Below are 57671 nucleotides of genomic sequence, written 5' to 3'. Positions count from 1 at the left end.
AACCAGTACTCCTCGCCCGGCTCGCTGATCGCCACTTGCTTGTCGAAACGCAGCTTGGGCAGGATCTTTGACCAGCGCTCCGCAATCGGCCGCTCGACAATGGTCAGGTGGAAGATCCCCGCCTGGACCATCTCCAGCACATCTTCCACCGCCAGGCTGGGGTCCACCCATTCCACCTTGACCGGCGGCAGCTTGCGCAGTGCCAGCTTCTGATTGATCTGGTTGACCGCCTCCCCCGCTGCGCTGCCCGTGGTCAGGGCCAGGGTGCGCCCGGACAACTGCTCCAGCCGGGTAAACCGCCGCTCGCCCTTGAGGCCCACCAGCCACAGCGGCACGTCGCTGGCAATCGGATCACTGCTGCTGATCTTGTGCGCCCCCGTCGTATCCAGCAGTTCGCCGGGCGCCACCAGGTCACCTTCGCCACGGGCCAACGCCCCCAGCAACTGATCCTTGGCCTTGGGAATGATCTTGAGGTTGATTTCCTGGCCGTCGCGGGCGCGGCCGTTGAGGTAGTGTTCGAAGGCGCGCAGGCGGTGATATTCAACACCAATCGACTGGCCCTGGACTTCACCGGAGCTGTTGCGGCTCTGGTTGACCAGCACCCGCAAGGTGCGGCTGCTGCGGATTTCTGCCAGGTCACGGACTTTGCCCGACTTGGTCACTTCCAGCGGCCCGTCCAGGCGCGCAACCGCCGCCGTGGGCAGCAGCAGCGTCAGGCACACCATAAGCAATGCCGAGGGTCGGATCATCCGCTCTCCGGAAAGAACAAGGCCCCATGCACCGCGAGAAACGCCGCATTGAGGGACAGAAACAGAGCGCCAGAGGCGCAGACTTTGGGCGCAAGGGTGGCACAGCAGCAGGCCTTCGGCCAACCACGGTGTGACTTGCGACGTTCAAAGACAGCGATAACTCGTTGTAGTTCTTGGTTTTTCTTATAAATCTACAGCTCTGATAGACTTTCCGGCCGCAGGCGGAGATAGCACCATGCAACTCATTGATATTGGCGTCAACCTGACCAACTCCAGTTTCGACGACAAACACCAGGCCGTGCTCGACCGCGCCTATGCTGCCGGCGTGGGCCAATTGGTTGTCACCGGCACCAGCGTGCAAGGCAGCGAACAGGCCCTGGAGCTGTGCCAGCGTTGGGACCAAGGCGCCCGACGGCTGTTCTCCACCGCCGGTATCCACCCCCATAGCGCCAGCGATTGGAACGCCGACAGTGCCCGGCAACTGCGTGACCTGCTCAGCCAGGAGCGGGTACGTGCCGTGGGGGAATGCGGGCTGGACTTCAACCGGGACTTTTCGCCCCGCCCCCAGCAGGAAAAAGTCCTCGAAGCCCACCTGGCACTGGCCGTCGAATTGCAACTGCCAGTGTTTCTCCACGAACGGGACGCCAACCAGCGCCTGCTGGAGATCCTGCGCGATTACCGCGATCAACTGCCCGCCGCCGTGGTGCACTGCTTCACCGGCGAACAACGCGCGCTGTTCAGTTATCTCGATCTGGACCTGCATATCGGCATCACCGGCTGGATCTGTGACGAACGGCGTGGCACGCACCTGCACCCACTGGTCAGGGAAATCCCCTGGGGCCGCTTGATGCTGGAAAGCGATGCGCCCTACCTGCTGCCACGCACCCTGCGCCCCAAACCGAAGAACGGGCGCAATGAGCCGGCCTATCTGCCGGAAGTCTTGCGCGAAGTGGCCCTGCACCGAGAAGAAAGCCTGGAAGACCTGGCCCAGCACAGCACCGCCTGCGCCCGTGCGTTTTTCGGCCTGCCTGTGCCGGATTGACGCGGTGCATTGACCCATATCAACACCCCTTTTCCGGATAGCGGCACAATACTGGCACCTTGCCAATACTGTTTCCGCTATCAGAGAAAACCTTCCATGGGTGCCTGGCTTAGCAATATCTCGCTGAAGTACAAATTCTGGGCCGTGAATGCGGTCGCTTTCATCACCACGCTGCTGCTGGTGCTGTATGCCGTGCAGCTTGAACAACAGGCCCGCAGCCATGCCGCCCAAGCCTCGGCACAAGCCCAGGGCCGCTTGCTCAGCGCCTGGCCGGCCGGGCAGCCGCTGCCCCAGGGCGAGCACTGGCTGGCGTTTGCCCGGGGCCAGGCACCCGAGTTGGCGGACCAGGACCTGTCAGCCCTGAGCGAAGCCAACGGTTGGGTCGAGTTCAATCATATGCCGCTGTTCGGCGAAAACCCGTTGCTGGGCGCCGAAGTCATCTCCCGCGCCGGTGGCCAACAAGTCGCCGTGCTGGCCTATGCACCGAGCCTGAGCCAGGTGTTTACCGAGCGCTTTACCAACTACGCGGTGGCGGTGCTGATCCTGATGCTCGCCATGCTCTGTGCCTCGCAACTGTTGATCCGCTTTTTGCTCGCCCAACTCAACACCTTGAAAGACGTGATGCTGCACGTAGAGAAAACCGGCGACCTCTCGGCCCGCGTGCCCCTGGCATGCAAGGACGAGGTCGGGCAGATGGCCAGTGCGTTCAACGCCATGCAGGCCGGCTACCAGCGGGTGGTCAGTACGGTAGCGCGCACCGCCAAACTGTTGGATGACGGCGCCGCACGCCTGGCCAGCAGCATGAATGAGGTGCAGCACGGCATGCTCGGCCAGCAAAGCGAGACCGACCAGGCGGCCACCGCGATCAATGAAATGACCGCCACCGTGTATCACATCGCCCAACACGCCGGCGCCACTCGCGACTTGTCCCAGACCGCCGACACCTTGGCCGGCAGCGGTCAGGAAGTAGTAACCCGGGTTCAGCGCTCGATTGCCGGATTGTCCACCGGTGTGCAGCAAACCGCAGAAATGATCCAGAAGCTGGCCGAGGACAGCCAGAAAATCAATGGCGTGGTCGGCGTGATCCACAGCATTGCCGAACAGACCAACCTGCTGGCTCTCAACGCCGCCATCGAAGCGGCCCGCGCCGGGGAAATGGGGCGCGGCTTTGCGGTGGTGGCCGACGAAGTGCGCAACCTGGCCAAGCGCGTGCAAAGCTCCACCGATGAGATCACCCGCATGGTCTCGGCCCTGCAGGCCGGCACCCGGGATGCGGTGGACTTTATGCAGGAAAGCTCGTTCAAGGCCGACAACTGTGTGCAGCAGGCCCAGGAAGCCGGCGCTTCACTGGCCGAAATCACCAGCGCCGTGGCGCAGATGCGCGAGAGCAACACGCAGATTGCGGTGGCTGCCGAGCAGCAGAGCCATGTGGCCGAGGAGATGAACCGCGCGGTGGTGAGTATTCGCGATGTCACGGAAAACACTGTGCAACAGACCGTGGATTCGGCGACCACCAGCAATGAACTGGCAACCCTGGCCGGCGAGTTGAGCAAAGCCATCGGCCAGCTCAAACTGTGACGTTTGCCCACCGATCCGCCAGCGCCTGCCGCTGGCGGATCGATCAAAACGCTATAACCCCCATAGCCAACCCCAATTCGCCGCCCCTGCCCGCCCGACCTAAACTCTGTCCATCGAGTTTCAATGGACAGAGGATTTATCATCATGGGCAAACGTCACCCCAATCTCCCGGCCTGGCAATGGCGCGCCTACCCGCAGAACCATCAGCACCCGACCAACCTGGTGCTGCACCTGATTGCCGTGCCGCTGTTCATCGTCGGGTTTCTGCTGATTGTGTCCGGCGTGTTCAGCCTGAGCCTGGCCAGTTTTGCCATCGGTGTGGTCGGCGTACTCGCCGGCCTGGCGCTGCAACGCCACGGTCATAGCCTGGAAGCCCAGGCCAGCGAGCCGTTCAGTGATCGTAAAGATGCAGTGCAGCGCCTGGTGGTCGAGCAGTTCGTGACCTTTCCGCGCTTTGTCCTCAGCGGTGGCTGGTGGCAGGCCTGGCGTCAGCGCCACCGCCACTGAGGCAGGGTCAGGCGAAGACCACCACGGTCTGGCGGCTGATAGCGATCAACTGGCCGTCAGGCCCCCACAACATCGCGGCAGCATGGCCATAACCGTCGCGAGCATGCTCGATCTGGACGTGGTACTGGCACCAGTCCAGGGTCGTCACCTGTGCCAGGGGCTGGATGAATTCGATGGTCCAGGTCAGCGTGCTGCCGGGTGCCGGCTTCTTCAGGTGCGGTAAAAGCGCCGGCGGCCAGGCATCCACCAGCGCGAGGATATGGGCTTCGGTCAAAGGCTCTTCTTTCACATCCCCCCGCAAGCGCACCCAGCCGCCCATTTCCCGGGATTTATTGCCGGTGAACGGCAAGCCACCGACGCTCCAGCGCATCGCCAAGTGGCGCATGAACTCAGGCGTCACGCCTTTGATATAGGGCAGTTCCTGGCACTCGTCCCAATGTTTGAAAGTCGGCGCGGGCAAGGCCGGCACGTCGATCTCTGAAGGCCGCGATGCGCCGAAGCTGGCCTGGGCCAGGGTCATCACTTCACCGTCCTGCACCACCCGCCCCAGCAACTGGCTGACGGCCTTGCCTTCGCGCAGTACTTCGACTTGATAACGGGCGGATACGTCGGGCGCCACGGGCCCGACAAACGTCACGGCCAACGAACGCAATGGGCGATCAGCCGGCACCTGGGCACGCAACGCTTCGTATTGCAAGGCGGCAACCAGCCCGCCAAACGTGGCGCGACCCTGGGCCCACTCGGCCGGAATAGACACGTCCAACGGGTTGTTACGGGCAGCGTCGAGCAAATCACTAAAGCGCATGGCGACCTCACATCAAGAAAACCGATGAGCGATCTTAACCAGCGCGCCAGCCCGGTACAGCACTTATTCCGGCCAAATACCCAGACAGATAAGCCGCAGGCTCAGAAACAATCCGCCGCCAGCTTGTCGAGTACCCGATCGGCTTTGCCTTCAGCTTCGGCCATGGTCCGATGCCAGACTGCAACGCAAGGTTGCAAGTCTGCCTGGAGCTTGGCTTGCGCCAACCATTGCCAGCAGTCGTGCCAATCTCCCAGGGCGCCTTGGGCGGACTTGAGACGGGACATGGCCTTGGCCGGTACCTGGCCCAATTGCGGATAGGCCTCGGCCGCGTAGCGCACGCGCTTGATCAACAAACGCAGGCGATGGCGGTCGTGGTCGGGATCGTGCAACGCCACCTCGAGAGCCTGCCATTGTTTACCCAGGCGTTTTTCGATACGGGCGCGCAGGCGCTTGAGTAGTTTTTGATGCTGGGAGGCACGGATAAATCGCGGAAAGGCGGCCATGATCTGCAACAGCTGCGCCAATTCCGCGCTCTGGGCCACCTGCCGATAAGTCTGCGGCTGCTGGCGCAGACGCCGGGCCGCCGCTTCGTGATGGCCATGTTGCTGCAGGTAGGCCGCCAGCACTTCGCGGTCGCGCAGCGGCGTGGTCAATTGGCCGACCGCGCTGGCGGCGGCCTCCAATTGCTCGACGCCGGGCAGCCCGCGCAAAGGGCGCAACAGGCTGCGCAGGCGGCGCACGGTGGTGCGCAGGTCGTGCAGCGCCTCGTCATCGGTCACCGCCGCCAGGCGCGCCTGACAACTCAACAATCCGACTTCCAGGCCGATGACCTGGGCGACTAACTGATCCACCAACGCCGACATGCTGTTTCCCCTGTCAAACAACCGCCATACACCCGCACAAAACAGGCGCCTGGGACCACCTTAACCACTCCAACAACGCGTTACGCTGACGCGGATCAACGGCCCGCGCGCGACTCACGAATATAGAAACGGGCTTTTTCCGCTTTGCTGGCACAGCCTTCGAACGCTTCGAATTGCTGCTGGGTCTTGGCGCCGGTCAGCAACGACAGGGCCTTGGAATAGCTGACCGTACCGGCAAAACCTTCGGCCTTGGCCAGGTCCAGCTCGTGCCAGGCGGCATCCAGCTGGCTGCCGCAGCTATCACGATAGGCCGTTTTGCCGGCACAACCGGCCAGAGCCAAAACAATCACAGGCAAACACATCCAGGCTTTCATCAATGACACCTCAAGAAAAGAAAACAGTCGTGGGATGTAGACGTTGCCTACATCGAAAAGTGCCTTATCACACAGCCTGAAATGCCCAGTGCTGATAGCCAAAGCATACCCGAGCAAATAGCTCGGCTTACGAAAATTATCGTTCTGCTCCGCTAGGATTGAAGCAGCCCCCTGCTTGGGTGCATTGTGGACAGCTGTTTTACGAAGGATCCAGTCATGAAAAAACGCGTTGCATTGGTCCTGGGCTCAGGCGGAGCAAGGGGTTACGCCCATATCGGGGTGATCGAAGAGATCGAAAAACGCGGTTATGAAATCGCCTGTATCGCCGGCTGCTCCATGGGAGCAGTGGTGGGCGGGATCTATGCTGCGGGTAAACTGCAGGACTACCGGAACTGGATCGAAAGCCTGGACTATCTGGACGTGCTGCGCCTGGTGGATGTGAGCTTTCGCCTGGGGGCGATACGCGGCGAAAAAGTCTTCGGGCAGATCCGCAAGATCGTCGGTGAGATCAATATCGAAGACCTGCGCATTCCCTACACGGCGGTCGCCACCGACCTGACCAACCAGCAGGAAATCTGGTTCCAGGAAGGCTGCCTGCACCAGGCGATGCGCGCCTCGGCAGCGATCCCCAGCCTCTTCACCCCGGTGATGCAAGGCAACCGCATGCTGGTGGATGGCGGCCTGCTCAACCCGCTGCCTATCGTGCCGGTGGTGTCGAGTCATTGCGACCTGATCATTGCGGTCAACCTCAACGCCACCAACCAGAAACACTACACCCTGCCGGTAATCCAGCGCCCGCCGGCGTTCAAGAGCCGCTTCGACAACCTGGTACGTTCACTGGGTTCCCATCTGCCGTTTCGGCGCAAGCAGGCCGAACAATTATTGTTGCTGGAACAGGAAGCGCTGCAGGCGCAGGCCGCCGATATCAACCCCTGGCTCGAAGGCGCCGAGCCGGAAGCCCAGCAACCGGCCGCAGCCCCGGAAACCGCTGGCGCCCCCAAGTCGGCAACCGGTTCGTTCATCATCGACAACGTCGGGCCGGCGTCGCTGCTGGATTTGATCAACCAGAGTTTCGAGGTGATGCAGACGTCGTTGGCCCAGTACAAAATTGCCGGCTACCCGCCGGATGTGCTGATCAATGTGCCCAAGCGCGTGTGCCGGTTCTTCGAGTTCTACAAGGCGCCGGAATTGATCGCGCTGGGGCGGGAGATTGCCAGTGATACGCTGGATCGGTATGAGAGTGAGCAGAGTTGAGATCTTCGCTGGGGCTTGAGGCCCTATCGCGGCATAGGTATCTACACAACTCTTTCGTGGTTCTTGGGGTTGTGTACATATCCGTTGCTGCGGTCACGGCGGCTATTGGTTCCGCCCTTACGGCGGCTCACTTTTGGAAAAGAGCCCGGAGTGCCGGCCCAGCCAAAAGTAACCAAAAGGGCTCTTACCCCACCACTCGGCACCTCGCCTAGGCTCGGTGTGCCCGTCATCCGACATTGATTTGGGGGGCAGCGTGGTTTAACGGGACGCCTAAGATCAAAATCACAAGCAAAGCGAGGCGGCCTTACAGCCGACCTGATCGCCGAAGCGTGCGCGTACCCTTGTGGGAGCTGGCTTGCCTGCGATGACGGTGTCTCAGCCAATACATTTATCGACTGATACACCGCCATCGCAGGCAAGCCAGCTCCCACAGGGGGAATGGAGCTTCGCGCCCCGGCTTTGGCATTGCTGTTGCTGTTGCTGTTGCTCTGCTTTTGATCTGGCTTTTGATCTTGATCTTGGGCGCCCCGTTAAACCACGATGGCCGCAGGCGGGTATTGCGCAGTGGGCACCCCGGCATGGATGACGGGGTAGCCGCGACACGGCCATGGATGGCCGATCGCGGCGGGCCCACGGAGCAATGCCTGACTGCGGGCATGCCGAGCCTAGGCGAGGCACCGAGTGGTGGGGCAAGAGTGTTTTGCTTACTTTTGCGCTCTACAAAAGTGAGCCGCCGTAAGGGCGGAACCAATAGCCGCCGTAACCGCAAAAACGGATATGTACACAACCCCAAGAACCACGAAAGAGTTGTGTAGATACCTATGCCGCGATGCCGCCGGCCCAGCAACCACAATCCCTCAGCCCTCAGCAGCCCCCAACAACCGATACCCCACCCCCGCTTCGGTCACGATAAAACGCGGCTGGGTCGGGTCATCCGCCAGCTTCTGACGCAAGTGCCCCACCACAATCCGCAGGTAGTGGCTGTCTTCGGTATGGGTCGGGCCCCAGATATCCTTGAGCAACTGCTGCTGGGTAATCACCCGCCCAGGGTGGCGCGCCAGTTGCGCCAGCACCGCGTATTCCTTGCGGGTCAGGGCCACGTCGACACCCTCCAGAAGCACCCGCCGATAAGCCAGGTCGACCATCAGCGGGCCAAACTGCAGGGCGGCCTGCTGCGCCTCGCCGGTGGGCGCCTGGCGCAACAGCGCGCGCACCCGAGCGAGAAACTCCTGGATGCCAAACGGCTTGGTCACGTAGTCGTTGGCCCCACCGTCCAACGCCTGGACCTTCTGCCCTTCGCCGGCACGTACCGACAACACCAGCACCGGGGCCGTCGACCATTCACGCAACTCGCGCAGCACCTGCTGGCCGTCCATGTCCGGCAGGCCCAGGTCCAGCACCAGCAGGTCCGGCTTGCTCAAGGCCGCCTGGGCCAGCCCTTCGGCGCCGGTCCCGGCCTCGATTACTTTGTAGCCCTGGGAGGCCAGGCTGATGCGCAAGAACTTGCGGATCTGCGGCTCGTCATCAATGACCAAAATCGTCGCAGTCTGGTTCATGGTGTTCCATCACAATCACTGAAAAAAGTTAAGAGTAGCGCACTGCGTCTCACGCTTCACTGTCCGGGCTCGGCTGAGTCTGCAACGGCAGGAACAGGGTGATACACGTGCCCCGCCCGTCGATGCCCTCGGTCACGCTGATATGCCCGCCGTGGGCGCCGACCATACCCTGGCAGATTGCCAGGCCGAGCCCGGTGCCCTGCCCGCCCCGGTCGCCCCGTGCGGCGGTGTAGAACATATCGAAAATCTTCGCCCGCTCTTCCTCGGGAATGCCCGGACCTTCATCACTGACCGAAAAAAACACCGCCTGCTCGGCGACGCCAGCACGCAGTTGCAAGCGGCCATGGGGCGGTGAAAAACGCGCGGCGTTTTCCAGCACATTGACCAACGCCTGCTCGATCAAGGCGGCATGCACATACAGCAATGGCAACTCTGGCGGCACATCGGTACTCACCTGCAACGGCGCCAGCACGGCACGCAAACGGCCGAGGGAGCTGCCGACGATATCGCCGGGCGACACCCAGTCCCGCGCCAGCTTCAAGGCGCCATGGCCGAGGCGGGTCATGTCCAGCAGGTTCTGGATGTAGCGGTCCAGGCGCTCGGCTTCATCGCGGGTGCCTTCCAGCAACTCGCGGCGATCTTCCAGGGGAATGGCTTCGCCCAGGGCCAGCAGGCTGTCGATGCTGCCGCGCATGGAGGTCAGCGGCGTGCGCAAGTCATGGGACACCGAGGCCAACAAGGCACTGCGCAGTTGCTCGGTCTCGCCATGCAAACGGGCGGCCTCCAGGTTCTGCGCCAACTGGGCGCGGGCCAGGGCCTGGGCCAATGGCTGGCTCAAGGCCGTGAGCAGGCGCCGACGTTGGCCACTGAGCTCCAGGCCAGCCTTGGGGCTGACGCCGAGCAGGCCCAGCGGACCGTTTTCAGCGGACAACGGCCACCACCACCAACGCCCAAACGGCAAGGTTCCGGTGCCCATGCCCGCCGGCTGGTCGTGCTGCCAGGCCCAGTCGGCGGCGGCGCGCTCGGCCTCGGTAAAGGTCAGCGGCCCGCCGGTCTCGACCGTCCAGTCACCGGGCCCGTCGCGATTGACCAGGCACAACTGCAAATCGCTCCAGCCCTGCAGATGATGGGCCGCCGCGCTGATCACCGCCTGGCGATCAGTAGCAGCGGTGAGTTTGCGCGACAGGTCGAGCAGTTCGCTGGTTTCTTCCTGGGTGTCGCGCAGGGCCTGCAATTGCCGACGCTGGCGGGCGGCTAGGTTGCCGGTCAGTGCCGCCATCAGCAGGAAGAACAGCAAGGTCAGCACATCTTCTTCACGCTGGATAGCGAAGGAGAAATTCGGCGGAATAAACAAAAAGTCATAGGTCAGGAACGACAGCGCAGCGCAGGCCAATGCCGGGCCCAGGCTGCTGCGCACCGCCACCAGCAGCACTGCGGCGAGGAACACCAGAGAGATGTTGGGCAGCGGCAGAATACTCGACACCGCCCACGCCAACGCACTGGCCAGCACCGTTGCCAGCAGCGCCAGGGCGTAATCGAACCACACCAGGCCACGCACATCGGGCAAACGCGGCGCGGCGGGTGTTCCATCGCTGTCGAGGATATTGATTTCCAGGCCCCGGGCGTTGCGCAACAAACGCGCCGCCAGGCCGCCACCGAACAGTCGGCGCCGCCAGCGCGGGCGCGACTGCCCCACCAGCACCAGGCTGGCACGGCGCTCGGCAGCATGCTGGATCAGGGTCTTGGCCACCTCGCCGGCACGCAGCAACACCACTTCGCCACCCAGACGCTCGGCCAGTTGCTGGGCATTTTGCAGCCTCAGCCGAGACTGTTCGTCACGCACCCGGCCGTTGTCCACATGCACCATGCTCCAGGGCAGATGCCGGCGCTGCGCCACACGGCTGGCGTGACGCACCAGGCGTTCGGCCTCGGCGTCGCCATCCACCCCCACCAGCAAGCGCCCGCGCACGGCGGGCGCGGCCTGGCCCAATTGCCGGTAGCCCTGGGCCAGATCGTCATCGACGTGCGCGGCGGCAGTCTGCATCGCCAACTCGCGCAGGGCCATGAGGTTGGTCTGGGTAAAGAATGCGTCGATGGCCGCGCGCGCCTGCTCCGGCACATAGACCTTGCCGTCGCGCAGGCGCTCCAGCAGCTCGCGGGATGGCAGGTCGATCAGCAGTAACTCATCGGCTTCCTGCAGCACCCAGTCCGGCAGGGTTTCGCGTACCTGCACGCCGGTGATGCCACGTACCTGATCGTTGAGGCTTTCCAGGTGCTGGACGTTGACCGTGGTGAACACGTTGATGCCGGCGGAGAGCAGCTCCTGGATGTCCTGCCAGCGCTTTTCGTGGCGGCTGCCGGGGGCGTTGCTGTGGGCCAGTTCGTCCACCAGCACCAGCTTGGGCTTGGTGGCGAGCAAGCCGTCGAGGTCCATTTCTTCGAGCATCACCCCACGGTATTCCGAGCGCAGCAGCGGCTGCTGGGGCAAGCCACTGAGCAAGGCCTCGGTCTCGGCGCGGCCATGGGTCTCGACCACCCCGGCCACCACTTTGACGCCCTGGCGCAACTGGGTGTGGGCGGCCTGGAGCATGGCGTAGGTCTTGCCCACGCCCGGTGCGGCACCGAGGAATACCTTGAGCCGGCCACGGCCGTGCTTGGGTAGGTCGGCTAGGAGGGCGTCGGCGCGGCCGGAGTCACTCATGGGGCAGTCTTCTTTCAGTTAGGGATGTTGGGTACATGCAGCCGCCATCGCCGGCAAGCCAGTTCCCACATCCGGAATGCATTCCAAGTGTGGGAGCGGGCTTGCCCGCGATGGCGGCGCAACGGTCTACAACTTTTCCAGCGCCATATTCAGCGCCAGTACATTCACCACCGGCGGCCCCACCAGCGGCTGTTCGATATGCTCGTCCATCAAGCGCTCCAGGGTCGACACCGGCAACTGACGTGCCGCCGCCACCCGCGCCAGTTGATAGGCAATTGCCTGCGGTGGCAAGTGTGGATCAAGACCGCTGCCGGAGGTAGTCAAGAGTGCCAGGGGCACCGGGCCCTGGCCGGGGCCCTGGATTTTCGCGGCGTCGTCAAACACCCGCGTCGCCAGCGCCGGGTTGCTCGGGCCGAGGTTGCTGGCACTGCTGGACACGGTGGCAAACGCACCCGCCGAAGGCCGCGAGTGGAACCAGCGCTCGCCGGTAAATTCCTGGGCAATCAGGCTGGAACCGCGCACCTTGCCTTCGGCGTCACGCACCAGGCTGCCATTGGCCTGGTCGGGAAAGGCCACCTGGGCGACGCCGGTCACTACCAACGGATAGGCCACGCCCGTGATCAGGGTCATCAATACCAACAGGCTCAAGGCCGGACGGATCATGCTGGACATTTCATCTTCCTCAATTGATTCGTGACCTGTAGGAGCCAGCTCCTACAGGGTTGGGTCAGACCAGGTGCAGCGCTGTCAGCAGCATGTCGATCGCCTTGATCCCGGCGAACGGCACCACAAGCCCGCCCACGCCATAGATCAACAGGTTGCGTCGCAGCAGCGCCGCCGCACTCGCCGCCTGCACCCGCACACCGCGCAGGGCCAGGGGGATCAGCACCACGATGATCAGCGCGTTGAACACAATCGCCGAAAGGATCGCGCTCTGCGGGCTGTTCAGGTGCATCACGTTAAGCACCCCCAGTTGCGGGTAGATCGAGGCAAACAGCGCCGGCAGGATGGCGAAGTACTTGGCCACGTCGTTGGCAATCGAAAAGGTGGTCAGCGCACCACGGGTCACCAGTAATTCCTTGCCGACCTGCACCACGTCCAGCAGCTTGGTCGGGTCGCTGTCGAGGTCGACCATGTTCGCCGCTTCGCGCGCCGCCTGGGTGCCGTCATTCATGGCCATACCCACGTCCGCCTGGGCCAGGGCCGGGGCGTCGTTGGCACCGTCGCCACACATGGCCACCAGGCGCCCGTCGTTCTGCTCGTGGCGGATGCGCGCCAGTTTCTTCTCCGGCGTGGCTTCCGCCAGCACATCATCCACACCCGCTTCGGCGGCAATCGCGGCGGCGGTCAATGGGTTATCGCCGGTCACCATCACCGTGCGGATCCCCAGCTTGCGCAACTCGGCAAAGCGCTCACGGATACCCGGCTTGACCACGTCCTTGAGGTGGATCGCGCCGAGCAATTTACCGTCGGCACACACCAGCAACGGAGTGCCGCCGCTCTGAGCGATCTTGTCGATTTCCCGGGACAGCGCGGGCAACAGGTCTTGGCGTTGCAGACCGATAAACGCCAGCAGCGAATCGACAGCGCCTTTACGGTAGACGCGGCCCTGGTAATCCACCCCGGACAAGCGCGTTTCGGCGCTGAACGGCACGCCGGTCAGCTCTTGCACGGAGGGCTCGGTGTACGGATGCAAGGCGCGCAGGTATTCGACGATGGATTTGCCTTCTGCCGTATCGTCGGCCAGCGAGGCCAGCAGCGCGCCTTCGGCCAATTCCTTGCCATTGACGCCGGGCGCGGCATAGATGCCTGCACAGCGCCGGTTACCGAAGGTGATGGTGCCGGTCTTGTCCAGCAACAGCACATGCACGTCCCCCGCCGCTTCCACGGCGCGCCCGGACTTGGCGATCACGTTGAGGCGCACCAGGCGGTCCATGCCGGCGATGCCGATGGCCGACAACAGGCCACCGATGGTGGTGGGAATCAGCGTGACCAGCAGCGCCACCAGGAACACCAGGGGCAGGCTGCCATTGGCGAAGTGGGCGAAGGGCTGCAAGGTCACGACCACCAGCAGGAAGATCATGGTCAAGCCGATCAGCAGGATATCCAGCGCCACTTCGTTGGGGGTTTTCTGGCGTTTGGCGCCTTCCACCAAAGTGATCATGCGGTCCAGCGTCGATTCACCAGGGTTGGCGGTGATGCGAATCACCAGCCAGTCCGAGACCAGCCGGGTATTGCCGGTGACGGCCGAGCGGTCGCCGCCGGATTCGCGGATCACCGGTGCGGATTCACCGGTAATCGCCGCTTCATTGACCGCCGCAATACCCTCGATGACTTCACCGTCGCCAGGGATCATTTCCCCGGCCGCAACCCGCACCACATCGCCTTTGCGCAGGCTGGTGGCGGGCACTACCGTGAAGCTGCCGTCTGCCTCCTGGCGTCGTGCACTCAGGCCTTCACTGCCAGCCTTGAGGCTGTCGGCACGGGCCTTGCCACGGCCCTCGGCCAGGGCTTCGGCGAAGTTGGCGAACAGCACGGTGAACCACAGCCACAGGGCAATCTGCACTGCGACAAAGGTCGGCACGCTGCTGTCCGGCACCAGGCACAGCACAGTGGTGAGGATCGCAGTCAGCTCGACCACCAGCATCACCGGCGAACGCTTCAACTGGCGCGGGTCCAGCTTGACGAACGCCTGGATCAGGGCCGGGCGCCACAGGGCCGAGATCGAGGTCTTGACCGACTCCTGGGTCTTGACCGGAGCGGCATTGTTTACTGGCATATTCATGTTCATACCCCTTAGAAGCCCATGCTCAGGTGTTCAGCGATAGGGCCCAGTGCCAGCGTCGGCAGGAACGTCAGGCCGCCCACCAGCAAAATGGTCACGGTCAACAACGTCACGAACAACGGGCCGTGGGTCGGGAAACTGTCCTGGCCAATCGGTGCGCTTTTCTTCATCGCCAGGCTGCCGGCCAGGGCCAGTACCGGGAGGATGTAGCCGAAGCGTCCGATCAACATGCCCAAGCCCAGCATCAGATTGTGAAACGGGGTATTGGCGCCCAGGCCACCAAAGGCCGAACCGTTGTTGGCACTGGCTGAGGTGTAGCCGTAGAGCAACTGGCTGAAGCCGTGGGGGCCGGGGTTGCTGATGGTTGCAGCAGTGGCCGGCACGCTGGCGGCAATCGCGCCGAGCACCAGTACGCCTACGGGCATCACCAACAGGGTCACCACCAGCAGTTGCACTTCCCGGGCCTGGAGTTTCTTGCCGAGGTATTCCGGGGTGCGGCCGATCATCAAGCCGGCGAGGAACACCGCGATCAGCACGTTGAGCAGCATGCCGTACATACCGGCACCGACGCCGCCGAAGATCACTTCGCCGACCATCATATTGACCAGCGCCACCATCCCGCTCAGGGGGTTGAGGCTGTCCTGCATGCCGTTGACCGAACCGTTGGACGCCGCCGTGGTGGTCACCGACCACAACACGGTGCCGGTGGTGCCGAAACGCACTTCCTTGCCTTCCAGGGGCGCAGTCTGCTCGACCGCCGGGTTGTTCAGGGTCGGGTTGGGCTGGTACTCGGACCACAGCGACACCGAACCGCCAATCAGGAACAGCGCGAGCATGCAGCCGAGAATTGCCCGGCTCTGGCGTAGGTCCTTGACGTAGTGGCCGAAGGTGAACACCAGCGCCACCGGAATCAGGATGATCGCCGCCACTTCAAACAGGTTGGCCCAGGCAGTCGGGTCTTCGAACGGATGCGCCGAGTTGACCCCGAAGAAGCCACCGCCGTTGGTCCCCAGTTGCTTGATCGCAATCTGGCTGGCCGCCGGGCCGAGTGGGATCACCTGATCGACGCCCTGCATCGTCAGCGCGCTGACGTAGTGAGCGAAGGTTTGCGGCACGCCCTGCCAGACCAGAAACAGCGCCAGCACCAGGCACAATGGCAGCAAGCCATAGAGGGTGGCGCGGGTCATATCCACCCAGAAATTACCCAGGGTGCTGGCGGACTTGCGACCAATCCCACGGCAAAGGGCGACAAGCACCGCAAGGCCAGTGGCCGCACTGACAAAGTTCTGCACGGTCAGGCCGACCATCTGGCTCAGGTAGCTGAGGCTGGCTTCACCGCTGTAGGACTGCCAGTTGGTGTTGGTCATGAAACTGACGGCGGTATTGAACGCCTGCGTCCATTCCTGCCCAGGCAACTGCTGCGGGTTGAGCGGCAGGTAGTCCTGGAACAACAGGATCGCAAACAACAACAAAAAGCCCGCCAGGTTGAAGGCCAGCAGGGCCAGGGTGTACTTCTGCCAACTTTGTTCTTGTTGTGCATCGACCCCGGCCACGCGATAACACACGCGCTCGACCGGCCCGAACACTGGCGTAAGCCAAGTGCGCTGCCCTTCCATCACCTTGTAATAGAACCGCCCCAGAAATGGCGCTGGAACCAGCACCACGGCGAAGAAGGCGATGATCAGCCAATAGTCATAACTGTGCATAGCCGCTCCTAGCCCCGATCCGCGCGCAACAGCGCAACCAGCAGATAAATGAATAGCGCCACGGCCAGTAGCAGTGACACCCCATCCAGAACACTCATGGAAGTTTCTCCGTCAGACGGCGACTGCCGCGTATGGAGGTATTGTCCGCAGGAGGGGCGTAAAGGAACGAGGGCGAGGGGGTGGAGGGGGCGTAAAGATGGCGTAAAGAGTGGGTTGGACGTGAGGTTTTTGGGGCTGTTGAGGCCGCTATCGCGAGCAAGCCCGGCTCCCACAGTTGACCGGGTGCATCCTTGGGAATGCGGCTAAATGCGGCAGCCGGGCTTGCCCGCAATAGCATCAGCCTATCCGCCGCCGCCCTACCCTGGTGCACGGAATTACGGTCGCAAACAACAAACTATCTCCCGGGCGACAGTTCCTGCCCTTTACGACGCCCTTTTCCAAGCTGGCATGGCCGCTGCAATGTCCTGAAACATTCCAAACCGTTCTGGGAGCAGCGCAATGAACACCCAACTCAAGCCCACCTTGGGCACCTTGCATCTGTGGGGCATCGCCGTGGGGCTGGTGATCTCCGGCGAATACTTTGGCTGGAGCTATGGCTGGGGCGTGGCCGGGACGCTGGGCTTTTTGGTGACGTCATTGATGGTCGCTGCCATGTACACCTGTTTCATCTTCAGCTTCACCGAACTGACCACCGCAATTCCCCATGCCGGTGGGCCGTTTGCCTACAGCCGGCGGGCGTTCGGCGAGAAAGGCGGGCTGATCGCCGGGCTGGCCACCTTGATCGAGTTCGTCTTCGCGCCTCCGGCGATTGCCCTGGCCATCGGCGCCTACCTGAATGTGCAATTCCCCGCACTCGACCCGAAACACGCAGCGGTCGGGGCGTACTTTGTGTTCATGGGCTTGAATATTCTCGGGGTGAAACTGGCCGCGACCTTCGAGCTGGTGGTGTGCGTGCTGGCCGTGGCCGAACTGTTGGTCTTTATGGGCGTGGTGGCACCGGCATTCAGCTTCAGCAACTTCGCCCTCAACGGCTGGGCGGGTGCCGACACCTTTGGCGCGCCGGCGATAGCCGGGATTTTTGCCGCGATCCCCTTCGCCATCTGGTTCTTCCTCGCCATCGAAGGCGCCGCCATGGCCGCCGAAGAAGCCAAGGACCCCAAGCGCACGATTCCCAAGGCTTACATCAGCGGCATCCTGACCCTGGTGTTTCTAGCCATGGGCGTAATGTTCTTTGCCGGCGGCGTGGGCGACTGGCGCACCCTGTCGAACATCAACGACCCCTTGCCCCAGGCAATGAAAACCGTGGTAGGTGAAAGCTCCGGCTGGCTGCACATGCTGGTGTGGATCGGCCTGTTTGGCCTGGTGGCCAGCTTCCACGGCATCATCCTCGGCTACTCGCGCCAGTTCTTCGCCCTGGCCCGCGCCGGCTACCTGCCCTCCTCCCTGGCCAAGCTGTCACGCTTCCAGACACCCCACCGGGCCATCCTCGCCGGCGGCGTGGTGGGCATCGCCGCCATCTACAGCGACGGCCTGATCAACCTCGGCGGCATGACCCTGACCGCCGCGATGATCACCATGGCCGTGTTCGGCGCCATCGTCATGTACATCATGAGCATGCTCAGCCTGTTCAAGCTGCGTAAGAGCGAACCGTTGCTGGAACGCACCTTCCGCGCGCCGGGCTACCCGATCGTGCCGGCCATTGCGCTGATCCTGGCGCTGGTCTGCCTGGTGGCCATGGCGTGGTTCAATACCCTGATCGGCCTGATCTTCCTCGGGTTCATGGCCGCAGGTTTCATCTACTTCCAACTGACCGCCCAAGACCGCGCCGATGCGCCAGCGGATGCGATGTTGACCGGGCTCTAAACCAGCGAGGCAGAACGGGCCTACAATGGAACGACTGACGAAAGCCGTCACTCAAAGCTGATAGTGCCGTGGGGAATCTTCCCCATGGCAGTCGGCCTCAAGGAGAGCCCTATGCCCTGGTATGCCTGGTTGATCATGGTGGTCGCCATCGGTTCGATCGTTGGTGGCTTGCTGATGCTGCGTGACAGCGCCAACAAAGTGGAACTGACCGACGAACAACGCAAACGTGTCGCCGAGCGCAATGCTCAGGCCGACGCCAAGGACGCGCAGGATCGCTGAAACAAACGCCCCGTGCTGACCGTTACCGGCAGCACGCCAGGCGAGTCGATCTAGATTAAGGCAAATTTGTAATCGCTCCGCAAAACAGCACCAAACCTTGGTTAATATGGCCCCATGTTTCAGAGGGCCCTCTCATGCGCTACTCGCACAATCACAAAGCTCAAACCCACCAGCGCATCATTAAAGAGGCGTCGGTGCGCTTTCGCCGCGACGGCATTGGCGCCACCGGCCTGCAACCCCTGATGAAAGCCTTGAACCTGACCCATGGCGGGTTCTACGCCCACTTCAAATCCAAGGACGAACTGGTGGAAAAGGCCCTGCAAGCCGCCTCCGCCGAACTGGACGCGCATTGCGCGATGCTCTTCAGCCAGGAACGACCGCTGGAAGCCTTTATCGACAGTTACCTGTCAGAGTGGCATCACACCTCCCCCGACCAAGGTTGCCCGTTGCCCACCATGTCCTCGGAACTGGGACAGCGCGGGCAACAGAGCCCCACCACCGATACAGTCCTCGACGCCCGGCTCAAGCAAATCGAAACCGCATTGGGCAGCCCCAATGCCGACGAACAAAGCCTGGTGATGATGTCGACACTGGTAGGTGCATTGGTCCTGGCGCGCAGTGTCGAAAACCCGGAACTGGCGACACGCATTCTCGATGTGGTGCGAGAAAGCCTGAAAACCGGGGTCAATACAGCCCCTGCCGACATAAAAAAGGCCGGTCAATGACCGGCCTCCTGCCTTGATTACTTAACCTCCAGCCTGTCGCGATTCTTCTCCAGCAGCGACTTGCCAATCCCCTTCACTTCCAGCAACTCATCCACCACCGTGAACGATCCATTGGACTCGCGATAAGCAATGATCGCCTTGGCCTTGGCCGCGCCAATGCCAAACAGATCACGGCGCAGGGTTTCAGCGTCTGCTGCGTTGAGGTTGACCTTGGGGGTGGGTTGTTCGCTTGCGCTCAACTGAGCCGCGAGCGGCTGCGGCGCCTCAGGCTTGGCCGATGGGGCGGCGATCGACACGGCGGACAGGCTGGTGAGGAAGGCAAAAAGCAGGGAGGAAAAAACGGATCTGCGCATTAGAGACGCTCCATGACATCAGTGGGAAAAGCAGCTTTCCGAAGCTGCTTTTCAAACTTAGGTGATGTGGGATGGCTGTCAAAAATGGAGGTATTGCAAGATGTAGCTGCACTGGCTTTAGCGCTCAAAAAGCGACAGATGTTTTCGGCACTCTGTAGATTGGACTATAGATAGAACTTTTCGACTTAGACATAGGGACGTATCATGTCTATCCGGCCCTAAGCATCGTCAGCCCGAATCAAAACTTCGACGCGGCGCCTGTGAAAAACACGCACCATATATTAACAAAACCAGTTAAATGGAAAAAAAATGAACTTAGAATCAAAAACGGTAAGACTACGACTCATTGAAGAGAGCGATGCTGGATTTGTTCTGAAGCTGCGCCTCGACAACAACTACAACCAGTTCCTCTCTTCTGTAAACCCAAGTGTTGAGGCTCAAAGAGAGTGGATCAACAAATACAAGGGCGATGAGCAGAAAGGCGTTCAATATTACTTCATCATTGAACGCCTTGATGGCGTACCTTGCGGCACGGTCAGACTTTATGATTTCAAAGAAAAATCATTTTGTTGGGGCAGCTGGATTCTCAACGAAGACAAAACCAGATATGCAGCCCTGGAGAGTGCTTTCCTGGTTTATCAGTTTGCCTTTGAAAATCTCGAATTTGAAAAGTCACACTTTGAAGTTAGAAAAGGCAATGATCGAGTTATCTCATTTCATGAGAAAATGGGAGCAATCAAGACAGGTGAAACCGAACTCGATTTTCTCTTTGAAATTACTAAAGATGCAGTCAATAAAACCAGAGCCCGTCTATCGAGCAAAATATAAAACCAACTTGCCAGGCATTATGCCTGGCAACATTGACGCACACCTTGCGCTCTAAGGCTCGAGGCGACGCTGCTGATAGATCCAGTCCACGATCTCGCCATCCGGAGCATACCCACTGACCGTATCGCGTAGCAGTTGACGGACCCGGCTGTAGTCGTCCGCATCAACCGCGGCGAGCAGCTCTGTCAGCTTCCCTTTGAGTAACTCCCAATCCAGATGATCCTCGTTGGCACTCATGATCATCGGGTGCTGGGTGGCCACGACGTTGTCGCCAATCAGCAACTCCTCGTAGAGCTTTTCACCGGGACGTAGCCCTGTAAACTCGATGGCGATGTCACCATGTGGGTTTTTATCCGAACGAACACTCAGGCCGGACAGGTGAACCATCTTCTCTGCCAGCTCGACGATTCTTACCGGCTCGCCCATATCGAGCACGAACACATCTCCGCCCTGCCCCATAGAGCCCGCCTGGATCACCAACTGGGCCGCTTCGGGAATAGTCATGAAGTAACGCGTGATCTTGGGGTGAGTGACCGTAAGCGGCCCACCAGATTTGATCTGCTTGTGAAACAACGGAATAACCGAGCCAGACGAGCCCAATACATTGCCAAAGCGAACCATGGTGAAACGGGTCTTGTTGACGCGGGAAATATTAGCCTTGTCGCCAAACAATACCGGGGCCAACTCACGGCTCAACGCCTGCAACGTCAACTCGGCCAAACGCTTGGTACTGCCCATGACATTGGTCGGGCGCACAGCCTTGTCCGTGGAGATCAGCACAAAGTTGGAGACCCCCGCCTGAAGCGCCGCCTGGGCGGTATTCAATGTACCAATGACATTGTTAAGGACACCCTCGGCAATGTTGTGCTCAACCATCGGTACATGTTTGTAGGCTGCCGCGTGGTAGACCGTATCAACATGCCAGGTCTTCATCACGTCGAGCAATTTTGCCTGGTTGCGTACCGAGCCTAGGATCGGTAGCAAGCGAACAGGCAGCGACTCACGAGTGATGCGCTGCTCAAGCTCGGACAGAATGCTGTAAAGGTTGAATTCACTGTGCTCGAACAGCAACAAGGTAGTAGGACGCAATGCCAGGATCTGGCGGCAAAGCTCCGAACCAATCGAACCGCCCGCCCCCGTGACGAGCACGCTCTGACCTTTGATGCAATGCTCCAGCAAATCGCCCTGGGCAGGCACGGCATCCCGCCCGAGCAAGTCGGCAATGTCTACTTCCTGAATGTCATCGACCTTCACCCGGCCGCTGGCAAGATCCATGAAACCCGGCACACTCCGTACGTGCAGCGGGAACCCTTCCAACAGGCCGAGAATCTCGCGCCGCCGCGCACGATTGGACGACGGAATGGCCAACAGGATTTCCTGAGCCCCCGTGGTGTCGATCATCTGTTGAATGTGCTTGGGCTTGAACACTTGGAGGCCGGAGATGACGCGATCGGAAATACTGCTGTCGTCATCGATAAACGCCACCGGACGCATGACCCGCCCCATGCGAAGCGCAGCCACCAGTTGATTGCCGGCAGCACCTGCGCCGTAGATCGCAACCTTGGTCAGGCCATCATCGCGACTGGTAAACGGCACATACTGGGCTGCTGCAAACCAATCCCCCAGAAAGTACTGGCGCATGGCCAGGCGCAAACCACCAATCATGATCAGGCTGAGCCACCAGTAGTTGAACACGATAGAGCGTGGTACGACGTTCTCGTGGTTGCTGTACCAATAGACTACAACCCCCAAGATCAACGCCGACAGGCTGACCGCCTTGATAATCGCGATAAGCGCATCGTTACCGAAGTACCGCATCACGGCGCGATACATGCCAAAACGAATAAACAGCGGGATCGAGACGATTGGCGCGCTGATGAACAGCCATGAATGCAACACGACGGGGTTGACCAACTCGTCGATCCCCAGACGAACCACAAATGCCATCCAGAGGGCGAGCCAGACCAGCACGATGTCGGCAATGACCTGGAGGATGCGTTTGCGTCTGCGAGGAAGGCTCAGCAAATATGCCCGTAATTTATCCATGTTGTTCCCGACTACCCCTTACTGCATACAATTGAAAAAACGCCCGGCTGGAGACTTCCGACAGTTATTCTGATCAGGCGTAAAAAGCATGTTGCCACGGTTTAGCTCCTTGATACTAAGAATGTAAAGCCCGCAGAAAAAAAACTGCCGGTAATTTACATATATCAGTGCCGAATCCAAGCCCACCTAGCAGCAAGGAAAATTGACGCTTTGGCCAGCGGCGCTACTCTCTCTGCCCTGCACTATATTTGACAGCCAGGAATACTAGGGGAAGATACGCAATAACTGTCCCCACCCCTGCGTCCAGCCCAAAAAGCGCCACCGCCAATGCCAACGGCAACAGCCAAACTACATTGATAACGGCAACCGCAAGTGTGACGGGCAGATGGCGGCCATATTGGCGGCTGGCAAATTGGTAGGCATGGCTGCGATGGGCCTCATAGACTTTATCGCCCCGGGCAAGCCGTCGGATGAGAGTAAAGGTCGCATCCACGATAAAGACACCCAGCATGATCAGCCAAGCGAAGAAAAACTCACTGCCGGCCCAGGCGGCCTGAACAGAAAGACCTCCCAGAATGATCCCCAGAAACCCACTACCTGCGTCGCCCATGAAAATACGGGCCGGCGGGAAATTCCAATACAGGAAGCCAGCCACAGAAGCACTCAACAACAAGGGTGCCCACATCATCGACGGCTGCCCGCTCAAAAAGTAAATCAGCGTCAGCGCGAGACAGGCACAGATAGCCTGCAGACTGGCAAGACCGTCAATACCGTCCATGAAGTTGTAGAGATTCAGCATCCAGACCAGGTAAAACACGGCCAGGACATGGCCTACCCAACCAAGATCGAACGTAACGCCAAAAGCTGAAATTGCCGGTAGTCCCTGCATCCAGGACAACATCCAGATCGCGGCGGCAAAATGCCCCAACAAGCGCCAACGAGCGGCGATATGACCATGATCGTCCATAAAGCCGATGATTGCGATCAACAACCCTGCACCTAGCAGAGCAGCACTCTCAGCAACCGTTATCAACTGGGCACCCGCCAGCCACACGAGTGCAAAGGCAAACGTCAGTACAATCGCCACTCCCCCACCGCGAGGGGTGGGGACCGTGTGCGAACTGCGAGCATTGGGAATATCAATGATGCTGCGACGCAACGCGTATTGACGCAAGAGCGCCGTCAGCGCCAGGGAAACCAAGGCGACAATGGGAAAGATGTACCAGTACTTCATTCAGTTCGCTCGCTGACATAGTGTTGCGCAGTAACAGCAAGACCTTGCTCGAGTGTAAGTGGCGGCTGCCAACCCAACACCTGGCGCGCCTTGGTGACATCGACTTGCAGCGAGCCGCAAAGACGTTGGGACAGCGCTTCTTTGCCTAACAAAGTCGCCCCCCAGACAAGTACCCACTGTGGAACCGGTATCAACCTGGCTGGGGCGCCCAGGGCTTTTGCAAGTTTACGTAGCAGCTCACTAGTCGACACGTCATCCCCGTCGCTCGCCAAGAAGGTCTCATTGGACGCAGCCGGGTGAGTCGTACAGGTCAAGATCAGGCTCACGAGATTGTCCAGCGCAACGAGGCTTCTTTGGTTGCGTATGGCACCAAATGGCAGAGGAACGCGCTTCACGAGCCATTTCATCATGCTTTCAAAGTTGGCTTTGACTCCCGGTCCATACACAAGTACCGGTCGGATTATCACCACTTCAAGCCCGGTCTCAAGCGCAAGAGCTTTCAACGCCTCCTCCGCCTCCATCTTGGAAACACCATAAGGATCAACGGGCGCCGACGGGTCTGTTTCGCGAAAAGGTCGGCCCGGGGCGGTTTGCTCGCCGTTGACTTTCACCGAACTGACGAACACAAAGCGCCTGGCTCCTGCGGACGCTGCGCTACGGGCCAACGCAAGGGTATGCCCGACATTGACCCGCCGAAACGCCGCAAGAGGATCCGTTTCGGTGTCGTTCATGACGTGAACGCGTGAAGCGAGATGAACAACAACATCTACGCCCTGCAAAGCTGGGTGCTCTGGTGACACAGCCGAGAAATCGGCAAGCACGACGTACTCGACATCAGAAGCAGAAGCATCCGGCAGACGACGGACAAGGGCACGCACCTGATAATCAGCGCTCCCCTGCAATTGTTGAATCAGATGACGGCCGACAAAACCGCTGCTGCCGGTGACCAATAACTGGGTTTTCATTTCTTTTGCCTCAAAACCGCCAACACCAGACACAAACCAGCGAATACCAACTTATCCCGTGGGCGTCTGCGGCACTTCGCGGCACTGGTCGCCAAGCGCAGCAGGTCCAGGCGCCCCAGCCCGATCCAGCGCCGGACAAAAGGTTCGTCAACCATACCGACCATGCCGGCGATCAGTGCAGCCTGATTCAGCCACCAACCATCTAGCACTTGGGAAAGGCGTTTCTTGAACGCCTTTGAGCCGCTATTCACCCCGACCTGGTTACCACCATGCTGGCGATAGCGCATATAAGGCCGGCTATCGATCACCCACTTGAATCCGTGTGAACGGCTATAGGCATAACAATACCAATCATGCAGCGTCACCCCCTGTACTTGTACAAAACGACTGTTGATATGCTGTTGAAGCTCAACAAATAGACGCTGGGAAAAGACGTAAGTGCACCCAGGGCCGGCTGCCTCGAACAAATGATCGTACGCAACCTGAGGCTGCGATTTGACAATGGTCGACTCACGACCATCAGGCCAGAATGCCGTTACATTGCCGGAGTAGCCGTCAGCCCCTGTATCGTTCATGTGCTGCGTGGCGCTGACAAGTTTATCTGGCAGCCAGATATCGTCCTGGTCGGCGAATGAAAAATAATCAAAGTCTTCAGTGGGTGCTTCATTGACCAGGCGGAAAAAGTTTCGTGCCGCACCACCAAATTTTTCACCGTGGGCCAGGGATTTGACCCTTGAGTCTCTCTGGCACAGTTGATCGACCCATTCTTCGGTACCGTCGTTGGAGCTGTCCACACTGATCAGAATCGAGACGGATACGCCCACTTGCCCCAAGATCGAGTCAACTTGTTCGGCCATCCAACGCATACCGTTGTAGGCAGCGAGCAGAACCAGAATACGTGGCTGCATCAGAATCCACCCTTAGTACTTGATCCAAAAACAATCCTTGAAAAATTACGTCCTGAAAATAGCATTCAACGCACCCCGCCCAACTTTTTCTGCCAGCCATGGCTTACGCCGCGAATCATCATTCTCAGCGATTTGAGCTTATTGTCGTCAATCAGCAGATTAACGAAAAAACGCAGTACCAATGCAGACAGCAGACGTTTTTTCCAACAGGTCGGCGTATGGCGCATACGGCAAACAGCGACGGTATTACGAAAGAAAAAATAACGGCGCACGGGGGAGTATCTAAAAAAACTCAAGCCAAAAATCTTGACGGGAGGAGCATCAGACAATGCATGGCCCATTTCCACATTCAGGCAACCATACAACGTATAGCCCTGATCACGGACCCGAAAGCACCACTCCGTATCCGTAAAGTCGACGAACATACCTTCGTCATAGCGAATACCTTCGATCCACGCCCGAGTGCTGATGAACATCCCCGAGGTAATGAGCGCATCCGCTTTTACCAAGCCGTGCTCATCATCAGAGCTGAAAACCGGCTTGATTGCGCCGTTGATTGAACTGTAAAAAGGGAAATTGATTTTCTTTCCATCACGACGGTCAAAAAACGCCGGGCTAACAGCAATACAACTGGCATCCTTTGCCTTGGCGCTCATCATCGCCTGATACAACCGCGCAATCAGATCGGGTTCAGCATGACTGTCCTGGTCGAACGTCACGACGTATTGCATACCCGCTTCAATCGCCATGGCAAAGCCGGTATTGAGCGCGGTGCCCAACCCCTGGTTGCCATTGAGCGAGACATAGTTGACCCGCGCACGCACTTCAGGCTCCTGCGCCAGAAATGATTCGCTCCCGCCGTTATCGACCAACACCAGAAACTCAACCTGAGCTGCCAGGGAAGTCAGCAGCTCATCAAGTATCTTAATATCGGGATTATAACCGACGACTATTGCTGCAACAGTATTCAACTTACCTCCTGACCTCGGCATGCAACGCCGAAGGTTCTTGATTTTTTATCACGACAGACCAGTACCACAATATCACTAAGAACCCGAAGGAATTGAAAAGAACGGGATTACTTAAAGACATTATAAGATACATAAAAATTATCAAGCGGCTGGACGATCCTTGCACACTTGGTACATACCTGCGAGTAGGAAAAAGCAGAATACTAAACAAGAGGATCGATAAAGGAAGGCCAACATACCGGATTGAATCCATCCAGGTAATTTCAGTTTGCGACACCAACCTTTGATAGCCTTCAGTATAAAAAAATGAGCAAAGGCCATTACCGAACACCAGCATTTTCCAATCCACAACATTCAGAAACGACAAAAAGTGGCCAATCTTTATACTGTTAGACGCTTCATCGGAGCTGAATACGCTAGTTTCCGCGACCAAGTATCCCACAACCAAAGAAACCGCAGGAACCAAAACGCTTAACACCAACAGGCGCACAGCCCAACTTTGGTTATAAAAGTACAAGACAAACATCGAAATCATACCCATCACCATCAACCCTCTAGAGGCCGACGAGACAATAGCGACCATTATCACAATCATAAAAAATAACGAATGAAGTCTTTTAGACTTCAAAAAATCAATAAAAAACAAAGATAAAGGAAGCAACATAAACGGAGAGGAGCGATGATGAAGCATAAACATCTCCAACCCGCCAAAATTACGCAGACCGTAATATCCAAGTTCATTAGCATTATAAAAATCGAGCAGTGCCACCGCCAGAAATGATCCTGGCTCGACCATCAATACAAAAGAAAACATACACATGATAAGCGCGAAGATAGCACCTACAGATTTGACAATTTCACCCATATCCACCCTGAACTCAGCGATGGTATAGATCAGAAAGAGTGAGACAGCGCCCAACAGCATTTGCCGGGAAAAATCAGCGTCTGTGTCACCGATCAGCCCTAGAAGGAAACCATATAAAAAAATCGAAACCACAATAATCGGCGCAATCGTTCTCAGTGGCCGAGCCAACAAAACATAAACCGCCATCAAAAAAAGCGGTATGAAAAACAATTTATTCAGTACAAAGATCGGCACCAGCACGGTCGACAGACAATAAAAGAATAATAGCCAACGTATAATCCGACTAGTCATTGAAAACCCACGCTCGATCAACGAAAACAATATTCATCGAAACTTCCTCGCCAAGATCATCTTCGCCAACAGCTTAAATTTTTTCCCCATAGATAGCGCAGCGAACAAGCGGCACGCCAAATTCCGCTCGAATCTGGACAGTAGTAAAAAGGTATCCAAGGCAATATCCACGTTTAAAGAGCCTTTTGGCTCCTCAAAAAAAGCTGTATCTCCTGCCCAATTACCGTTTGAATCCAGTGGGTTCGCGCAAACCTGCCCGTCGTACAGACAGTTCAGATAGCGCTCCTTTACCGAGTCATACGCATTAACCTTCTCAATAGCAAAAAAAGTTTCCTTGTCGTATCTGTAGTCTGCTATAGATTCCATAACAGCGTCGATATCGGCTCGCTTGAGCTTGTCCGCCGGGGAATAGCCCTGGACCGGGGAGATTAGCCCGACACACCGCTGCCCTTTGACGAATTGCTCTGCGAAAGCAGTCCCGCCTGGCAGTGGGTGGCTATCAACGTAAAAGTCCGCCTTAGTGACCAACTTACTGTACTCCTGAAAATCAAGGTGTGCCCTGATACTCAGCCTGGAGCCATATCGAAGTTTTAATGGCCACCACCAGAACGCTTTTTTAACGTCACTGCCAATAACCATGAATGTGGAGGCGGGGTAATCATCAAGAATACGTGCTACTAACTTGAAAATACTAAAGCCTTTGCGGGGCTTGTACTTGATATCTGAGCCTGCAGAAATGAAAAGCAACGCAGCCTGCGTGGTTGGTTTGAAATCACCAGCCATCTGCGCACGTGGCATGTTCAGCGGGATACCCAGGAAGCTCTTACGCCCCTGAATACACTTCGTTAAATCAAAACGGCGGCCGTGGCCGCTGAGCTCAAAGTAATAGTCCGCGACCGAACTCCCATAGGAGAAAACGTGGTCGGCATGATTGACAAAAAACACTTCAAGCCCGGAAAGACGTTTTGCTACTCCACACGCGATGACTACCAGGATATCGTCAGGATGGATATGCAGGACGGCCTTTTTATAGCCCGACAATAGACCAACCATCTCCGCCAGCGCATCGACAGGACACGAAGCACTAACGACTCTGGTTTTATCAAAAAATCTACAAACCTGGGCCTTGGCATCTAGTGCTGCTTGGCGTGAGATCAACAGATCGGCAGGTTCGGCATGCATGGAGGCAAGCTTTTCCATCAACCTCGTATGCCCACCGGTCATGAAGGGCTCGCTCACAACATGCAAAACCTCCCCACACTCATTTAGCGCCGCCACAGAACCTGTATCCGCCATCGAAAGACAGCGCTCAATGAGGTCCGCTTCGATAAGCGGCGCATCGTGAATCCCTACATCCGCAAACCAGAGAAGGTTGCCGTAGGCACACGCCAGTGCGAGCGCCTGATTCAGGTCAGCCGTCTCGCGAATAGCAACTTCAAAATCCTTAAATATCTTTTTCAAGCTTTATGTTCCAGCTTATTATGAAAATAGTTATCCAACCTTAAATAGACAAAAATATACATAACTAAACTATACAACGCATAATTTACCGCATAGGCCCAGGTAGCCGACTCAACCCCCCACCATTGCGTGAATACTATGGTCAACAAATACAACGAAATACTAAATATTATTTCAGTTATGATAAAAACCTTAACCATGGCTCGACTGAGCATGACATATGCCATTATCCAACTAAATATTTTCAAGGAGTCGCCCACGACTTGCCCGGCGAAAAAATTCCGAACAGGGTAGAAGTCAGAGGTGAACAGCACTGCCACTACAAAATCCCGAAGAACATATATTGTCCCAGCGGCTAACAAAGCAACCGGAAAAATCAGCTTATAGCCCTGTATAATCTCCGCTCTTACCTCATTCGCCGTTTTCAACTCAGAAAGCTTAGGAAGATAGTAAACACTTAATGTTGTCGTTACCAGTAATAGGTAAGCAGCGCTCAAGCGCCACATAGCCTCCCAATAGCCAGCCATTTCCCAGCCATATTCTGTCCCGATATGACTACGGACCAGCATCTGCGCTAACGGTGCGCATGCTGCAGAAACAACCGCCATCAAGAAGAAGGCAAATAATTTCTTCGCGATCTGTTTGTCCGGGCACCCAAATAGGTATGAGATCTTAAACCATTGAGTTCTCAGGCAAAGCAGCAATGTCACAATAAAACTGATAGATTGGTAAATAACCAGCGCTACCAACGCGCCATACAAACCGAAGTTGGTTGCCAGATAAAAAGTCACACCAAATGATAGAAAACTGCCCGCGATATTAGCAACGATATATAGTACAATTTCCTTTCGCCCGTTCAATATCGCAAGCAGCAATATATTCAGCGAAAAAAAAATAACAACACAGGAAAACCAAAGAAAGACACCACTCAAGTCGGTATTATTTAAAAACAACGATGCAAGCTCTTTACTGTAAACCGCAACAAGCAATGCAACAGCAACACTACCCACCACTGCAACAAACCCTGCTGTTTTCCATAGTTTAATCTGCTGCTCAGGCTCTTCATGATATTCAGCTGTATACTTGACAACGCCATTGGTAATAGCGCCACCAGTAAATATCGTTATAACCTGCAACGCATTCTGAAATTGCCCTATCGCGGCATATCCAGCCGGCCCTACATAAATCGCCAAGACTTTATTAAGACCCAACAAGGTAATCATTTTAATGGCAACAGCAATACCATTTAACAAGCTGGTCTTAACAAGATTCATACAGTGTCCGGTCGAAAGCTATTACAGGCATCGATAACAACACGAGCCTCTTCGAAGGACAATGTCGGTCCTATTGGCAAGCTGAGAATTTGCTCATGTATCTGTACCGAGATAGGAAGTTTTTGCTCCTTCAGATCAGCATATGCCTGTTGGAAGTGAGGCGGAATTGGGTAATGGATGAGTGTTTGTATACCTTGTGCGCCGAGGTGGGCTTGAAGAGCATCCCTATGGGCACACAGCACAGTGTATACATGCCATACATGGCTGTCGTTACTCGAGGCGTTGAATGCCGCCCCCACAGGCAATGTAATAGCTGGGTTACTGATCAACTGGCCATACAGCCCAGCGATTTCACGACGATGTGCTGTTTGTTTATCCAAGTATTTCAATTTCACCGATAAGCATGCAGCCTGCATTTCATCCAGCCGGCTGTTGATACCGCGATAAATATTCTTATATTTTTCGTGCGACCCGTAGTTGCCCAACGCTCGAACTGTCTTGGCCAGGAATTCGTCATTAGTCGTGACTGCCCCAGCGTCACCCAGCGCGCCTAGATTTTTCCCGGGATAGAAGCTAAACCCGGATGCATGCCCCCAACTACCGGCCTTCTTCCCATCGAGAGTTGCCCCATGGGATTGCGCCGAATCTTCAAGAACTAGTAAGTCATGGGCGCGAGCAAGCTCCATGATTTTCGGCATATCAGCCAGCCGACCGTAAAGGTGCACAGGCAAAATCATCCGAGTTTTTGATGTAATCGCTGCCTTTGCGTTCACTGGGCATATATTGAACGTCTTCGGATCAGGCTCAACCAATACGGGGGTCAATCCATTCTCTGAAATGGCGAGGATACTAGCAATATAAGTATTGGAGGGAACAAGAACCTCATCGCCCTCCGCAAGGAGACCCAACTCCTTCCAGGCACGAATGACTAATACCAACGCATCCAGCCCGTTAGCAACACCAATGCAGTGTTCAACACCACAGTATTGAGCAAACTCCTGTTCGAATGTCTGTAGCTCTTTCCCACCGATATACCAGCCAGAATCAACAACGCGCGCACAGGCTGTCACCAACTCATCACGGCAGAGATCATTTACAGACTTCAAATCAAGAAATTTTATCATTTATAAAACACTCTTTACTTTAACGCGCCAGAAATCGGATTGACTGTAACCATCACATTAATTAACTGGCCGTTTCACCAGAAAATCGGAACACTATCTATATTTTAGAAATCATTAATCAAATTTTTGAATACCGAGTATTCCCTTAGATAATCACTCTCATCATAAATATCACTCGCCAATACCAGCAGTACGCAATCCGGGCTGAAATCATGCATCTCGTGCCAAATCATGCGATCGATAATGATGGCCTTATCAGGCGCGTCCAGCCACACTTCCTCTTTGCTCACCCCATCATCAAGCTTCATCAAACAGCGTCCAGAAACACAGACGGCCACCTGCAGCAGTTCCTTATGGGCATGAAATCCACGCGGAACTCCTTGTTTAGTTCCAGTGAGGTAATAAACACGTTTAATTTCAAACGGAATATCATTTTCATACTCCAGCGCAACCAGTTGGCCCCGCTCATCACCTTTGGAGGTGATATCCAGAAACTTGATCAAACTCATGCTTGCTTCTCCGAGAGGCTATCGGATGTCGGAGCCTTGTCATCTTTATCACTAACGTTAAAGCCGCCGGTAGCAGGCCAATTTATCCCAAGCCTTGCATCACTCCAGTGCAGCGCCCCTTCAGAGTCTTTATCGTAATAATCTGTCGTTTTATACAAAAAATGCGTGCCATCTTCCAAAGCAACAAAACCGTGGGCGAAACCCTCAGGAATCCATAGCATCAAGTTGTTTTGGGTGTTTAGCTCCACGCCGACCCATTGCAGGTAAGTGCTGGACCCAGGCCGAATATCCACTGCCACATCAAAAGCGGCACCGCGTACCACACGCACCAGCTTGCCTTGGGCATGCGGTGCGCGCTGGAAGTGCAGCCCCCTTAGAACGCCCTTTGCCGAGCAGGAATGATTGTCCTGGACAAATGCTCGCGGAATAGGCAACTCAAGCTCTTTAAGTGCTGTATGAAACCGCTCTTCGTTAAAGCTTTCCATAAACCAGCCGCGATCATCGCCAAAAACTTTTGGCTCAATGATTACAACGTCAGGAATAGCAGTCTGAATCAGTTTCATGCCTTTGAGGCCTCTTCCAGAAGTTTCTGCAAGTACTGGCCATAGCCTGTCTTTTTCAGTTTTTCCGCCTGAGCACCCAGTTGCTCTGGGGTGATCCAGCCTTTATGGAATGCAATTTCTTCAAGGCAGGCGACTTTCAACCCCTGGCGGTGCTCAATGGTATGAACGAAATGACTCGCCTCCAGGAGCGACTCATGAGTACCCGTGTCCAGCCAGGCAAAACCACGGCCCAGCATTTCCACGGTTAATGACTTGTCATCCAGATAGGCGCGGTTGACGTCAGTGATTTCAAGCTCGCCACGCGGCGACGGCTTGATGCTCTTGGCAATGTCAACCACTCGATTGTCGTAGAAGTACAAGCCTGTCACTGCATAGTTGGACTTCGGTTTCGTCGGTTTTTCTTCGATGCTCAATGCCCGACCAGTGGCATCGAACTCAACAACACCAAAACGCTCAGGATCTGATACGTGATACCCAAAGACTGTCGCACCAGATGTCTGGGACATGGCGGAGCGCAAGTTATCGGAAAAGTGCTGGCCGTAGAAAATATTGTCGCCAAGGATCAGGCAGCAAGGATCGTCACCAATAAACTCCTCGCCAATCAGGAAGGCCTGGGCCAAACCGTCCGGACTGGGTTGCTCGGCATAGCTAAGCTGGATGCCGTACTGGCTGCCGTCTCCCAGGAGCTTTTTAAAGCAAGGCAGATCTTCAGGGGTAGAGATGATCAAGATTTCGCGCATGCCAGCCAGCATCAACACCGACAACGGATAGAAAATCATCGGCTTGTCGAAAATAGGCAACATTTGCTTGGATACACCCAGTGTCAGCGGGTGCAAACGCGTCCCGGAGCCGCCAGCGAGGATGATGCCTTTACGTTTGATGTCCGTCATATCTGTAAGACTTCCTTAAATATCTGCATTACACCAGGCCAACACATGGGTGGACAGGTGAAAAATAGCGCGTAGCTTCTCGGTATTGAGCCGCAATTTCAATGCCTGCGGCCGGCAATTCGAAGTCGCCAACATAAAAACTTAATCTTTTCGGGGTATAGCCCCCACCTGCAAGTGCCTCCTGCACGACACAGACAACCCTCAGTTCTAAGAAATGACCGCACAGGCCGGGCTGACCGACTCGCGCAATTATGATCCATCCACTGCGCGTCGCTGCCGTTTTTTATATGAATAAGCGGCCAAGCAGCAAGACCGCCCCACAGATGCCAGCAACACCACCTGAACTCAGGTATCAGGCGAGAGGTGAAGACGAAAAATGCTTATCCCGTTGGGCTATAGACAACAAGTTGCAGGCTAGTTTCCTTTTAAAATCAAATCCCGCATTGCCTGGGGAGCACAATGCGGATCGAGCGGCTATCTATTGCGACTTGTTCATACCCGCATCGCTACCCACCATGGTTGGCGAGCCAGGCTGCACGGACAATACTACCGACTGCGGTTGAGGCTGACGGTTTTTGACGAGATGACGAATCACGGCAATAAAGGCGCCAATAAAGCCACCCAGAACCAAGCCAAGCAGGATAATCAACGCTTTCTGGGGCTTCACCGGGCGCAAAGGCTCCAGCGCCTGCTTGTCGATAGTCACCAGTTTCAGCCGGCTCATATCAATGCTCAGGTTACGCAAACGGGCTACTTCGGCACGAACCGGCTGCACACCGGCCAGGAACAGGTCCTCGTTTTCACGACGATTCAGCACCTCAATCTCACGATTGGATTGGAGCAATTGCAGCTCTTTAGCAATCTGCGCGATACGACCCTCAGTAAAATCATCGGACTTACGCTGCATCAACGCAGTGCGTTCAGCCTCGAGCGCCTCGACGCCCATAAAGTACAGAGGGATTTGCTGATTGTTTATTTCGGTACGCATCACACTTGATGAGCCATTACGGTCTGACTCACCCAGAGCGGAAGGCGTGCTGGGTTTTCTGATTCCCAGGGACTTGGCGATTCCAATGGCCTCGTTCAACTGCGCCACTCGGTCAGTGCGCCCAGTCTTCAACTGTGCTCGCAATGCTTTGAGTTCATCCTGCAACTGCGCACGTCGCAAGCTGTCCGTTTCTCGCAGCGATGCTATCCGCGCCTCTTTATCAACCTCGTAGCTGGAACGGGCAGCATCAATCTTGCCCTTGAGCTCGTTCAACCGGTTTTTTACGATGACGTCCAGATCCGCCGCAATCTGCTCACGCTCCGTGGCAATCGCGTAATCGATGAAGCCGTTGAGAATGGCGACGCCATCAACACCTTTCGGATAACTCATCTCAAGCTTGATATAAGCACTGAGGGAGTTGGCTTTTTTCGGATCGGGCAGACTGAGCTCGATAGAGTTACGGTTGAACTCTTCGAAACTCTGCTCCAAGGTCCTGCCAGGCTGTTCAAAGGCCTTGAACAGCTTCTGGTTTGAACGAAAAAAACCCAAGCGGGTATCGTAGGACTCCAATGATGCGCCCACTCTGACAAGAGCATCACCAGGAGGAAGTGTATATATCTCGGAGCGATTCAAAGCATCAAGCTCGTTGATTGCGGCCGGGCGCAACACACTGCTGACTTCGTACTGAGGAGGCGTGAGGAACGCATAGATCGCAGCGATCAGCCCAGCGCCTGCTGTAGCGGCCATGACTAACTTTTTCTGCTTCCAGATAGCCTGAAAAAGCACAACGAGATCAATCTCGTCGGACGAAGGAATCGGGGGCGCGCGGAAGCTACTACTCACAACAAAAACCTGCCTTCAAAGAGAAACTGCGGGCTCGTTATGCAGACGATCTTGTGTTTTTTTTATATTTATAAGGGCGGCCAATAAACCCAGCGTCGCTGCCAGGCTCTGGACACACAAAATGACTGGAATCGAGAACAGGTTGCATTTTGCCATCTCGCCGTAACATTGCAAGGCTTGACATGCCTGTAAGGCAATTCCTATTTCGCGACCAAATTGCAGGATAGATGATTGTAGGGAGCCCTAAAGCCGCTACTTCCTGACGACAGAGCAGCGCTCAACGCATCGCAGTCCGGGGAACCAGCGTGCGCTACAGGCGACAGACGGTCTCCACCACTAATCAACCTACAACGCTGGCTTATGACGCTTTTTGGACTGGATCAGCAGGCTCAGGACCGGCCCCACCAACATCCCAACAATCAACGCCAACGTCACAAACACCGACACCGGCAGCTCCGGCGTAGACCACCCCAAGAACGCCAGGGCGACGTCTTGCTGGTTTTCCAGTACGAATGCCAGGATCGCCAAGGCGACGATCAGCACTATCAGTACCAGGGCGACGCGCTTAACACCGCGCATAAACTTCTCCTATCCCCAAAAAAGCTCAGACGCCGTCTTCTTCGTCTTCGTTCACTCGATCACGCAATTCCTTGCCCGGCTTGAAATGGGGCACGAATTTGCCGTCAAGGCTGACCGACTGGCCGGTTTTTGGGTTGCGGCCCACGCGTGGTGCGCGGTAGTGCAGCGAAAAGCTGCCAAAGCCGCGGATCTCTATTCGGTCACCCGTGGCCAAGCACTGGGACATTTGTTCAAGCATGGTCTTGATGGCCAACTCCACATCCTTGGATGAGAGCAGCCCTTGATGGGTGACAATTCGTTCGATCAACTCCGACTTCGTCATATTTTTCCCTTCTTTTTCAAGCAGCTAGGAAAAGCGCTCCGAAGGTTTTAGCATGACCAGATGAATTTGAACAGCCTGTGGCTTGACTTATCTTGCGCAAACTATGGCAACCCTCACAGAATCCGCGATAACAGCAGATAGCCCCCAGGAAGCCACAGCAGACGTCTTACCGACAAACCGCTGTCAGTGCCGGAATCAGCAACCCTCAGCCCGTACGCAGCCTCAGGCCGCCCCCATTGCGCAGACCAATCGCACCCAAGGGCAAAACCCAAATTCCAGACACAAAAAAGGGCGACCGAAGTCGCCCTTTTTCTATGGTCTGACAGAACTTAGTTCTGTTTTTCCATTTGTGCACGCAACAGGTCGCCCAGAGTGGTCGGACCCGAAGCAATGTCAGAGGTAGCTGGCTTGTCGCGCAGGCTCTGGATTGCTTCTTTCTCTTCGATCTCGTCTTTCGACTTGATGGAGAGTTGGATTACGCGGCTCTTGCGGTCAACGCTGATGATCTTGGCTTCTACTTCCTGGCCTTCTTTCAGAACGTTACGCGCGTCTTCAACGCGGTCACGGCTGATTTCGGAGGCTTTCAGAGTCGCTTCGATATCGTCACCCAAAGTGATGATTGCGCCTTTAGCGTCAACTTCCTTCACGATGCCTTTAACGATTGCACCCTTGTCGTTCTCTTGAACGTACTCGGAGAACGGATCGCTTTCCAGTTGCTTGATACCCAGGGAGATGCGCTCGCGCTCTGGGTCAACCGACAGGATAACGGTGTCCAGCTCGTCGCCCTTCTTGAAACGACGAACAGCTTCTTCGCCAACTTCGTTCCAGGAGATGTCGGACAGGTGAACCAGGCCGTCGATGCCGCCGTCCAGACCAATGAAGATACCGAAATCGGTGATCGACTTGATGGTGCCGGAGATTTTATCGCCCTTGTTGAACTGGCCAGAGAAATCTTCCCATGGGTTAGATTTGCACTGCTTGATGCCCAGGGAGATACGACGACGCTCTTCGTCGATGTCCAGAACCATAACTTCCACTTCGTCGCCGACTTGTACGACTTTCGAAGGGTGGATGTTCTTGTTGGTCCAGTCCATTTCGGAAACGTGCACCAGGCCTTCCACGCCTTCTTCCAGCTCTGCGAAGCAGCCGTAGTCGGTCAGGTTGGTAACACGCGCGGTGACGCGAGTGCTTTCTGGGTAACGGGCTTTGATAGCAACCCATGGATCTTCACCCAGTTGCTTCAGGCCCAGGGAAACACGGTTGCGCTCGCGATCGTATTTCAGAACCTTGACATCGATCTCGTCGCCAACGTTGACGATTTCGGAAGGATGCTTGATGCGCTTCCAAGCCATGTCGGTAATGTGCAGCAGGCCATCGACGCCACCCAGATCGACGAATGCGCCGTAATCGGTGAGGTTCTTGACGATACCTTTGACTTGTTGGCCTTCCTGCAGGGATTCCAGCAGAGCTTCACGCTCGGCGGAGTTCTCTGCTTCCAGGACGCTGCGACGGGAAACGACAACGTTGTTGCGCTTCTGGTCGAGCTTGATGACCTTGAATTCGAGCTCTTTGCCTTCCAGGTGCGTGGTGTCGCGCACTGGACGAACGTCGACCAAAGAACCTGGCAGGAACGCACGGATGCCGTTAACGTCGACTGTGAAGCCGCCTTTAACCTTACCGTTGATAACGCCCTTGACCACTTCTTCAGCTGCGAAGGCTGCTTCCAGAACAATCCAGCATTCAGCGCGCTTGGCTTTTTCACGGGAGAGCTTGGTTTCACCGAAGCCGTCTTCAACCGAGTCCAGAGCAACGTGAACTTCGTCACCGACATTGATAGTCAGGTCGCCAGCGTCGTTGTAGAACTGCTCAAGCGGGATGAGTGCTTCAGACTTCAGACCAGCGTGAACGGTTACCCAGCGAGCTTGGTAATCGATATCAACGATAACACCGGTGATGATGGAGCCAGCCTGAAGATTCAGGGTTTTTAGGCTTTCTTCAAAGAGTTCCGCAAAGCTTTCGCTCATTTTAATTCCTGTTGATAAGGGCGAAGAATACGCCCATCTGCCACACCCCAGACGGTGTGGGTTACGTTCATATAAGAGAAGAAGCGCAGGTCTAGGACTGGTCCCCTGCACTTCCTCTAAGTCATCCGGCGATATCGCGCAGGGCGATTTCACTCAAGATGCGTTCCAGCACCTGCTCGATGGACAATTCCGTGGAATCCAGCTGTATGGCGTCAGCCGCCGGTTTGAGCGGGGCTACCGCACGCTGGGTGTCGCGCTCATCGCGCGCACGAATCTCATCTAGCAGACTCGACAGACTAACACCATCCACCTTGCCCTTCAACTGCAAGTAACGGCGGCGCGCCCGCTCCTCGGCGCTGGCCGTCAGGAAAATCTTCAGCGGCGCCTCGGGAAACACCACGGTGCCCATGTCGCGACCATCGGCCACCAGGCCCGGCGGCTCCTGGAAAGCCCGCTGGCGCTGGAGCAATGCATCACGCACGGCAGGCAACGCAGCAACCTGGGACGCCCAGGAGCCGACCTGCTCGTTGCGCAGATCATCCGTCACATCATCCCCTTCCAGGATAATGCGCAGCGCATGACCTTCGGTCGCACCGACGAACTGCACATCCAGATGCGCCGCCAGCAGCACCAACGAGGCTTCGTTGGTCAGGTCGACGCCGTGATTGCGCGCCGCGAAAGCCAGCAGGCGATACAACGCCCCGGAATCCAGCAGGCACCAACCCAGGCGCTTGGCCAACAGGCCCGCGACAGTGCCTTTGCCAGAGCCGCTTGGCCCGTCGATGGTAATCACCGGTGCTTTGATATTCACAATTGAGCCTCTTGGGCAACACGCATGCCGACTTGGGCAGACAGTGTAAGAAAATTCGGAAAAGATGTAGCTACGTTGGCACAGTCATGGATACGAATCGGCGCAGTGGCGCGCAGGGATGCCACGCTGAACGCCATGGCGATCCGATGATCGCCGTGGGCATGCACCTCACCACCGGTCATGCCGCCGCCATCAATGATAATCCCATCAGGGGTCGGCACACACTTCACACCCAGCGCCAGCAGACCGTCGGCCATCACCTGGATGCGATCGGACTCCTTGACCCGCAACTCTTCGGCGCCACGCAATACCGTGCGCCCTTCGGCGCAGGCAGCGGCGACAAACAACACCGGAAACTCGTCGATAGCCAGGGGCACCAGGGCCAGGGGAATCTCGATACCCTTGAGCCGTGCGGCGCGCACACGCAGGTCTGCAACCGGCTCGCCGCCCACTTCACGGGGGTTTTCCAGGGTGATGTCAGCGCCCATCAGGCGCAGGATATCAATCACCCCGGTGCGGGTCGGATTGATCCCCACATGCTCGAGCAACAAGTCGGAACCCTCGGCAATCGAAGCCGCCACAAGGAAAAACGCCGAAGAAGAAATATCGCCCGGCACCTCAATGCGGGTTGCCACCAACCCATGACCTGACTCAACCGCTGCCGTCGCCCCCTTAACCTCCACCGGGCAACCAAAACCGCGCAACATGCGCTCAGTATGATCGCGGGTGGGCGCAGGCTCGGTCACCGCCGTCCGACCTTCGGCGTATAGCCCCGCCAGCAACAGGCTGGATTTGACCTGGGCACTGGCCATCGGCAGCGTGTAATTCATGCCTTTGAGCACCTGCCCGCCACGAATAGTCAGCGGCGGCTGCCCCTGGGGCCCGGTCTCGATCACCGCACCCATTTCTCGCAACGGCTTGGCCACACGATTCATCGGGCGCCTGGACAGCGAGGCATCACCGGTCAGGACGCTGTCAAAACGCTGCGCCGCCAATAAACCGGACAACAGACGCATGGACGTACCCGAGTTACCGAGATAAATCGGACCCGGCGCAGGCTTCAAGCCGTGCAGGCCAACGCCATGGATAGTCACCCGCCCATGGTGCGGGCCCTCGATCACCACGCCCATGTCGCGGAACGCCTGCAGGGTCGCCAGGACATCTTCACCCTCGAGAAACCCTTCGACCTCGGTAATACCCTCCGCCAGCGACCCGAGCATGATCGAGCGATGGGAAATGGATTTATCCCCCGGCACCCGGATCTTGCCGCTCAACTGCCCGCCCGGATTGGCGACAAACACCACATCATCCGCATTGGCGGCAGCATCCATATACGCCCGGCGCGCGAGGATCTTGCTGAAGTGCTCCCGCGCCACTCGCGCCCGGGTAAAGACGCCCAGCAACTGGTGCCCATCTCCCGCATCGACCGCATCGCGCAAGGCGTCAAGGTCACTGCGAAAGGTGTCCAGGGTGCGCAACACGGCCTCGCGGTTGGCGAGAAAGATGTCGTGCCACATCACCGGATCGCTCCCGGCAATTCGCGTGAAATCGCGAAAACCGCCGGCGGCGTAACGGAAAATCTCCAGGTTCTCGTTGCGCTTGGCCAGAGAATCCACCAAGCCAAAAGCCAGCAGATGCGGCAGATGACTGGTCGCCGCCAGCACTTCATCATGGCGCTCGACCTGCATATGCTCGACATCCGCGCCCAGTTCGCGCCACAGCCGATCCACCACGGCCAGGGCCGCCGGGTCGGTTTCTGCCAGCGGCGTGAGGATCACCTTGTGCCGCCGGAACAGCTGGGAGTTGGACGCTTCCACCCCACTCTGCTCGGAACCGGCAATCGGATGCCCCGGCACGAACCGCGCCGGCATGCCGCCAAACGCCAGGCGCGCCGCGCGCACTACATTGCCCTTGGCGCTGCCGACATCCGTGAGGATCGCCTGCCCCAGATCCATGCCGGCCAACAGTGCCAACAGTTTTTCCATGGCCAGGATCGGCACCGCCAACTGAATGACATCAGCGCCCTGACAGGCAACGGCCAAGTCCGCCTCACAGCGGTCCACCACCCCCAGCTCTACCGCCAACTGGCGCGATTGCGGATCCAGGTCCACACCGACCACTTCGCCACACAGGCCGCTTTCGCGCAGGCCCTTGGCAAAGGAGCCGCCAATCAATCCCAGACCGACCACTACCAGGCGACCGATCACAGGCACAACAGGTTGCATTGCAATCACATCAACCACGGGCCAGGACCTTGGCCAACGCCTCAAGGAAGCGACTGTTTTCAGCCGGCAAACCGATGGTGATGCGCAAGTGGTTCGGCATGCCGTAATTGGCCACCGGACGCACGATCACGCCTTCGCGCAGCAGGCCCTGGAATACCGGGGCGGCCTCCCGGGCGAGATCCACGCAGACAAAGTTGCCCTTGGACGCAATCCAGCCCAGGCCCAACTCACGAAAGCCTTGCTGCAGCTGCTGCATGCCGCTTTCGTTGATCCGCCGCCCTTCTTCCAGGTACTCGGCATCCTTGAGCGCCGCACAAGCCGCCGCCAATGCCAGGCTGTTGACGTTGAACGGCTGGCGCACGCGATTCAGCACATCCGCGACGACGGCTGTGGATAACCCGTAGCCGACCCGCAGCGACGCCAGGCCATAGGCCTTGGAGAAGGTGCGCGATACCAGCAGGTTCGGGTAGGCCGCAAGAAAGTCCAGGCCGTCGGGCAGGTCGCCGCCCTCGGCATACTCGATGTAAGCCTCGTCCAACACCACCAGCACATGCTCAGGCACATCCTGCAGGAACTCGTTCAGCGCGTCGGCACCGAACCAGGTACCGGTCGGGTTGTTCGGGTTGGCGATAAACACCACGCGGGTCTGGGCATCAATGGCCGCCAGCATGGCCGGCAGGTCATGCCCCCAGTCCTTGGCCGCAATCACCCGCGCCTCGGCACCGACCGCCTGGGTGACAATCGGATACACCGCAAACGCGTGCTCACTGAATACCGCGTTCAGGCCAGGGGCCAGATAGGCACGCGCCACCAGCTCCAGGATGTCGTTGGAACCGTTGCCCAGGGTGACCTGGCTCAACTCGACCCGGCAGCGCTCGGCCAACAGGGACTTGAGCGCAAAGCCGTTACCGTCGGGGTAACGCGTCAGCTCCGCCAGTTCTTCACGGATCGCCGCCAGCACCTTGGGGCTTGGGCCCAACGGGTTTTCATTACTCGCCAGCTTGACGATCTTCGCCGGATCCAGATTCAACTCGCGCGCCAACTCGTCCACAGGCTTGCCCGGAACGTAAGGCGAGAGTTGTTGCACGCCCGGCTGCGCCAGGGCGAGGAAGTTGCCACTCATGTCAAAGCCTCACAAAACCGCTTTCGGGTAAGAGCCCAGCACCTTGAGTGCCACGGCTTCCTGACTGATTTTCTCCAGCACACTCTTGACCAGCGGATCACGGTGGTGGCCGACGAAGTCGATAAAGAACACATAGGTCCATTTACCGCTGCGCGAAGGACGCGTCTCGATGCGTGTCAGGTCTATCCCGTTGTCGTGGAACGGCACCAGCAGTTCATGCAGCGCGCCAGGCTTGTTGCTCATGGAGACAATGATCGAGGTCTTGTCGTCGCCGGTTGGAGGCACTTCCTGGTTGCCGATCATCAAAAAGCGCGTGGAGTTATCCGGGCGATCCTCGATTTTCTCGGCCAGGCGCGTCAGGCCGTACAGGCCAGCCGCCATATCCCCGGCAATCGCCGCCGAGTTCCACTCACCCTTGACCCGCTTGGCCGCTTCGGCGTTGCTGGACACCGCCACGCGCTCGACATTCGGGTAATGGGCATCCAGCCACTTGCGGCACTGGGCCAGGGACTGGGCGTGGGAGTAAATGCGGCTGATGCTGTCGGTCTTGGTGTTTTCACCCACCAGCAAATGGTGGTGAATACGCAGCTCGACTTCGCCACAGATCACCATGTCGTGTTCAAGGAAGCTGTCGAGGGTGTGGTTGACTGCGCCCTCGGTGGAGTTTTCCACCGGCACCACACCAAAATTCACTGCGCCAGCGGCCACTTCACGGAACACTTCGTCGATGGCGGCCATCGGCTTGCTGATCACTGCGTGACCGAAGTGCTTCATGGCCGCCGCCTGGGTGAAGGTCCCCTCGGGGCCGAGGTAAGCCACTTTCAAGGGCTGTTCAAGGGCCAGGCACGAAGACATGATCTCGCGAAACAAGCGCGCCATTTCTTCATTGCCCAGCGGCCCCTGGTTACGCTCCATCACGCGCTTGAGCACCTGGGCTTCGCGCTCCGGACGGTAAAATACCGGCACTTCGCCTTCAGCCAGGGAGGCCATCTTGACCCGCGCCACTTCCTGGGCACACCGCGCCCGCTCACTGATCAGCTCCAGGACTTTGGTGTCCAGGGCGTCAATGCGCACACGCAGGGCCTTGAGTTCTTGCTCAGACATTAGCCGTGTTCCTTTTCGAACTCTGCCATGTAGGCCACCAGCGCCTTGATGGCATTGATGTCGACGGCGTTGTAGATCGAGGCGCGCATGCCGCCTACCGAACGATGGCCCTTGAGGTTCAACAGGCCACGCTCGTCGGCACCGGCCAAAAATGGCTTGTCCAGGCGGTCGTCGGCCAGGCGGAACGGCACGTTCATCCACGAGCGGGCGCTCAGGTTGATCGGGTTGCTGTACAGGCCGCTGGCGTCGATGAAGTCGTACAGGGTGCGCTTCTTCTCTTCGTTGAGCTTGCCCATGGCAGCCACACCGCCCTGCTCCTTGAGCCACTCGAACACCAGGCCCGAGAGGTACCAGGCAAAGGCCGGCGGGGTGTTGTACATCGAGCCGTTGTCGGCCGCGACCTTGTAGTTGAGCATGGTCGGGCACACCGAGCGAGCACGCCCGAGCAGGTCTTCACGGATGATGTTGACCAGGATGCCGCTTGGACCGATGTTCTTCTGTGCGCCGGCGTAGATCATGCCGTAGCGCGACACATCCATCGGGCGCGAGAGAATGTCCGAGGACATGTCGCACACCAACGGGACATCACCCACTTCAGGCACCCAGTCGAATTCCAGGCCGCCGATGGTTTCGTTCTGCACGTAGTGAACGTAGGCCGCGTCCTTGGACAGCTTCCACTCGTTCTGGCCTGGAATAGCAAAATAATCGTAAGGCTTGGCCGTACCGGCCACGTTGATATTGCCGTAGCGCGAGGCTTCTTCAATGGCCTTCTGCGACCAGATACCGGTGTCGATATAGTCGGCAGTCCCGTCTTCGGGCAACAGGTTCAGCGGCAATTGGGCAAATTGCTGGCTGGCGCCGCCCTGCAGGAACAACACCTTGTAGTCCGACGGAATGTCCAGCAGGTCACGCAGATCCTGCTCGGCCTTGGTGGCAATGGACACGAACTCATCGCTGCGATGGCTCATTTCCATGACCGAGAGGCCTTTGCCATGCCAGTCGAGGAGTTCACCCTGCGCACGCTGCAGGACTGCTTCAGGAAGTGCCGCGGGACCAGCACAGAAGTTATAGGCTCTCTTGCTCACATCCAATCTCGCTCTGATCTGGTGGTCACATAATTCGTGTTCGACACATAACCCCATGTGGAAGCGGGCGTGCTCGCGAAGGCGGCGTGTCAGGCCACACATGCGCTGACTGATACACCGCCTTCGCGAGCAAGCCCGCTCCCACAAGGGAATGCGCAGTATTGCAAATTTTCAAAGGGGACAAATAACAAGGGGGCGAATCTTCATCCGCCCCCTTGGTTGCCCGCTTATTCCTGCGGTTCTTCTTCGTCTGCGGCAGCATCGAGGGTTGGCTCGTCGACGCTGTCATCGCCGGCTGCGATCACCTCGCCATCGAATTCCTCGCCTTCCAGCTCCTCGCCTTCGACTTCCGATGGCTCCTGGACACGCTCCAGACCCACCAGGGTCTCGTCGCTGGCCAGCTTGATCAAGGTCACGCCCTGGGTGTTACGGCCCAGGCTCGACACTTCATCAACACGGGTACGTACCAGGGTGCCCTGGTCGGAAATCAGCATGATTTCCTCGCCATCGAGCACCTGGACCGCGCCGACCAGGCGGCCGTTGCGATCGTTGCTGACCATGGCGATAACACCCTGGCCGCCACGCTTGTACTCGGGGAACTCGCCGATGGCGGTACGCTTGCCATAACCACGGGCCGAAGCGGTGAGGATCTGGCTGCCTTCTTCCGGGATCAGCATGGAAATCAGCTTCTGCCCTTCCGGCAGACGCATGCCGCGCACACCACGAGCGGTACGGCCCATGGCACGCACGTCGGATTCCTTGAAGCGTGTCACCTTGCCGCCGTCGGAGAACAGCATGACTTCACGCTCGCCATCGGTAATGGCTGCGGAAATCAGTACGTCGCCTTCGTCCAGCTCCAGGGCGATCAGGCCCACGCTGCGCTGGCGGCTGAAGGATTCCAGCGGGGTCTTCTTCACAGTGCCCTTGGCGGTGGCCATGAAGATGAAGTGACCTTCGGTGTATTCCTCGACCGGCAGCATGGTGGTGATGTATTCATCAGTGTCCAGCGGCAACAGGTTGACCAGCGGACGACCACGGGCGGCGCGGGACGCTTCCGGGATCTCGTAGGTCTTGAGCCAGTACACCTTGCCCTTGCTGGAGAACAGCAGCAGCGTGGTGTGGCTGTTGGCTACCAGCAGGTGAGCGATGTAGTCCTCATCCTTGACGCCCGTCGCCGACTTGCCTTTACCACCACGACGCTGGGCCTGGTATGCAGCCAACGGCTGGGTCTTGGCGTAGCCACCGTGGGAAATGGTCACCACGCGCTCTTCTTCCGGGATCATGTCACCCAGGGTCAGGTCGAGGCGCGCATCAAGGATTTCAGTGCGGCGCACGTCGCCGTACTCGGCGCGGATCACTTCCAGCTCTTCGCGGATCACTTCCATCAGGCGCACGGCGCTGTTGAGGATGCGGATCAGCTCGCCGATCTGGTTGAGGATTTCCTGGTACTCGGCCAGCAGCTTTTCATGCTCCAGGCCGGTCAGGCGGTGCAGGCGCAGTTCCAGGATAGCCTGGGCCTGTTCCGGCGACAGGAAGTACTTGCCATCGCGCAGGCCGTATTGCGGGTCCAGGGTCTCCGGACGGCACGAATCGGCACCGGCACGTTCAACCATCGCTACTACCGCGCTGGATTCCCAAGGCATCTTGATCAGTGCTTCCTTGGCTTCCGACGGCGTCGGCGAAGCCTTGATCAGGGCGATGACCGGGTCGATGTTCGACAGCGCAACCGCCTGGCCTTCCAGGATGTGCCCACGTTCACGGGCCTTGCGCAGTTCGAACACGGTACGGCGAGTAACCACTTCGCGACGGTGACGGACGAAGGCTTCCAGCAGATCCTTGAGGTTCAGGATGCGCGGGCGACCGTCGATCAGGGCCACGACGTTGATACCAAACACGCTTTGCAGCTGGGTCTGGGCGTAGAGGTTGTTGAGGATCACCTCAGGCACTTCGCCACGACGCAGCTCGATCACCACGCGCATACCGTCTTTGTCAGACTCGTCGCGCAGTTCAGTGATGCCTTCGAGTTTCTTCTCTTTAACCAGCTCGGCGATCTTCTCGATCAGACGCGCCTTGTTCAACTGGTAAGGCAGCTCGGTGATGACGATCTGCTGGCGGCCACCGACCTTGTCGATGTCTTCGATCATCGAACGGGCGCGCATATAGATGCGGCCACGACCGGTACGATAGGCTTCGATGATGCCGGCGCGACCGTTGATGATTGCGGCGGTCGGGAAGTCCGGGCCGGGGATGTACTGCATCAGCTCATCGACGGTCAGCTCAGGGTTGTCGATAAGCGCCAGGCAACCGTCGATGACTTCACCGAGGTTGTGTGGCGGGATGTTGGTGGCCATGCCCACGGCGATACCGCTGGAGCCGTTGACCAACAGGTTGGGAATACGGGTCGGCATGACCGCCGGGATCATTTCGGTGCCGTCGTAGTTCGGCACCCAGTCCACGGTTTCTTTATGCAGGTCGGCCAGCAGCTCGTGCGCCAGCTTGGTCATGCGTACTTCGGTGTATCGCATGGCTGCGGCGTTGTCGCCGTCCACCGAACCGAAGTTGCCCTGGCCGTCTACCAGCAGGTAGCGCAGGGAGAATGGCTGGGCCATCCGTACGATGGTGTCGTACACCGCAATGTCGCCGTGAGGGTGATACTTACCGATCACGTCACCGACAACACGGGCAGATTTCTTGTACGGCTTGTTCCAGTCGTTACCCAGCTCGCTCATCGCGAACAGCACACGCCGGTGCACGGGCTTCAAGCCATCGCGCGCATCAGGCAGTGCCCGCCCGACAATTACGCTCATTGCGTAGTCGAGGTAGGACTGTTTCAGCTCGTCTTCGATATTGACCGGGAGGATTTCTTTGGCCAGTTCGCCCATGAGAAGCCTGATTCCTTTTTCGGGTGAAACCTCGTCGCGTCCATATGAGACGAACGAAGCTCGCCGCTGCCGACAAAGTGCCTGACAACGACTTACGACAAATCAACGAGTTATGACACGGATCTGCACGTTATAGGTAGCCCCTCGGGGCGACCCTGGAAACCGCCGAATGTTATCACAATCGCCGCCACGCACCTATCCCCCTGATGCGCATGGAGTGTAGTTAGTTGACCAGTGACAGGCTGAATGGAGCCGAGAGGCGCTCAGAGACCCAACGGCCTCGCAATTGAGCCCGCAATTGGCTGTATTTCGCCGCGCAAACGCCAATAGGCCTATAAATTGCCAGGCCCTTCAGGCCGACGCGCAGGAGAATGGGTGACATCCAACTCAATTTCCACATCCGGCGCAGCCGCCCCTGAAAACCATCCGCGCCTGCCCGGCGCCCTGAGAACCGTGGGCTGCCCGGCGCTGGCGTCGCTGATGCGCACGCCAATCCCCCCGGTAAGCTCGGCAATTCCCGGCACGCCGTCGGTGGTATTCATGTGGGCTGCTCCAACCCACGCGATCCATCGGCCGCCGTCTTCTGGGTGATAAGCCTGAATCTGACGAACAGCGAAGTAATTCATGTCTTCAATCCGGCTCGACATATCAATCGAAGGCCTGCCGGTGTAGCGATCCCTGCGCAGCGTCAAATAGTCATCATCCAGCCCACGCACCCTCAGGCCACAGGCCTGGGCCCTCCTTGACACCACGCTGCGCGCACTCACCGAACCGGGCGAAACCAATAGCATGGGCGACCCGGTGGCATGGCTACCCTCGATGTACAGCGTGCGAAAGCCGCGATCATAAAGCGCCTGCATCTTATCGGTCAGAAACGTGACACTGGCTTTTTCCGCATGGTTTTCCCCCAGCACCAAACCTTGCACCGATTCCGGCCACCCGCGAATCAGATCATCCACCGTGGCCGACGCCCCCAGAGAAAGCGCCTCGGGCCGAGGAGGTATCTGCACCGTCTCGAAGAATCGCCGACGATCCCGAACAAACCAGGCGTCATAGTAATCGACCGTTGAAGCAGGTAAACCGTGGAAACCGTGGCTGTTGAATCTGTATTGATCTGTTGTCAGATACTCCTCCACAGGCAATTCCATCGAGAGTTTCGAGCCGGATTTCCCCGCGCCCCTGACCCCGATCGAGTGCCAGTGCCCAGACCTGCCGGAGCGCAGAAAACCCACCTCGGTGCGCCGCTGGGCATCAATGACCTGTACGGTCAAACCGCCTTCGCCATAGAGCTTGAAATCGCTTTTTATGCGCAATACCACTGCATTGCCCTGCCTATCCACCGGGCGAATCAAATACTCACCCGCCTGGGTGCGGTAAATACCCTTGGCATTAGGTTCCAAACCTCGGAGCAACACGACCGCTTCGTCGCGAGGCACGGCACTGGCCTTCCACGCCTCGGGGATGAGCGAGGCTGGCGTTGGCGGGCGCGACGCCTGTAGAAGGGACCGCGCAGGCACTGCCGGCGGGCTGAAAAACGGACTGCGGATCGCCAGGGGCCTGACACCGAGCACCTCGCCCCCCTCAATTACAGCATCCATACTCAGACGCCATCCACCAGGCCCATCACGCAGAACCAGCCCCGGAATAGCCTGACCGCGCGCCCGAAAATTACCCACCGCAGAGTGCGCCAACCGGCTCCAGAGCCGTGGGATCGAAGAGCCCCAATGAAGCCCCCAGGGCAGCATATCCAGCAGCATCCCTGCCACCTCTACCCCAAACATCAACTTATTGAAGGTCGATTGACGACTGACTTGCGCATTCGTATTGGCACCGCGCTGCGCAAGCTCTACCAAGCGAAAAACCTGCAAGTAGTACAGGGCTTGCAGCAGGGACGATCGACAAGGCACCAACTGCACATTCAAGGGCGGCAGACGCTCCAGTGGCTTCACGCCACTGAGGAAAAAAGTCGCCAGGCCCTCGGCGAAAAGCTGATATTTCAAACCCGACGAGACCAGGCTTTCAATCACTTGCTGGGACTTTACGCACAGTCGCTCCAGAAGATAGGCCCGCCACTGCGGCCTGCCGAGCAATGCTATCAGCTCGCTATCTCCGGCCAACTCCCGCAAGTCCAGGCCGTCGGGCGCATTGGGTGCATAAAGCACCCGCTCGGCATCTTCTGCGGTCGAGATCACGACCAACCCCTGCACCCACTGGCTCCCCCCGCGCTCAGGCTCGGCGTCAGGCACCCCTAACATCAGGATATTTGCCACGACCGCCCCCCCCTCCACCCGAGGCCGAGCAGCGGGCGCCCATGCCGCCAGCACCGCCTCCACCCATTGCTGCGCACGTTTTTTCGCAGGGTCAGCCGTTAATACCGTTTTATAGATGGCTGGATTGAGCCGTGCCGACTGGGCTGCATACTCCAACGTGGCAGCCTGGCCCGCCATCCATGCCTGTGCCAGCCGCTCGGCCTCCGCCGAGGTGGCAGGCGGCGCGAATGTTTTCTTTAGAACATCCTCGCAATAATGATGACCGGCATCGATTTCTTTTACCCAGCGCTCAATCGTCTCGCGCGACAGCCTAAGCGCCTCGCCACGCACGTCGAACACGCGTCGCCCGTCGGCATACGTCAGGGACGCCTCGATACTGACCCTCGACGTCCAGGCGATGCTCCCTTCCCACGGCTTGAGGTTCTTGAGGGTCAACTCAGTCAAGCCCATACGTTCGACGTACACGCTTTCAACAGGCGGCGTCACGCCCGGCTGGGACACATAGGTAACCCGAACAGCCTCGGTGCGCACGACGATGATCTTGTCCGGATCGATCTGCTCCACCGCAGAACCGGGCAAACCACGCGCCTCCAAAAAATCTCGCAGCCTGCCTCTGAGCTTCTGCCTGGCATATCCGTGCAACGACTCGAGGCCCTCAAGCAACGCTGCCAGAGCCTGGTTTTTTTCCTGCGCGACCAGCGCCGCCTCCTGCAAGCGCTCCCGATCCGTTGCCGCCAACGCCTTTTGCCAACCCGGCGCGGCCTGTTCTTCCAACAACAGGTTACGCACTACAAAAGCTGGCGCCGTATCCAACTGGGGTGCCAGGTCAATGACTCTGTCCACCGTTCCAGGGCGCAGGCGATTATCAGCCTCAAGTACCAGGCGCAGATCTCGCTGCTGTTTGCTCAGCAAGGCTTCAACCCCGTGGGCGACAAAATCGCCTTCTATTACCTCCGGGACGAGCGCAAGCCGCCCCGTCCAACGGCCGGTTTGCTGGCCACGCACATCGGCTGGCAGGCTACCGGCCAACAGGAGACCTTCGGGCGCACCCTCGTCAAGGCGCCGCCCCACCTCGGCATTAAGGCTGCCCAGGCTCGAAAATGCCTCAAATCCCTGGGCAACCGTCCACAACACCAGCGGCCCGCTGGGCGGGCTGACACTGTCCGGGCTAAGCATAAACGCCGTGGCAAATCGCTCCCCGCCGGTCAAGGTCAGACTGTAGATTCGGGGGCGTTGCGCAAGGGGAAACGCCAGCTCGCGGGCGACAGCAGTGGGGTATTTCAATACCTCGTCAATCAGTTGCCGATGGGACGAGGTCAAAGTGCCATCCATCGTGCGCAAGGCCGATTCGGTCGCCAGTATTTGCTTGCGCACCCGCGTCAGCAAATCGACGGGCGCGCCCTGGTCGCGCTGAGCCGTACTCCAAAATTCGCCCAGCAGCCCGGCAAATTGTTGTTTCAGCGTCATCACCAGGCTGCTCGGCGTGCCGACCTGCTGCAGCCTGTAACCTTCATCCAGGGTATTGGGTTCTACGTAAAACGCGCCGTCCGCATAGTCGTCAGTACCACCGCCCTCCCATAGCGTATCGAGCAGCGATTCCAGCGTCTGGGACGCATATGGCTGCCCATCGGTTCGAGAACGGGTGAAATAGATCTGCAAGGGGCTGATCTTCCCGCTGAAGCTGGGGAACAGTGTTTTCAACTGCTGTTGGAAAAACCCATCAAACCCGGGCGCGCCCGCAAGCAATTGCCCCGTCAAACGGTTTAGCTTGTTTATCTGCCGTATCAGGTTCTGTTGCTGGTCGCCCACGGCAATGCCAGCAGAGGGCACCACCGGCAACGTATCAGGGCGAAGCGGGCGCCGGAGCAGGTCCCCCGGCAAGCCTGTGGGCAGCGCCAGCACCTGCGCAACCCGGGTATCAATCCCCGACCGGACGGGCAAAAAAGCGGCGCGCGCATTGACCCGTTGCTGGGCCAGTTGCTCGTCCAGGACCTGCCCCAGCAGAGAACCCCGGGCATCCGGGAGCATCCCCACCAGCCCCCAATACGCGCGCCGCTCCCGGCGCAAGGCAAGCACTTGCTCGCGCTCAGGCTGCGCAAGGTTTACGAGGATTTCATCGCGCTCCCCCGCGATTGCCTGCCGCAAGCTGAGAGCGGCCAATATCGCAGAGTCGCTGGCAAACTCCTCCAGGCCGCGCTGCGGGGTATAAAGCAGCACCGGCCGACTTTTGGTCAGCCCTCCCCGCCACGCCAACACAAACGCAGCCGACAGATTGATATCCTGGCCTGCGCCTCTAAGCACCAGGCGAAACATTGCCACCTTGGGCGGGTCGCTCGCAGGCTGGGACTGCTCGGCAAGCAGGCTGCGCGCCAGGGCCCAGCCATCGGCCGTGAGCCCAACCGTCGGATCCGCCAGGTTATCGGCCCTGCGTAACGCCGCTTCTGCCGCCAGTTCACCCTGGCGATAACGCAGCCAGGTGTCACGCGAGGTCAACTCATTGCCTTGGCGAACAGGGTTGTACCAGAACCAGTCCAGGTGCTGGCGGAAATGCTCGAACAGCCCCTGAAGGTGCTGATTGAGCACCTCGACGAACGTTTCAGGATCAATATCGAGCAGGCTCTGGTGGCCCGTTGCAGGGTTGATCGCAGAAAAACCGTTTATGGATGAGTCGAGCGGGGCCGCGCCTGACACCAGGGCCTCCTGCATCGCCTGGGTCATCGAACGCGGCGTGACACCGGATGGCAGCTCCTCCAGCAGCCACACCGTATCAGGGTCGATTTCCAGCTCGGGAAATTGGCGATCAAGCGCCTGCTGGAACGCTTCGCCACTGATGCGCGCCAGCGACGGCTGGTGCCGCACCAGGCGTTCGCAGAATGCACTCTCGGCTTGCAGCTGTTGCAGATGCCAGTCCCGGCTGGGCACTGGAAGGACGCCCATCAACTCACGGTCGTCAATGAGCGGGTCAGGCATGGAAGCAGATGTAACGGTAGACATGAATAGGTGCCCCGAAGGTGATCATAGGCCACGGCCACATCGTCATGCTCGCGGACGCTGACGCCCACACTCAGAAATGCCGTGACATTGATCACCATCCTGCGAGAACCCCTCGCCCAGACGGCCTTACACTTGTACTACTGACCGCCTCAATGCAGACGCTTGCGGCACATCAACTTTGCCAATTTGGCCGTATCCGGGCGCTCGACGATGCCTTTTTCAGTCACGATCACGTCAATCAAGTCGGCCGGGGTCACGTCAAATACCGGGTTAAAAGCCGCTACATCGGCGGCAAAGCGCTGCCCGGCGACTTCCAGCAACTCGCCGGCATCCCGCTCTTCGAGGGCGACGTCATCGCCAGTAGCCATCATCAAGTCCAGGGTAGAGCTGGATGCCACCACCATGAAGCGCACGCCGTGGTGCATGGCACACACCGCCAACTGGTAGGTGCCGATCTTGCTGATCACATCGCCATTGGCCGCGATGCAGTCGGCGCCGACAATCACCCAGGTCACGCCCTTGGTCTTGAGGATATGTGCGCCGGCCGAGTCGGCATTCACCGTGACCGGGATACCCTCGCCCGCCAATTCCCAGGCGGTCAGCCGCGAGCCTTGCAGCCAGGGGCGAGTTTCGTTGGCATAAACCTGCTCGACCATGCCTTCCAGAAACGCCGCACGGATTACCCCGAGCGCAGTACCCACACCGCCGGTGGCCAATGCCCCCGCGTTGCCATGGGTCAGGATGGCCTGAGCATTGCCCTGGTGCTTGCGGATCAACTCGACGCCCAGTTGCGCCATGGTCAGGTTGGCTTCGCGGTCACTTTCATGGATCGCGATGGCTTCGGCCTCCAGCACCGCCAATGGGTCGGCGTGGTTCTTGAGGCGGTCGAGGCGGTCGCGCATGCGCTTGAGGGCCCAGAACAGGTTCGACGCGGTGGGCCTGGAGTCGGCCAGCAGCGCGTAGTCTTCTTCCCACGACGCCTGCCAGTCACCGCCCTCGGCGATGCGCTCGCGGGCGGCGAGCACCAGGCCGTAGGCGGCACTGATGCCGATCGCCGGCGCGCCGCGCACCACCATCGCGCGAATGGCTGCAGCCACCTCGTCGACCGTCGCGCATGTCACCCAGCTTTCCCGGGATGGCAGCGCACGCTGATCGAGCAGGTGCAGTGCGCCATCACGCCACTCTATGGCCTTCACTTTCTCTGCTGCCAACAGTCGATCGCGCATCCATCACCCCGTACTCATCAACAAAAGCCGCCGATTATAGCGATCCGCCCGCCAGGGCGCTCGGGTATACTTCGCCCTCTTTATATAACCGCCCCGGACGATGCTCGCTATGACACCACCTGCCGCCCCGCTCGACTTATTGCTGCTGCCAAGCTGGCTGGTACCGGTCGAACCTGCGGGCGTGGTGCTCAAGGCACATGGCCTGGGCATTCGCGATGGGCGCATCGCGTTTATCGGCCCGCGCGACCAGGCGCTGAAGCTGGCGGCCCATGAAGTGCGCGAGCTGCCGGGGGTGCTACTGAGCCCTGGCCTGGTGAATGCCCACGGCCACGCGGCCATGAGCCTGTTTCGCGGCCTGGCCGACGACCTGCCGCTGATGACCTGGCTGCAACAGCATATCTGGCCGGCCGAAGCCAAGTGGGTCGACGAGGCCTTCGTGCGCGACGGCACCGACCTGGCAATTGCCGAGCAAATCAAAGGCGGCATCAGTTGCTTCTCGGACATGTACTTCTTCCCCAAGGTCGCCAGCGAGCGCGTGCATAACAGTGGCATGCGTGCGCAGATTGCGATTCCGATCCTCGACTTCCCGATCCCCGGCGCGGCCACTGCCGACGAGGCAATCCGCCAGGGCGTGGAGTTGTTTGGCGACCTCAAGCATCACCCGCGGATCAAAATCGCCTTTGGCCCCCATGCGCCCTACACCGTCAGCGATGTAAACCTGGAAAAAGTCCGGGTCATCGCCGAGGAACTGGACGCCGCGATTCATATGCACGTCCACGAAACCGCCGGTGAAGTGCAGCAGTCCGTCGAACAGTACGGCGAGCGGCCCCTGGCCCGCCTTGCACGCCTGGGCTTGCTCGGCCCACGCTTGCAGGCCGTTCATATGACCCAAATCAGCGAAGAAGACCTGGCGTTGCTGGTAGAAAGCAACAGCAGTGTGATCCATTGCCCGGAATCCAACCTGAAACTGGCCAGTGGCTTCTGCCCGGTGGAACGCCTGTGGCAGGCCGGCGTCAATGTGGCAGTAGGCACCGACGGCGCGGCAAGCAACAATGACCTCGACCTGCTGGGCGAAACCCGCACCGCCGCGCTACTGGCCAAGGCCGTCGCCGGCTCGGCCAGCGCCCTGGATGCCCATCGCGCGCTGCGCATGGCCACCCTCAACGGCGCACGGGCCATGGGCCTGGAAACGGAAATCGGCTCGCTGGAAGTGGGCAAGGCTGCAGATATCGTGGCCTTCGACCTCTCGGGCCTGGCCCAGCAACCGATCTACGATCCGGTGTCACAGCTTATATATGCCACTGGGCGCGATTGTGTGAAACACCTTTGGGTCGGCGGCAAGCAACTGCTCGACGACCGGCAACTGACGCGCATGGATGAACAACAGCTGAGCGCCACGGCCATTGCCTGGGGCCGGCGCATCAGCGGACACCACGAATAACGCCGGCCCCGGATCGAAATTCCTGGCCAGGCAAAACGTTTTATCGGATTTAGAGGACTACCCATGAGTAACGTCGACCACGCCGAAATCGCCAAATTCGAAGCCCTGGCCCATCGCTGGTGGGACCGCGAAAGCGAGTTCAAGCCCCTGCACGACATCAACCCGCTGCGGGTCAACTGGATCGACGAGCGGGTCAACCTGGCCGGCAAGAAAGTCCTCGACGTGGGCTGCGGTGGCGGCATTCTCAGCGAAGCCATGGCCCAGCGCGGTGCCACGGTGATGGGTATCGACATGGGCGAAGCGCCCCTGGCCGTGGCCCAACTGCATCAACTGGAGTCGGGCGTGAGCGTCGAATACCGGCAGATCACCGCCGAAGCCCTGGCCGAAGAAATGCCCGAGCAGTTCGACGTGGTGACCTGCCTGGAGATGCTGGAGCACGTGCCCGACCCATCGTCGGTGATCCGTGCCTGCTTCCGAATGGTCAAGCCCGGCGGCCAGGTGTTCTTCTCCACCATCAACCGCAACCCGAAGGCCTACCTGTTCGCGATCATCGGTGCCGAATACATCATGAAGCTGCTGCCGCGCGGCACCCATGACTTCAAGAAGTTTATCCGTCCTTCCGAGCTGGGTGCCTGGAGCCGTCAGGCCGGGCTGACCGTCAAGGACATCATCGGCCTGACCTACAACCCCCTGACCAAGCACTACAAGCTGGCCAGCGACGTCGACGTCAACTACATGATCCAGACCCTGCGAGAGGAATAAGCCTGTGAAGTTGAAAGCGGTTCTTTTCGACATGGACGGTACGCTGCTCGATACCGCGCCGGACTTTATCGCCATCTGCCAGGCCATGCGCACCGAGCGCGGGCTTGCGCCGATCAACGACCAGCATATCCGCGATGAAATTTCCGGCGGCGCCCGGGCCATGGTCGCCGTGACGTTTTCCATGGACCCGGAGTCCCCAGGCTTTGAAGAGCTGCGCCTGGAGTTCCTCGAACGCTACGTCAAGGGCTGCGCGATCCATAGCAAGCTGTTTGATGGCATGGCCGAACTGCTGGAAGACATCGAGCGCTCCAAGCTGATCTGGGGCGTGGTGACCAACAAGCCATTGCGCTTTGCCGAGCCGATCATGGAGCAACTGGGCCTGGCCCAGCGCTCGGCGCTGCTGATCTGCCCGGACCACGTAAAAAACAGCAAACCCGACCCGGAGCCGCTGATCCTGGCCTGCAAGATGCTCGACCTGGACCCGGCCAGCGTGCTGTTCGTAGGCGACGACCTACGGGATATCGAATCGGGCCGCGACGCCGGGACCCGTACCGCCGCCGTCACCTATGGTTATATCCACCCCGACGACAACGCCCGCAACTGGGGCGCCGACGTTGTGGTCGATCACCCGCTGGAGCTGCGCAAGGTGCTCGATAGCGCACTCTGCAGCTGCTGACACTGAAACACTGAGATCAATGTGGGAGCTGGCTTGCCAGCGATAGCGGTGAATCAGCTGCCGCTTTATTGACTGACACTGCGCTATCGCGAGCAAGCCCGCCCCACATTCAGACTGAATTTTTGTTGAGGTCGATTATGTTTGATTACTCCGCACGCCCAGAATTGCTCAAGGACCGGGTCATCCTGGTCACCGGCGCCGGCCGCGGGATTGGTGCAGCGGCGGCCAAGACCTACGCCGCCCACGGTGCCACCGTGCTGTTGCTGGGCAAGACCGAGGCCAACCTGGCCCAGGTCTACGATGAAATCGAAGCCGCCGGCCACCCGCAGCCGGTGGTGATCCCGTTCAACCTGGAAACCGCCCTGCCCCATCAATACGACGAGCTGGCGGCGATGATCGAAAAAGAATTCGGCCATCTCGACGGGCTGCTGCACAACGCCTCGATCATTGGTCCGCGCACGCCGATCGAACAACTGTCGGGCGAGAACTTCATGCGCGTCATGCATATCAACGTCAACGCCATGTTTATGCTGACCGCCACCCTGCTGCCCCTGCTCAAGCTGTCCCAGGATGCTTCGGTGGTGTTCACCTCAAGCAGCGTCGGGCGCAAGGGCCGGGCCTACTGGGGCGCCTATGGCGTGTCGAAGTTCGCCACCGAAGGCCTGATGCAGACCCTGGCCGACGAACTCGACACCGTGGCGGCAGTGCGCGCCAACAGCATCAACCCCGGCGCTACCCGGACCAGCATGCGTGCCCAGGCTTACCCTGGGGAAAACCCGGCCAACAACCCGCTGCCGGAAGAGATCATGCCGGTGTACCTGTACCTGATGGGCCCGGACAGCTCGGGGATCAATGGGCAGGCGTTCGACGCGCAATAATCTTCGGACATGACATTACGCCATTGTGGGGCTTGTGTGGGAGCGGGCTTGCCCGCGATGGCCTTAGGTACAGGGATCTACACAACTCTTTTCTGGGGTTGTGTACATATCCGTTGCTGCGGTCATGGCGGCTATTGGTTCCGCTCTTACAGCGGGTCACTTTTGGAAAAGAGCCCCAAAAGTAACCAAAAAGGCTCTTGCCCCACCACTCGGCACCTCGCCTAGGCTCGGTGTGCCCGCCATCCGACATTGATTTGGGAGGCCGCCGCGATGGGCCATCCATGGCCCAGCGCGGCTAACCCGGCGTCCTGCCGGGTTACCCCCCAAATCAATATCGGATGACGGCCAGCGTGGTTTAACGGGGCGCCT

Annotated in this window: 47 protein-coding genes (1 of these 47 running past the window's edge); 12 read left to right on the top strand and 35 right to left on the bottom strand. The window is 58.5% G+C overall.

The genetic code is table 11. From position 1 onward, the window contains the following. Positions 1-749 carry the 5' portion of a transglycosylase SLT domain-containing protein gene (locus HBO24_RS16960; protein WP_057439196.1) on the bottom strand. The gene continues 673 nt to the left of window position 1, outside the view, so only the first 749 of its 1422 coding nucleotides appear in the window; its start codon is at positions 747-749; the stop codon falls past the left edge of the window. Between the two features lie 235 nt (positions 750-984). Here HBO24_RS16960 and HBO24_RS16955 point away from each other — a divergent pair, with 235 nt between their 5' ends. From HBO24_RS16955 to HBO24_RS16945, 3 genes are all read left to right on the top strand, one after another. After that, on the top strand, positions 985-1791 hold the full coding sequence (locus HBO24_RS16955) for a TatD family hydrolase (RefSeq protein WP_170060029.1): 807 nt from the start codon (positions 985-987) through the stop codon (positions 1789-1791). Between the two features lie 96 nt (positions 1792-1887). Beyond that, complete coding sequence (locus HBO24_RS16950) at positions 1888-3369, top strand: methyl-accepting chemotaxis protein (protein ID WP_057444680.1); 1482 nt, start codon at positions 1888-1890, stop codon at positions 3367-3369. Between the two features lie 144 nt (positions 3370-3513). After that, a complete protein-coding gene (locus HBO24_RS16945; protein ID WP_104911974.1) occupies positions 3514-3876 on the top strand; it encodes an Mpo1-like protein in 363 nt (120 codons plus the stop codon). Between the two features lie 7 nt (positions 3877-3883). On the opposite strand, the gene HBO24_RS16940 is transcribed toward HBO24_RS16945, so the two are convergent. The 3 genes from HBO24_RS16940 to HBO24_RS16930 form a co-directional block, all read right to left on the bottom strand. Next, entirely contained in the window at positions 3884-4681 is a 798-nt protein-coding gene (locus tag HBO24_RS16940) for a thioesterase family protein (RefSeq protein WP_170060028.1), read from the bottom strand. Positions 4682-4782: 101 nt separating this feature from the next. Beyond that, positions 4783-5544, bottom strand: coding sequence for a CHAD domain-containing protein (locus HBO24_RS16935; RefSeq protein WP_170060027.1), 762 nt, complete (start codon positions 5542-5544; stop codon positions 4783-4785). A 95-nt stretch (positions 5545-5639) separates the two neighbouring features. Next, positions 5640-5918, bottom strand: a complete 279-nt coding sequence (locus tag HBO24_RS16930; protein ID WP_029300795.1) for a hypothetical protein — start codon at positions 5916-5918, stop codon at positions 5640-5642. Between the two features lie 216 nt (positions 5919-6134). Here HBO24_RS16930 and HBO24_RS16925 point away from each other — a divergent pair, with 216 nt between their 5' ends. Next, positions 6135-7172: a patatin-like phospholipase family protein gene (locus tag HBO24_RS16925; protein WP_057439200.1), complete on the top strand. Its 1038-nt coding sequence runs from the start codon at positions 6135-6137 to the stop codon at positions 7170-7172. Between the two features lie 857 nt (positions 7173-8029). On the opposite strand, the gene HBO24_RS16920 is transcribed toward HBO24_RS16925, so the two are convergent. The 6 genes from HBO24_RS16920 to kdpF form a co-directional block, all read right to left on the bottom strand. Continuing rightward, a complete protein-coding gene (locus HBO24_RS16920) occupies positions 8030-8728 on the bottom strand; it encodes a response regulator (RefSeq protein ID WP_057439201.1) in 699 nt (232 codons plus the stop codon). A gap of 49 nt (positions 8729-8777) precedes the next feature. Further along, positions 8778-11429: a sensor histidine kinase KdpD gene (locus HBO24_RS16915; RefSeq protein WP_057439202.1), complete on the bottom strand. Its 2652-nt coding sequence runs from the start codon at positions 11427-11429 to the stop codon at positions 8778-8780. A 126-nt stretch (positions 11430-11555) separates the two neighbouring features. Then, complete coding sequence (kdpC, locus tag HBO24_RS16910; protein WP_057439203.1) at positions 11556-12101, bottom strand: potassium-transporting ATPase subunit KdpC; 546 nt, start codon at positions 12099-12101, stop codon at positions 11556-11558. 55 nt (positions 12102-12156) lie between these two features. Then, positions 12157-14220 (bottom strand): potassium-transporting ATPase subunit KdpB, encoded by a 2064-nt coding sequence (gene kdpB / locus HBO24_RS16905; protein WP_170060026.1) that lies wholly within the window; start codon positions 14218-14220, stop codon positions 12157-12159. A gap of 5 nt (positions 14221-14225) precedes the next feature. Next, positions 14226-15920 carry a potassium-transporting ATPase subunit KdpA gene (gene kdpA / locus HBO24_RS16900; protein ID WP_170060025.1) on the bottom strand — a complete coding sequence of 565 codons (1695 nt, stop codon included), beginning with the start codon at positions 15918-15920 and terminating at the stop codon, positions 14226-14228. Positions 15921-15928: 8 nt separating this feature from the next. Then, the gene (kdpF, locus tag HBO24_RS16895) at positions 15929-16018 is read right to left on the bottom strand and encodes a K(+)-transporting ATPase subunit F (RefSeq protein WP_032863112.1); all 90 of its coding nucleotides are present in this window, start codon (positions 16016-16018) and stop codon (positions 15929-15931) included. Between the two features lie 400 nt (positions 16019-16418). Here kdpF and eat point away from each other — a divergent pair, with 400 nt between their 5' ends. The 3 genes from eat (at position 16419) to HBO24_RS16880 (ending at position 18787) form a co-directional block, all read left to right on the top strand. After that, entirely contained in the window at positions 16419-17783 is a 1365-nt protein-coding gene (gene eat / locus HBO24_RS16890) for an ethanolamine permease (RefSeq protein WP_057439205.1), read from the top strand. Positions 17784-17894: 111 nt separating this feature from the next. Further along, positions 17895-18062: a DUF2897 family protein gene (locus HBO24_RS16885; protein WP_081044204.1), complete on the top strand. Its 168-nt coding sequence runs from the start codon at positions 17895-17897 to the stop codon at positions 18060-18062. A 134-nt stretch (positions 18063-18196) separates the two neighbouring features. Then, on the top strand, positions 18197-18787 hold the full coding sequence (locus tag HBO24_RS16880) for a TetR/AcrR family transcriptional regulator (RefSeq protein WP_057439206.1): 591 nt from the start codon (positions 18197-18199) through the stop codon (positions 18785-18787). Between the two features lie 17 nt (positions 18788-18804). Here the strand turns inward: HBO24_RS16880 and HBO24_RS16875 are convergent, their stop codons facing one another. Then, on the bottom strand, positions 18805-19140 hold the full coding sequence (locus HBO24_RS16875) for a helix-hairpin-helix domain-containing protein (RefSeq protein ID WP_057958909.1): 336 nt from the start codon (positions 19138-19140) through the stop codon (positions 18805-18807). Between the two features lie 309 nt (positions 19141-19449). Here HBO24_RS16875 and HBO24_RS16870 point away from each other — a divergent pair, with 309 nt between their 5' ends. Next, positions 19450-19968 (top strand): GNAT family N-acetyltransferase, encoded by a 519-nt coding sequence (locus tag HBO24_RS16870; RefSeq protein ID WP_169989350.1) that lies wholly within the window; start codon positions 19450-19452, stop codon positions 19966-19968. 51 nt (positions 19969-20019) lie between these two features. Here HBO24_RS16870 and HBO24_RS16865 read toward each other — a convergent pair whose 3' ends face one another. The 24 genes from HBO24_RS16865 to mtnA all read right to left on the bottom strand — a co-directional run bounded on the left by HBO24_RS16865 (position 20020) and on the right by mtnA (position 53545). Continuing rightward, positions 20020-22014, bottom strand: a complete 1995-nt coding sequence (locus tag HBO24_RS16865; protein WP_169989351.1) for a nucleoside-diphosphate sugar epimerase/dehydratase — start codon at positions 22012-22014, stop codon at positions 20020-20022. Positions 22015-22237: 223 nt separating this feature from the next. Then, positions 22238-23248, bottom strand: a complete 1011-nt coding sequence (locus tag HBO24_RS16860) for a glycosyltransferase family 4 protein (protein WP_169989352.1) — start codon at positions 23246-23248, stop codon at positions 22238-22240. Further along, entirely contained in the window at positions 23245-24213 is a 969-nt protein-coding gene (locus HBO24_RS16855; RefSeq protein WP_169989353.1) for an SDR family oxidoreductase, read from the bottom strand. The genes HBO24_RS16860 and HBO24_RS16855 overlap by 4 nt, the downstream gene beginning before the upstream one ends. After that, the gene (locus HBO24_RS16850; protein WP_169989354.1) at positions 24210-25121 is read right to left on the bottom strand and encodes a glycosyltransferase; all 912 of its coding nucleotides are present in this window, start codon (positions 25119-25121) and stop codon (positions 24210-24212) included. The genes HBO24_RS16855 and HBO24_RS16850 overlap by 4 nt, the downstream gene beginning before the upstream one ends. Positions 25122-25186: 65 nt before the next feature. Then, positions 25187-26092 carry a glycosyltransferase family 2 protein gene (locus tag HBO24_RS16845; protein WP_169989355.1) on the bottom strand — a complete coding sequence of 302 codons (906 nt, stop codon included), beginning with the start codon at positions 26090-26092 and terminating at the stop codon, positions 25187-25189. Between the two features lies 1 nt (position 26093). Further along, positions 26094-27197 carry a hypothetical protein gene (locus HBO24_RS16840; RefSeq protein WP_170060024.1) on the bottom strand — a complete coding sequence of 368 codons (1104 nt, stop codon included), beginning with the start codon at positions 27195-27197 and terminating at the stop codon, positions 26094-26096. Positions 27198-27281: 84 nt separating this feature from the next. Then, on the bottom strand, positions 27282-28709 hold the full coding sequence (locus HBO24_RS16835) for a group 1 glycosyl transferase (RefSeq protein WP_169989357.1): 1428 nt from the start codon (positions 28707-28709) through the stop codon (positions 27282-27284). After that, positions 28706-29983 carry an O-antigen translocase gene (locus tag HBO24_RS16830; protein ID WP_169989358.1) on the bottom strand — a complete coding sequence of 426 codons (1278 nt, stop codon included), beginning with the start codon at positions 29981-29983 and terminating at the stop codon, positions 28706-28708. The genes HBO24_RS16835 and HBO24_RS16830 overlap by 4 nt, the downstream gene beginning before the upstream one ends. Further along, the gene (locus HBO24_RS16825) at positions 29980-31107 is read right to left on the bottom strand and encodes a DegT/DnrJ/EryC1/StrS family aminotransferase (RefSeq protein ID WP_170060023.1); all 1128 of its coding nucleotides are present in this window, start codon (positions 31105-31107) and stop codon (positions 29980-29982) included. The genes HBO24_RS16830 and HBO24_RS16825 overlap by 4 nt, the downstream gene beginning before the upstream one ends. Before the next feature lie 104 nt (positions 31108-31211). Next, positions 31212-31616 carry an FdtA/QdtA family cupin domain-containing protein gene (locus tag HBO24_RS16820; RefSeq protein ID WP_169989360.1) on the bottom strand — a complete coding sequence of 135 codons (405 nt, stop codon included), beginning with the start codon at positions 31614-31616 and terminating at the stop codon, positions 31212-31214. Continuing rightward, entirely contained in the window at positions 31613-32179 is a 567-nt protein-coding gene (gene rfbC, locus HBO24_RS16815; RefSeq protein WP_169989361.1) for a dTDP-4-dehydrorhamnose 3,5-epimerase, read from the bottom strand. Before rfbC ends, HBO24_RS16820 begins: the two co-directional genes overlap by 4 nt. After that, on the bottom strand, positions 32176-33069 hold the full coding sequence (gene rfbA / locus HBO24_RS16810; protein WP_057439218.1) for a glucose-1-phosphate thymidylyltransferase RfbA: 894 nt from the start codon (positions 33067-33069) through the stop codon (positions 32176-32178). Before rfbA ends, rfbC begins: the two co-directional genes overlap by 4 nt. A gap of 478 nt (positions 33070-33547) precedes the next feature. After that, complete coding sequence (locus HBO24_RS16805) at positions 33548-34900, bottom strand: Wzz/FepE/Etk N-terminal domain-containing protein (RefSeq protein WP_170045380.1); 1353 nt, start codon at positions 34898-34900, stop codon at positions 33548-33550. Between the two features lie 345 nt (positions 34901-35245). Then, positions 35246-35479, bottom strand: coding sequence for a lipopolysaccharide assembly protein LapA domain-containing protein (locus tag HBO24_RS16800; RefSeq protein ID WP_057439219.1), 234 nt, complete (start codon positions 35477-35479; stop codon positions 35246-35248). A gap of 25 nt (positions 35480-35504) precedes the next feature. After that, positions 35505-35801 carry an integration host factor subunit beta gene (gene ihfB / locus HBO24_RS16795; RefSeq protein ID WP_032888918.1) on the bottom strand — a complete coding sequence of 99 codons (297 nt, stop codon included), beginning with the start codon at positions 35799-35801 and terminating at the stop codon, positions 35505-35507. Positions 35802-36130: 329 nt separating this feature from the next. Next, complete coding sequence (rpsA, locus tag HBO24_RS16790) at positions 36131-37825, bottom strand: 30S ribosomal protein S1 (RefSeq protein ID WP_029298694.1); 1695 nt, start codon at positions 37823-37825, stop codon at positions 36131-36133. 121 nt (positions 37826-37946) lie between these two features. After that, positions 37947-38636: a (d)CMP kinase gene (gene cmk, locus HBO24_RS16785; RefSeq protein WP_057439220.1), complete on the bottom strand. Its 690-nt coding sequence runs from the start codon at positions 38634-38636 to the stop codon at positions 37947-37949. Beyond that, complete coding sequence (locus HBO24_RS16780; RefSeq protein WP_170060051.1) at positions 38633-40843, bottom strand: bifunctional prephenate dehydrogenase/3-phosphoshikimate 1-carboxyvinyltransferase; 2211 nt, start codon at positions 40841-40843, stop codon at positions 38633-38635. The genes cmk and HBO24_RS16780 overlap by 4 nt, the downstream gene beginning before the upstream one ends. Before the next feature lie 28 nt (positions 40844-40871). After that, positions 40872-41984 carry a histidinol-phosphate transaminase gene (hisC, locus tag HBO24_RS16775; protein ID WP_057439221.1) on the bottom strand — a complete coding sequence of 371 codons (1113 nt, stop codon included), beginning with the start codon at positions 41982-41984 and terminating at the stop codon, positions 40872-40874. A 9-nt stretch (positions 41985-41993) separates the two neighbouring features. Further along, positions 41994-43088 carry a prephenate dehydratase gene (pheA, locus tag HBO24_RS16770; protein ID WP_025113086.1) on the bottom strand — a complete coding sequence of 365 codons (1095 nt, stop codon included), beginning with the start codon at positions 43086-43088 and terminating at the stop codon, positions 41994-41996. Beyond that, positions 43088-44173 carry a 3-phosphoserine/phosphohydroxythreonine transaminase gene (gene serC, locus HBO24_RS16765; RefSeq protein WP_170060022.1) on the bottom strand — a complete coding sequence of 362 codons (1086 nt, stop codon included), beginning with the start codon at positions 44171-44173 and terminating at the stop codon, positions 43088-43090. Before serC ends, pheA begins: the two co-directional genes overlap by 1 nt. Before the next feature lie 227 nt (positions 44174-44400). Continuing rightward, complete coding sequence (gene gyrA / locus HBO24_RS16760; protein ID WP_170060021.1) at positions 44401-47055, bottom strand: DNA gyrase subunit A; 2655 nt, start codon at positions 47053-47055, stop codon at positions 44401-44403. 332 nt (positions 47056-47387) lie between these two features. Beyond that, positions 47388-52319: a membrane-targeted effector domain-containing toxin gene (locus HBO24_RS16755; protein ID WP_170060020.1), complete on the bottom strand. Its 4932-nt coding sequence runs from the start codon at positions 52317-52319 to the stop codon at positions 47388-47390. Between the two features lie 149 nt (positions 52320-52468). Continuing rightward, entirely contained in the window at positions 52469-53545 is a 1077-nt protein-coding gene (mtnA, locus tag HBO24_RS16750; protein WP_057439224.1) for an S-methyl-5-thioribose-1-phosphate isomerase, read from the bottom strand. 109 nt (positions 53546-53654) lie between these two features. Here mtnA and HBO24_RS16745 point away from each other — a divergent pair, with 109 nt between their 5' ends. The 4 genes from HBO24_RS16745 (at position 53655) to HBO24_RS16730 (ending at position 57302) form a co-directional block, all read left to right on the top strand. Further along, positions 53655-54986, top strand: coding sequence for a TRZ/ATZ family hydrolase (locus tag HBO24_RS16745; RefSeq protein WP_170060019.1), 1332 nt, complete (start codon positions 53655-53657; stop codon positions 54984-54986). 63 nt (positions 54987-55049) lie between these two features. Beyond that, the gene (ubiG, locus tag HBO24_RS16740) at positions 55050-55748 is read left to right on the top strand and encodes a bifunctional 2-polyprenyl-6-hydroxyphenol methylase/3-demethylubiquinol 3-O-methyltransferase UbiG (protein ID WP_003172645.1); all 699 of its coding nucleotides are present in this window, start codon (positions 55050-55052) and stop codon (positions 55746-55748) included. Between the two features lie 4 nt (positions 55749-55752). Continuing rightward, positions 55753-56424: an N-acetylmuramic acid 6-phosphate phosphatase MupP gene (mupP, locus tag HBO24_RS16735; RefSeq protein ID WP_057439225.1), complete on the top strand. Its 672-nt coding sequence runs from the start codon at positions 55753-55755 to the stop codon at positions 56422-56424. Between the two features lie 137 nt (positions 56425-56561). Continuing rightward, on the top strand, positions 56562-57302 hold the full coding sequence (locus tag HBO24_RS16730; RefSeq protein ID WP_032863166.1) for a YciK family oxidoreductase: 741 nt from the start codon (positions 56562-56564) through the stop codon (positions 57300-57302). Positions 57303-57671 lie beyond the last annotated feature (369 nt).

This window comes from Pseudomonas sp. WS 5410 (assembly GCF_012985645.1).
Lineage (GTDB): Bacteria > Pseudomonadota > Gammaproteobacteria > Pseudomonadales > Pseudomonadaceae > Aquipseudomonas > Aquipseudomonas shahriarae.
The sequence above is the reverse complement of the archived record's forward strand: the minus strand, read 5'-3'. Positions and strand labels throughout refer to the sequence as shown.

Excerpts from the sequence above, each read along its gene's own strand:
- HBO24_RS16955 (WP_170060029.1), top strand. The coding sequence starts at position 985 with ATGCAACTCATTGATATTGGCGTCAACCTGACCAACTCCAGTTTCGAC.
- HBO24_RS16950 (WP_057444680.1), top strand. The coding sequence starts at position 1,888 with ATGGGTGCCTGGCTTAGCAATATCTCGCTGAAGTACAAATTCTGGGCC.
- HBO24_RS16945 (WP_104911974.1), top strand. The coding sequence starts at position 3,514 with ATGGGCAAACGTCACCCCAATCTCCCGGCCTGGCAATGGCGCGCCTAC.
- HBO24_RS16940 (WP_170060028.1), bottom strand. The coding sequence starts at position 4,681 with ATGCGCTTTAGTGATTTGCTCGACGCTGCCCGTAACAACCCGTTGGAC.
- HBO24_RS16935 (WP_170060027.1), bottom strand. The coding sequence starts at position 5,544 with ATGTCGGCGTTGGTGGATCAGTTAGTCGCCCAGGTCATCGGCCTGGAA.
- HBO24_RS16930 (WP_029300795.1), bottom strand. The coding sequence starts at position 5,918 with ATGAAAGCCTGGATGTGTTTGCCTGTGATTGTTTTGGCTCTGGCCGGT.
- HBO24_RS16925 (WP_057439200.1), top strand. The coding sequence starts at position 6,135 with ATGAAAAAACGCGTTGCATTGGTCCTGGGCTCAGGCGGAGCAAGGGGT.
- HBO24_RS16920 (WP_057439201.1), bottom strand. The coding sequence starts at position 8,728 with ATGAACCAGACTGCGACGATTTTGGTCATTGATGACGAGCCGCAGATC.
- HBO24_RS16915 (WP_057439202.1), bottom strand. The coding sequence starts at position 11,429 with ATGAGTGACTCCGGCCGCGCCGACGCCCTCCTAGCCGACCTACCCAAG.
- kdpC (WP_057439203.1), bottom strand. The coding sequence starts at position 12,101 with ATGTCCAGCATGATCCGTCCGGCCTTGAGCCTGTTGGTATTGATGACC.
- kdpB (WP_170060026.1), bottom strand. The coding sequence starts at position 14,220 with ATGAACATGAATATGCCAGTAAACAATGCCGCTCCGGTCAAGACCCAG.
- kdpA (WP_170060025.1), bottom strand. The coding sequence starts at position 15,920 with ATGCACAGTTATGACTATTGGCTGATCATCGCCTTCTTCGCCGTGGTG.
- kdpF (WP_032863112.1), bottom strand. The coding sequence starts at position 16,018 with ATGAGTGTTCTGGATGGGGTGTCACTGCTACTGGCCGTGGCGCTATTC.
- eat (WP_057439205.1), top strand. The coding sequence starts at position 16,419 with ATGAACACCCAACTCAAGCCCACCTTGGGCACCTTGCATCTGTGGGGC.
- HBO24_RS16885 (WP_081044204.1), top strand. The coding sequence starts at position 17,895 with ATGCCCTGGTATGCCTGGTTGATCATGGTGGTCGCCATCGGTTCGATC.
- HBO24_RS16880 (WP_057439206.1), top strand. The coding sequence starts at position 18,197 with ATGCGCTACTCGCACAATCACAAAGCTCAAACCCACCAGCGCATCATT.
- HBO24_RS16875 (WP_057958909.1), bottom strand. The coding sequence starts at position 19,140 with ATGCGCAGATCCGTTTTTTCCTCCCTGCTTTTTGCCTTCCTCACCAGC.
- HBO24_RS16870 (WP_169989350.1), top strand. The coding sequence starts at position 19,450 with ATGAACTTAGAATCAAAAACGGTAAGACTACGACTCATTGAAGAGAGC.
- HBO24_RS16865 (WP_169989351.1), bottom strand. The coding sequence starts at position 22,014 with ATGGATAAATTACGGGCATATTTGCTGAGCCTTCCTCGCAGACGCAAA.
- HBO24_RS16860 (WP_169989352.1), bottom strand. The coding sequence starts at position 23,248 with ATGAAGTACTGGTACATCTTTCCCATTGTCGCCTTGGTTTCCCTGGCG.
- HBO24_RS16855 (WP_169989353.1), bottom strand. The coding sequence starts at position 24,213 with ATGAAAACCCAGTTATTGGTCACCGGCAGCAGCGGTTTTGTCGGCCGT.
- HBO24_RS16850 (WP_169989354.1), bottom strand. The coding sequence starts at position 25,121 with ATGCAGCCACGTATTCTGGTTCTGCTCGCTGCCTACAACGGTATGCGT.
- HBO24_RS16830 (WP_169989358.1), bottom strand. The coding sequence starts at position 29,983 with ATGAATCTTGTTAAGACCAGCTTGTTAAATGGTATTGCTGTTGCCATT.
- HBO24_RS16825 (WP_170060023.1), bottom strand. The coding sequence starts at position 31,107 with ATGATAAAATTTCTTGATTTGAAGTCTGTAAATGATCTCTGCCGTGAT.
- HBO24_RS16820 (WP_169989360.1), bottom strand. The coding sequence starts at position 31,616 with ATGAGTTTGATCAAGTTTCTGGATATCACCTCCAAAGGTGATGAGCGG.
- rfbC (WP_169989361.1), bottom strand. The coding sequence starts at position 32,179 with ATGAAACTGATTCAGACTGCTATTCCTGACGTTGTAATCATTGAGCCA.
- rfbA (WP_057439218.1), bottom strand. The coding sequence starts at position 33,069 with ATGACGGACATCAAACGTAAAGGCATCATCCTCGCTGGCGGCTCCGGG.
- HBO24_RS16800 (WP_057439219.1), bottom strand. The coding sequence starts at position 35,479 with ATGCGCGGTGTTAAGCGCGTCGCCCTGGTACTGATAGTGCTGATCGTC.
- ihfB (WP_032888918.1), bottom strand. The coding sequence starts at position 35,801 with ATGACGAAGTCGGAGTTGATCGAACGAATTGTCACCCATCAAGGGCTG.
- rpsA (WP_029298694.1), bottom strand. The coding sequence starts at position 37,825 with ATGAGCGAAAGCTTTGCGGAACTCTTTGAAGAAAGCCTAAAAACCCTG.
- hisC (WP_057439221.1), bottom strand. The coding sequence starts at position 41,984 with ATGAGTGGCAACTTCCTCGCCCTGGCGCAGCCGGGCGTGCAACAACTC.
- pheA (WP_025113086.1), bottom strand. The coding sequence starts at position 43,088 with ATGTCTGAGCAAGAACTCAAGGCCCTGCGTGTGCGCATTGACGCCCTG.
- gyrA (WP_170060021.1), bottom strand. The coding sequence starts at position 47,055 with ATGGGCGAACTGGCCAAAGAAATCCTCCCGGTCAATATCGAAGACGAG.
- HBO24_RS16755 (WP_170060020.1), bottom strand. The coding sequence starts at position 52,319 with ATGTCTACCGTTACATCTGCTTCCATGCCTGACCCGCTCATTGACGAC.
- mtnA (WP_057439224.1), bottom strand. The coding sequence starts at position 53,545 with ATGCGCGATCGACTGTTGGCAGCAGAGAAAGTGAAGGCCATAGAGTGG.
- HBO24_RS16745 (WP_170060019.1), top strand. The coding sequence starts at position 53,655 with ATGACACCACCTGCCGCCCCGCTCGACTTATTGCTGCTGCCAAGCTGG.
- ubiG (WP_003172645.1), top strand. The coding sequence starts at position 55,050 with ATGAGTAACGTCGACCACGCCGAAATCGCCAAATTCGAAGCCCTGGCC.
- HBO24_RS16730 (WP_032863166.1), top strand. The coding sequence starts at position 56,562 with ATGTTTGATTACTCCGCACGCCCAGAATTGCTCAAGGACCGGGTCATC.